This is a genomic window from Bradyrhizobium sp. CER78 (assembly GCF_029846235.1).
GTDB lineage: Bacteria > Pseudomonadota > Alphaproteobacteria > Rhizobiales > Xanthobacteraceae > Bradyrhizobium.
Window position 1 is genome coordinate 1 of record NZ_JARVWP010000009.1, and the last position, 57,081, is coordinate 57,081.

Annotated in this window: 52 protein-coding genes (1 of these 52 only partly in view); 16 read left to right on the top strand and 36 right to left on the bottom strand. The window is 64.6% G+C overall.

Annotated elements, in window-relative coordinates; translation table 11 throughout:
* Positions 1–125 precede the first annotated feature (125 nt).
* Positions 126–1,760, bottom strand: coding sequence for a winged helix-turn-helix domain-containing tetratricopeptide repeat protein (locus tag QDT69_RS20270; RefSeq protein WP_279708237.1), 1,635 nt, complete (start codon positions 1,758–1,760; stop codon positions 126–128).
* Positions 1,761–1,922: 162 nt separating this feature from the next.
* Here QDT69_RS20270 and QDT69_RS20275 point away from each other — a divergent pair, with 162 nt between their 5' ends.
* Positions 1,923–2,165 carry a DUF1127 domain-containing protein gene (locus QDT69_RS20275; protein WP_279708238.1) on the top strand — a complete coding sequence of 81 codons (243 nt, stop codon included), beginning with the start codon at positions 1,923–1,925 and terminating at the stop codon, positions 2,163–2,165.
* Here QDT69_RS20275 and QDT69_RS20280 read toward each other — a convergent pair.
* The 3 genes from QDT69_RS20280 to QDT69_RS20290 form a co-directional block, all read right to left on the bottom strand.
* Positions 2,153–2,455: a hypothetical protein gene (locus QDT69_RS20280; protein ID WP_279708239.1), complete on the bottom strand. Its 303-nt coding sequence runs from the start codon at positions 2,453–2,455 to the stop codon at positions 2,153–2,155. The genes QDT69_RS20275 and QDT69_RS20280 overlap by 13 nt on opposite strands.
* 91 nt (positions 2,456–2,546) lie before the next feature.
* Entirely contained in the window at positions 2,547–2,972 is a 426-nt protein-coding gene (locus QDT69_RS20285) for a hypothetical protein (RefSeq protein ID WP_279708240.1), read from the bottom strand.
* Between the two features lie 76 nt (positions 2,973–3,048).
* Positions 3,049–3,852 (bottom strand): serine protease, encoded by an 804-nt coding sequence (locus QDT69_RS20290; RefSeq protein ID WP_279708241.1) that lies wholly within the window; start codon positions 3,850–3,852, stop codon positions 3,049–3,051.
* Between the two features lie 380 nt (positions 3,853–4,232).
* Here QDT69_RS20290 and QDT69_RS20295 point away from each other — a divergent pair, with 380 nt between their 5' ends.
* Together QDT69_RS20295 and QDT69_RS20300 are read left to right on the top strand one after the other, a co-directional pair.
* Complete coding sequence (locus QDT69_RS20295; RefSeq protein ID WP_279708242.1) at positions 4,233–5,204, top strand: SPFH domain-containing protein; 972 nt, start codon at positions 4,233–4,235, stop codon at positions 5,202–5,204.
* Positions 5,197–5,409: a hypothetical protein gene (locus tag QDT69_RS20300; protein ID WP_279708243.1), complete on the top strand. Its 213-nt coding sequence runs from the start codon at positions 5,197–5,199 to the stop codon at positions 5,407–5,409. The genes QDT69_RS20295 and QDT69_RS20300 overlap by 8 nt, the downstream gene beginning before the upstream one ends.
* A 277-nt stretch (positions 5,410–5,686) precedes the next feature.
* Here QDT69_RS20300 and QDT69_RS20305 read toward each other — a convergent pair whose 3' ends face one another.
* Positions 5,687–6,148 carry a GYD domain-containing protein gene (locus QDT69_RS20305; protein WP_279708244.1) on the bottom strand — a complete coding sequence of 154 codons (462 nt, stop codon included), beginning with the start codon at positions 6,146–6,148 and terminating at the stop codon, positions 5,687–5,689.
* 251 nt (positions 6,149–6,399) lie between these two features.
* Between QDT69_RS20305 and QDT69_RS20310 the strand changes: the two genes are divergently transcribed.
* Positions 6,400–7,350, top strand: a complete 951-nt coding sequence (locus tag QDT69_RS20310) for an aldo/keto reductase (RefSeq protein WP_279708245.1) — start codon at positions 6,400–6,402, stop codon at positions 7,348–7,350.
* A gap of 224 nt (positions 7,351–7,574) precedes the next feature.
* Here the strand turns inward: QDT69_RS20310 and htpX are convergent, their stop codons facing one another.
* Entirely contained in the window at positions 7,575–8,507 is a 933-nt protein-coding gene (gene htpX / locus QDT69_RS20315; RefSeq protein WP_279708246.1) for a zinc metalloprotease HtpX, read from the bottom strand.
* A gap of 510 nt (positions 8,508–9,017) precedes the next feature.
* Between htpX and QDT69_RS20320 the strand changes: the two genes are divergently transcribed.
* The 4 genes from QDT69_RS20320 to QDT69_RS20335 all read left to right on the top strand — a co-directional run bounded on the left by QDT69_RS20320 (position 9,018) and on the right by QDT69_RS20335 (position 13,343).
* On the top strand, positions 9,018–10,343 hold the full coding sequence (locus QDT69_RS20320; RefSeq protein ID WP_279708537.1) for a lytic murein transglycosylase: 1,326 nt from the start codon (positions 9,018–9,020) through the stop codon (positions 10,341–10,343).
* Between the two features lie 271 nt (positions 10,344–10,614).
* A complete protein-coding gene (locus QDT69_RS20325; protein ID WP_279708247.1) occupies positions 10,615–11,118 on the top strand; it encodes a DUF1993 domain-containing protein in 504 nt (167 codons plus the stop codon).
* Between the two features lie 185 nt (positions 11,119–11,303).
* Positions 11,304–12,164 carry an SDR family NAD(P)-dependent oxidoreductase gene (locus QDT69_RS20330; protein ID WP_279708248.1) on the top strand — a complete coding sequence of 287 codons (861 nt, stop codon included), beginning with the start codon at positions 11,304–11,306 and terminating at the stop codon, positions 12,162–12,164.
* 75 nt (positions 12,165–12,239) lie between these two features.
* Entirely contained in the window at positions 12,240–13,343 is a 1,104-nt protein-coding gene (locus QDT69_RS20335; protein WP_279708249.1) for an alkene reductase, read from the top strand.
* Between the two features lie 227 nt (positions 13,344–13,570).
* On the opposite strand, the gene QDT69_RS20340 is transcribed toward QDT69_RS20335, so the two are convergent.
* Positions 13,571–14,044: a MarR family transcriptional regulator gene (locus tag QDT69_RS20340; RefSeq protein WP_279708250.1), complete on the bottom strand. Its 474-nt coding sequence runs from the start codon at positions 14,042–14,044 to the stop codon at positions 13,571–13,573.
* Positions 14,045–14,117: 73 nt separating this feature from the next.
* Here QDT69_RS20340 and QDT69_RS20345 point away from each other — a divergent pair, with 73 nt between their 5' ends.
* Both QDT69_RS20345 and QDT69_RS20350 read left to right on the top strand, forming a co-directional pair.
* Positions 14,118–15,287, top strand: coding sequence for an NAD(P)/FAD-dependent oxidoreductase (locus QDT69_RS20345; protein WP_279708251.1), 1,170 nt, complete (start codon positions 14,118–14,120; stop codon positions 15,285–15,287).
* 63 nt (positions 15,288–15,350) lie between these two features.
* On the top strand, positions 15,351–16,163 hold the full coding sequence (locus QDT69_RS20350) for a tetratricopeptide repeat protein (protein ID WP_279708252.1): 813 nt from the start codon (positions 15,351–15,353) through the stop codon (positions 16,161–16,163).
* Here the strand turns inward: QDT69_RS20350 and QDT69_RS20355 are convergent.
* The 23 genes from QDT69_RS20355 to QDT69_RS20465 form a co-directional block, all read right to left on the bottom strand.
* Positions 16,152–16,862, bottom strand: a complete 711-nt coding sequence (locus QDT69_RS20355) for a hypothetical protein (protein ID WP_279708253.1) — start codon at positions 16,860–16,862, stop codon at positions 16,152–16,154. The genes QDT69_RS20350 and QDT69_RS20355 overlap by 12 nt on opposite strands.
* Positions 16,863–17,046: 184 nt before the next feature.
* Complete coding sequence (locus tag QDT69_RS20360; protein WP_279708538.1) at positions 17,047–18,789, bottom strand: ABC transporter substrate-binding protein; 1,743 nt, start codon at positions 18,787–18,789, stop codon at positions 17,047–17,049.
* A gap of 115 nt (positions 18,790–18,904) precedes the next feature.
* A complete protein-coding gene (locus tag QDT69_RS20365; protein ID WP_279708254.1) occupies positions 18,905–19,231 on the bottom strand; it encodes a DUF2160 domain-containing protein in 327 nt (108 codons plus the stop codon).
* A 190-nt stretch (positions 19,232–19,421) separates the two neighbouring features.
* Positions 19,422–20,228, bottom strand: a complete 807-nt coding sequence (locus QDT69_RS20370; protein ID WP_279708255.1) for a carbohydrate ABC transporter permease — start codon at positions 20,226–20,228, stop codon at positions 19,422–19,424.
* Entirely contained in the window at positions 20,228–21,202 is a 975-nt protein-coding gene (locus QDT69_RS20375; protein WP_279708256.1) for a sugar ABC transporter permease, read from the bottom strand. Before QDT69_RS20375 ends, QDT69_RS20370 begins: the two co-directional genes overlap by 1 nt.
* Complete coding sequence (locus QDT69_RS20380) at positions 21,202–22,287, bottom strand: ABC transporter ATP-binding protein (RefSeq protein ID WP_279708257.1); 1,086 nt, start codon at positions 22,285–22,287, stop codon at positions 21,202–21,204. The genes QDT69_RS20375 and QDT69_RS20380 overlap by 1 nt, the downstream gene beginning before the upstream one ends.
* Before the next feature lie 12 nt (positions 22,288–22,299).
* Positions 22,300–23,388 (bottom strand): ABC transporter ATP-binding protein, encoded by a 1,089-nt coding sequence (locus QDT69_RS20385; RefSeq protein WP_279708258.1) that lies wholly within the window; start codon positions 23,386–23,388, stop codon positions 22,300–22,302.
* Complete coding sequence (gene glpD, locus QDT69_RS20390) at positions 23,385–24,929, bottom strand: glycerol-3-phosphate dehydrogenase (protein ID WP_279708259.1); 1,545 nt, start codon at positions 24,927–24,929, stop codon at positions 23,385–23,387. Before glpD ends, QDT69_RS20385 begins: the two co-directional genes overlap by 4 nt.
* Positions 24,930–25,553: 624 nt before the next feature.
* Positions 25,554–26,384, bottom strand: coding sequence for a DeoR/GlpR family DNA-binding transcription regulator (locus QDT69_RS20395; RefSeq protein WP_279708260.1), 831 nt, complete (start codon positions 26,382–26,384; stop codon positions 25,554–25,556).
* 105 nt (positions 26,385–26,489) lie between these two features.
* Positions 26,490–27,200, bottom strand: coding sequence for an HAD-IA family hydrolase (locus tag QDT69_RS20400; protein ID WP_279708261.1), 711 nt, complete (start codon positions 27,198–27,200; stop codon positions 26,490–26,492).
* 84 nt (positions 27,201–27,284) lie between these two features.
* Complete coding sequence (locus tag QDT69_RS20405; RefSeq protein WP_279708262.1) at positions 27,285–27,479, bottom strand: hypothetical protein; 195 nt, start codon at positions 27,477–27,479, stop codon at positions 27,285–27,287.
* A gap of 165 nt (positions 27,480–27,644) precedes the next feature.
* The gene (locus QDT69_RS20410) at positions 27,645–28,076 is read right to left on the bottom strand and encodes an acyl-CoA thioesterase (RefSeq protein ID WP_279708539.1); all 432 of its coding nucleotides are present in this window, start codon (positions 28,074–28,076) and stop codon (positions 27,645–27,647) included.
* Positions 28,077–28,087: 11 nt separating this feature from the next.
* The gene (locus tag QDT69_RS20415; RefSeq protein ID WP_279708263.1) at positions 28,088–30,184 is read right to left on the bottom strand and encodes a 3-hydroxyacyl-CoA dehydrogenase NAD-binding domain-containing protein; all 2,097 of its coding nucleotides are present in this window, start codon (positions 30,182–30,184) and stop codon (positions 28,088–28,090) included.
* Between the two features lie 2 nt (positions 30,185–30,186).
* Positions 30,187–31,470 (bottom strand): acetyl-CoA C-acetyltransferase, encoded by a 1,284-nt coding sequence (locus QDT69_RS20420; protein WP_279708264.1) that lies wholly within the window; start codon positions 31,468–31,470, stop codon positions 30,187–30,189.
* Complete coding sequence (locus QDT69_RS20425) at positions 31,470–33,737, bottom strand: acyl-CoA dehydrogenase (RefSeq protein ID WP_279708265.1); 2,268 nt, start codon at positions 33,735–33,737, stop codon at positions 31,470–31,472. The genes QDT69_RS20420 and QDT69_RS20425 overlap by 1 nt, the downstream gene beginning before the upstream one ends.
* A 215-nt stretch (positions 33,738–33,952) precedes the next feature.
* Positions 33,953–35,197, bottom strand: coding sequence for an SMP-30/gluconolactonase/LRE family protein (locus tag QDT69_RS20430; RefSeq protein ID WP_157863350.1), 1,245 nt, complete (start codon positions 35,195–35,197; stop codon positions 33,953–33,955).
* Positions 35,198–35,530: 333 nt separating this feature from the next.
* Positions 35,531–36,154 carry a flavin reductase family protein gene (locus tag QDT69_RS20435; RefSeq protein WP_279708266.1) on the bottom strand — a complete coding sequence of 208 codons (624 nt, stop codon included), beginning with the start codon at positions 36,152–36,154 and terminating at the stop codon, positions 35,531–35,533.
* Positions 36,155–36,289: 135 nt separating this feature from the next.
* Positions 36,290–36,898: a TetR/AcrR family transcriptional regulator gene (locus QDT69_RS20440; RefSeq protein WP_279708267.1), complete on the bottom strand. Its 609-nt coding sequence runs from the start codon at positions 36,896–36,898 to the stop codon at positions 36,290–36,292.
* A 21-nt stretch (positions 36,899–36,919) separates the two neighbouring features.
* Positions 36,920–40,057, bottom strand: a complete 3,138-nt coding sequence (locus QDT69_RS20445) for an efflux RND transporter permease subunit (protein WP_279708268.1) — start codon at positions 40,055–40,057, stop codon at positions 36,920–36,922.
* A 124-nt stretch (positions 40,058–40,181) separates the two neighbouring features.
* Positions 40,182–41,288: an efflux RND transporter periplasmic adaptor subunit gene (locus tag QDT69_RS20450; RefSeq protein ID WP_279708269.1), complete on the bottom strand. Its 1,107-nt coding sequence runs from the start codon at positions 41,286–41,288 to the stop codon at positions 40,182–40,184.
* A 288-nt stretch (positions 41,289–41,576) separates the two neighbouring features.
* A complete protein-coding gene (locus QDT69_RS20455; protein ID WP_279708270.1) occupies positions 41,577–42,902 on the bottom strand; it encodes an MFS transporter in 1,326 nt (441 codons plus the stop codon).
* A 218-nt stretch (positions 42,903–43,120) separates the two neighbouring features.
* Positions 43,121–44,284, bottom strand: coding sequence for a winged helix DNA-binding domain-containing protein (locus QDT69_RS20460; protein WP_279708271.1), 1,164 nt, complete (start codon positions 44,282–44,284; stop codon positions 43,121–43,123).
* 103 nt (positions 44,285–44,387) lie between these two features.
* Positions 44,388–44,630, bottom strand: coding sequence for a hypothetical protein (locus QDT69_RS20465; protein ID WP_279708272.1), 243 nt, complete (start codon positions 44,628–44,630; stop codon positions 44,388–44,390).
* Positions 44,631–44,781: 151 nt separating this feature from the next.
* Between QDT69_RS20465 and QDT69_RS20470 the strand changes: the two genes are divergently transcribed.
* A complete protein-coding gene (locus tag QDT69_RS20470; RefSeq protein ID WP_279708273.1) occupies positions 44,782–45,411 on the top strand; it encodes an OmpA family protein in 630 nt (209 codons plus the stop codon).
* A 62-nt stretch (positions 45,412–45,473) separates the two neighbouring features.
* Here QDT69_RS20470 and QDT69_RS20475 read toward each other — a convergent pair whose 3' ends face one another.
* Positions 45,474–46,778: a phospholipid carrier-dependent glycosyltransferase gene (locus QDT69_RS20475; protein ID WP_279708274.1), complete on the bottom strand. Its 1,305-nt coding sequence runs from the start codon at positions 46,776–46,778 to the stop codon at positions 45,474–45,476.
* A gap of 236 nt (positions 46,779–47,014) precedes the next feature.
* On the opposite strand from QDT69_RS20475, the gene QDT69_RS20480 reads away from it, so the two are divergent.
* A complete protein-coding gene (locus tag QDT69_RS20480) occupies positions 47,015–47,719 on the top strand; it encodes a FecR family protein (RefSeq protein WP_279708275.1) in 705 nt (234 codons plus the stop codon).
* A gap of 2 nt (positions 47,720–47,721) precedes the next feature.
* Positions 47,722–48,888 (top strand): hypothetical protein, encoded by a 1,167-nt coding sequence (locus QDT69_RS20485; RefSeq protein WP_279708276.1) that lies wholly within the window; start codon positions 47,722–47,724, stop codon positions 48,886–48,888.
* 145 nt (positions 48,889–49,033) lie between these two features.
* Here QDT69_RS20485 and QDT69_RS20490 read toward each other — a convergent pair whose 3' ends face one another.
* The 3 genes from QDT69_RS20490 to QDT69_RS20500 all read right to left on the bottom strand — a co-directional run bounded on the left by QDT69_RS20490 (position 49,034) and on the right by QDT69_RS20500 (position 51,639).
* Entirely contained in the window at positions 49,034–49,360 is a 327-nt protein-coding gene (locus tag QDT69_RS20490) for a hypothetical protein (RefSeq protein WP_279708277.1), read from the bottom strand.
* Between the two features lie 172 nt (positions 49,361–49,532).
* Complete coding sequence (locus tag QDT69_RS20495; protein WP_279708278.1) at positions 49,533–49,853, bottom strand: helix-hairpin-helix domain-containing protein; 321 nt, start codon at positions 49,851–49,853, stop codon at positions 49,533–49,535.
* Between the two features lie 109 nt (positions 49,854–49,962).
* The gene (locus QDT69_RS20500) at positions 49,963–51,639 is read right to left on the bottom strand and encodes a glycosyltransferase family 39 protein (RefSeq protein WP_279708279.1); all 1,677 of its coding nucleotides are present in this window, start codon (positions 51,637–51,639) and stop codon (positions 49,963–49,965) included.
* A gap of 708 nt (positions 51,640–52,347) precedes the next feature.
* Here QDT69_RS20500 and QDT69_RS20505 point away from each other — a divergent pair.
* The gene (locus QDT69_RS20505; RefSeq protein ID WP_279708280.1) at positions 52,348–53,019 is read left to right on the top strand and encodes a response regulator transcription factor; all 672 of its coding nucleotides are present in this window, start codon (positions 52,348–52,350) and stop codon (positions 53,017–53,019) included.
* Positions 53,019–54,443 carry a HAMP domain-containing sensor histidine kinase gene (locus QDT69_RS20510; RefSeq protein ID WP_279708540.1) on the top strand — a complete coding sequence of 475 codons (1,425 nt, stop codon included), beginning with the start codon at positions 53,019–53,021 and terminating at the stop codon, positions 54,441–54,443. The genes QDT69_RS20505 and QDT69_RS20510 overlap by 1 nt, the downstream gene beginning before the upstream one ends.
* A gap of 71 nt (positions 54,444–54,514) precedes the next feature.
* Here the strand turns inward: QDT69_RS20510 and QDT69_RS20515 are convergent, their stop codons facing one another.
* On the bottom strand, positions 54,515–54,949 hold the full coding sequence (locus QDT69_RS20515; RefSeq protein WP_279708281.1) for a VOC family protein: 435 nt from the start codon (positions 54,947–54,949) through the stop codon (positions 54,515–54,517).
* Positions 54,950–55,348: 399 nt separating this feature from the next.
* On the opposite strand from QDT69_RS20515, the gene QDT69_RS20520 reads away from it, so the two are divergent.
* Positions 55,349–56,875, top strand: a complete 1,527-nt coding sequence (locus QDT69_RS20520) for an amidohydrolase family protein (RefSeq protein ID WP_279708282.1) — start codon at positions 55,349–55,351, stop codon at positions 56,873–56,875.
* A 109-nt stretch (positions 56,876–56,984) separates the two neighbouring features.
* On the opposite strand, the gene QDT69_RS20525 is transcribed toward QDT69_RS20520, so the two are convergent.
* Positions 56,985–57,081 carry the end of an enoyl-CoA hydratase-related protein gene (locus tag QDT69_RS20525; RefSeq protein WP_279708283.1) on the bottom strand. 641 nt of this gene lie beyond the right edge of the window, so the window shows 97 of its 738 coding nt (coding positions 642–738); its start codon lies off the right edge, out of view; the stop codon is at positions 56,985–56,987.

Here is a 57,081-nt window from a genome sequence, read left to right on the forward strand (position 1 = left end):
TTCCAGAGGCGTTCGTGCTTGAGCAGAGAGGCCGCGGCGTACTGGATCGCCCGGTCAAGCCGGGCGATAACAGCTGTGGGATGGCCCGCGCCGGCAGGCCGAGCGGCACGACGACGCTGCGGCCATCAATCGGGCAGACCCGCCCGCCGTAGCGCATCCGCATACTTCGACACATCGTCGGGGTTCCGGTACGGACCCAGCACGGTGGTCAGGGTCGAAGGGCGTAGCGCCGGGTCGACCTCGTGCAATCGCGCTGCCAGTCTCCTTGCCTCGTCGCAGCGTCCGGCGAGCACGCCGCTTGCGGCACCGATGCGCAACGCGGCGTGGCTATCCGGCCGGCTGCGCAGCGCCATCGCCGCCCAGGCGAACGCTTCGTCGTAGCGGCCGGCAAAGAAATGAGCATGGGCGGTGCCTTCCTGCGGCCAGAACTTGCCCGGATCGACGGGGCTCAGCCGCATGGCGCGTGCAAAGTGCTCAATGGCCAAATCTGCATCTCCGAGCCACAGCCGCGGCCAGCCGCTATGTGCCCACGCGGCGCCGAGGTTCGGGTTCAGCGCCAGCGCACGATCAATCATGGCGACGCCATCATCGAGGTCCCTGGCGACATAGCCCAACGCATGCCCGACATGCACGAATGCAATCGCGTCGTTCTTGCCCAGTTGCATCACGCAGCGGGCCAGCCTCCTGACTTCGGCGATCTCCTGATCACGATCGACGATCCAGCCGAACCCCTTGCGCACGGCGAAGCGCATCGCCGCAGCGCCGTAAGGCGTCGGGAATTCGGGATCAAGTTCAATCGCCCTGTAGAACAGGCGGAGCGCCGCTTCATTCCCCTCCTTAGTCCATTTGTAGGTTTCCGCCATTCCGCGAAGATAGAGATCGTAAGCGCCCAGATTCTCCGTCGGCTTGCGCTTGGCATGCTCGAGCTCCGCCACATACACGTGGTCGGCGAGCACGGCGACGATGGTGCGCGCCACCTCCTCCTGGACCGCAAAGATGTCCTCCAACTCGCGATCGTAGCGCTCTGCCCAACGATGCGCCCCGGTCAGGGCATCGATCAGCTGCGCCGTGATCCGCACCTGCGCTCCGTCACGCCGAATACTGCCTTCAAGCAGGTAGCGCACACCAAGCTCCCGTCCGATCTGACGGATGTCGATGGCCTTGCCCTTGTATGTGAAGGACGAGTTGCGGGCGATGACGAACAACTCGGAGAAACGTGACAGCTCGGTGATGATATCTTCGGTGATGCCGTCGCTGAAATAGTCCTGCTCCTTGTCCCCTGACAGATTGGCAAACGGCAGCACCGCGACGGACGGCAAGCAGCCTGGAGTGCCGGACGGCGCGTCCAACTCGCTCCGGATCTCGCGGTGGGGCGGCCATTCCAGGCCAGCGAGGGGACTTGCGTTCTTCCCGTCCAGAGCCGTGCCTGGCGAACCGGCCGGAGCATCCTGCGCCCGTTGCACGACGCCCACGAAGCGGAAGCCTTGTCGCGGCAGCGTCCTGATCAGGCGTTGCGCTTGCCCGGAATCGCCGATTGCGTGCCGGGCAGCGTTCAGACGCGTCGTCACCGCCGCATCGGAAACGGCACGTCCATCCCAGATCGCGTCGACAAGATCGTCCTTGCTGACGACGCGATCGCTGTTGCGGATAAAATAATCAAGCAGCGCGAAAACCTGCCGCGTCGTCGGGATAACCTCGAACCCGCGTCGCAGCTCGCGCCGCTCGGTATCCAGCGAATAATCTTCGAAGAAATAGCGCAAGGCACCATTCCCCAAATGGCCGTCCGCTCGCCCGAGGGCGCTCTCGTGCGGGCCGGCGCAGAAAGAGTAAGCCGCCGGTGAGGAAAATGTAAGCGACATGTCAAGCAGACCTGCCGGCGTCCTGCCACCGTGATGCAGAGACAAGCCGTCGGGAGATGCCCAATGGATACGCCCTACAATGTCGCCGGATCGCCGCAAGCGATTGCGCCAGCACATCCGCGCTTTGCCATCGTGAGCCGGTGCTGGGCCGCGCTTCTGGATTGGCAGCTACGCGCGGTGCTGAGGGATCGCCTGTGCGATCTGAACGACAGAGAGCTGCGCGATATCGGCATTACGCGTGGTGAGATCGACTACGTCGCCTCGCATCGCGCGGTCGACCCGCGTAGCGCCGTCTACCCTCCATGAACGGAGGCGCCCGGCTTCGGGAAAACGTCCGGGATCATCATCGCATTGCAAAGAGGCTGTGTCATGCCGGCACGAAAGATTCCGCTCGAGACCATCGAGCAGACCGTCGTCGCATTTCGGGTCCAGCCTGGCTGGTATGAGGAATACTGGCTGAGGTCGGAGACGGCTGCACCGTCCGGTTCGGCGAGATGGCTGGGCACGATATCCCGGCTTCTTACGCCATCTTGTCGGGAAGCCATCGTCGCAGCGCTGATCAGGTTCGCCGGAGCCGGCAGGTTGGTCGCCGTCATGGCGGCCGGCCGTACTGGCAGCGAACCATCGGATCACCATCTCGATCCAAGTCGAGAATAGCCCGCGGCGGCACCGCGCGATTGAAGCTGCTCAGGGTTTGCGCAGATTGAGCGAGAAGCGCAGGTTGAGCGGCTGCAACATTTCCGGCGGCGGCGCCTCGCCGACATTGCCACGCTTCAGGATGGTACGCAGGTCCTCGGTCGCGCCGGCGTCGGTGAACGCGGGAAACGCGACGCGCTCGACGGTGCCGTCCGGGTTGAGCCAGGCGCGCACCACGAGCGTCGGCGGCGGCCCGTTCTCCTTGCCGGAATGCTCGATCACCCAGTTACGGAAGCGATTGGCGACCGTCTCGTCGGCCGCGATCCATTCCTCGAACCGGTATTTGACCAGCTTGGCGAATTGCGCCCATGACGGCGGCGCCTGTTCGGGATTGCGAAAGTCTTGGGCATGGCTTGGCGCCGGGGAGAAGACCAGCAGGCCGAACGAGAGCACGAGCGTGCCCCGCAGAATGAGCATGGTTCTGGACAAGGGTTGACCGCAGACGGCAGGCTGACAGGACGACGCAAGAGCGTCCGCGGCAGCAACTAGTCGCTCATTGTTGCAGGCATGTGACGCGCGCCGAGATGCTGGCGGCGCGATGCGCGCGTGACGCGGTGCCGCTCATCTGCGGCCGGTCGTCCTCCTGGAAGCGCACGCCATGCGCGGCAAGAAAGGACTTGGCGTGCGCGGCATCGACCGCCAGCACGCGATCGATCGTGGTCCTGCGGCTCACCACCCCCTCGACGAGGCCGCGGGAATCCAGCACCGGCGCACCGCTGGTGCCGAAGGTGACATTCGAGCGCAGCACGAGATGCTCGGGATCGCGCAGCGTGGTGTCGACGAACGCATTGCCGAGCGATCCGCCATGCGCGAGCATCGGCTTCAGCCGGTCATAGGCCTCGGCAAACACCATGTCGTTGGCGACCGATGTGCTGGCGCGCGGAAATACCGCTGCGAGGCCCAGCGTGCGTGGGACCTTGATCAGGGCAATGTCGCTCGCAGCCAGCGCCACCACCCGCGCTGCAACGGCGCGCCCCTCCTTGCTGACGACAATCCGGGCGCAGTCCGTGACGGCATGGCGCGCGGTCAGCATGTGGCCGAGATCGTCGACAAAGAACGCGGTGCCGTCGAGCCGCTGGCTGACCGTCGGCGGGCCGGTGACGTCACGCGCCAGCGGCTTCGCCGCCTCCATCTGTCGCGCCGGTTGAAATAGCGAAAACGGCACCTGCGCCGCCGCCCGTTGCGGCGTGAAGCCGATGAGAATGCAACCGATCGCGACCCTGCCGGCCAGCCTGACCATGCGGACAAGCCGTCCCGCGCGCGCCGCCAGCGCTGCGCGGCCTGAAATCGAAACCAAGTGATGCACCTTCAGACCCCAACCCCGCCCGATGCCGCCGTGCGAACCGCTTCGCCGGCAACGTCTGTACATACACCGCACTCTCTACTTCATTTCGCGCGTCGCGGCCGATTTTCCGGATAGGCAATTTGTCGACGGCAGCGGCGCGCCGGAATGCACGCACCGCGGCTTAGGGCAGGCCCGCTAACGGGTGATGGCGACCTCCTGCCGAGCCAGTCTCCCCTGTTCCCGTGGCTACCGTCGGTTCGCCTAGCCAATTGTTTTAGCTAGTAAATCTCCTGCGCGCAGCACCGTCAGTGGCGACACTCTTTCGCTCGTGGCTATTTTATGATATCAAAAAATATCAGCAATTATGCTGGATGCATCAGGGGTTTGCTCCCATGACCATGCAAGACCATTCCGCTTCAGGCCTTTCCACGATCAAGGTCAGGGTCGACGACCACCCGGCCGTCCTCGTCGGCAGCGGCTACGTCGCGCTTCTGCTCGCGCTGACCTTTCTCGTGCTAACTGTCTGGTGCGCCTACGGCGCGTTCATGCATGCCTCGACCTGGTCGCTGCTCTGCGCGCTGCTGAGCCTGGTCGTCACCATCCTGTTCGGCTCGTCGATCTATTCGCTGCAGCCGAACGAGAGCGCGGTGCTGACATTGTTCGGCGCCTATGCCGGCACGGACTCCGCACCGGGGCTGCGGGCCACCGTGCCGCTGTTCAAGATCGCGAAAGTATCGCAGCGCGTCCGCTACCATGAATGCGGCAAGCTGAAGGTCAACGATCTGATCGGCAACCCGATCGAGATCGGCGCCGTGGTGGTCTGGCGCGTCGACAACAGCGCCAAGGCGATCTTCCAGATCGACGACTATGCCGACTTCGTCGGCGCGCAGACGGAATCGGCGCTGCGCCACATCGCCGGCCGCCATCCCTATGATTTCGACGAGGCGGTCACCCATGCCGGTCCCGATCAGGCCGTCAGCCACGACAAGGTGGCGGCGCGCACACTGTCGCTGCGCGAAAGCGGCGACCAGGTCACCAACGAGCTGATCGTCGAGCTCAAGGAGCGGCTTGCGGTGGCCGGCGTGACCATCAACGAAGCCTGGATCAACCATCTCGCCTATGCGCCGGAGATCGCTCCGGTGATGCTGCGCCGCCAGCAGGCGAGCGCGGTGATCGCCGCGCGTAAGCTCGTGGTCTCAGGGGCGGTCGACATCGTCAAGGAAGCGCTCGACAAGCTGAAGGAGCAGACCGACATCGATCTCGACCCCGAGCGCAAGGCGGCCATGGTGTCGAACCTGCTCGTGGTGCTGGTGTCCGACAAGGATGCGACGCCGGTCGTCAACACCGGGACGCTGTATGCCTAAGCGCGGGCGCCCCAAGGGGCCGGACAAGGAGCCGATCCTGCTGCGGCTCGGCAGCCCGCTGCTCGACATCCTCGATCGGCTGGCGGCCGCGGAATTCCGCTCGCGCCAGGGCCAGATCGAAAAGCTGCTGCACGAGGCGCTGGTCCGGCGCGGCGCCTGGCCGCCGAAGGCGGAGGCGGAAGAGGAATCATCTGACTCCAGCTGACACGCCAGCGGCCGCGACGCCGGCGTCAGTCAGATGCCGAAGCGGCTCGGCTACGCGCTACGAGCGAGGGAGCGGACGTCGCGCGACGGCACAACCGGCCGGGGCTAATGCGAGCCAGCATGCGCGCGCGACATCCGCCCGAGCTAATGCCCATCCGTCAACGCGCCCCGGATCAGAAGCGCGCAACGGCCCCCGCCTCCGCGCGGGACGCTGCGAAGCGCCGCCGCGCGAGAGTGACATCAGATCGATCTGCGCCGCGTTTGGTCGTCCGTAGCCGTCAGCTGCCCGGCGGCGAGTAGGCAGCCCTGAGCTTGGCCGCGTGCTGACGCACCACCTTGATCTCGTCCTGGGTAAACAGCCGGACCAGCTTCACGTTCTGGATGGCGCCAGCCGCGACGACGATGCCGGTGATGGCAGGCGCGACGGTCGGATCCGGCACGTCGAAGATCACCATCACGCTGGGGCCGTCGGCCGCCATGCTGTACATCGAAATCAACTTGCCGCCGCCCGCCTCGATCAACTTCTTGGCCGCCTCCAATCGATTGGTAGTCGGGTTCTCCAGGATGTTGTTGATCGCACGCGGTGTGTATTCCCCTGTGAGGCAGAAATGCATGGCAATCCCTCCATCTTTGTCTGGGAATGAAAAGGCATTCACCCGGGCATCGCCCAGGCAGGAGAAGATTTCGTACTGAAATGAAGAAGAAAGGGCCTGCCGATGGCCATGCGCGCTGCCGCGCATTCTCCGGAATTCGGCGTAACCGGTGGCAGCTCGCCGCGCAATCTACATGAACTGCACGGCAAATGAAATCGCGTTCCTGCGCGACCAATAATTGATCGATGATCGACGCGGCACGGAGGGGCAGCGTGCCTGACCTGACGCGCGCGTCACCTCACGCCACCTCCGCCTCGGCTTACGGCACAGCGCCTTGCAAACACTGGCGATCTGCCTCAGTGTCCGCCTCTCCCGCAAGAACAAGAGAAAGAACACTCATGAAGCATCGTCCGCTCGGCGGCTCCGGCCTCACCGTCCCTCCTTTGTGCTTCGGCTGCAACGTGTTCGGCTGGACGGTCGACGAAGCCGCGTCGTTTCGCCTGCTCGACACCGTGCTCGATCAGGGGCTGACATTCCTGGATACGGCCGACGTCTATTCGCGCTGGGTGCCGGGCCATCACGGCGGCGAGTCCGAGACGATCATCGGCAAATGGATGAAGGCGCGCGGCAACCGCAATCGCGTCATCCTCGCCACCAAGGTCGGCATGGACATGGGAGGCGGTAATGTCGGGCTGAAGCCAGACTACATCGCGCGCGCCGTCGAGGATTCGCTGCGGCGGCTGCAGACCGATCACATCGACCTCTACCAATCCCATAAGGACGACGAGACGACGGCGCAGGAAGAGACGCTCGCGGCCTACGACAAACTGATCAAGGCCGGCAAGATCAGGGCGATCGGCGCCTCGAACTTCTCGCCGGAGCGGCTGCAGGCTGCACTCGATATTTCCAAAGCGGACAACCTTCCCCGCTACGAGAGCATGCAGCCCGAATACAGCCTCGCGGAGCGGTCGAGCTACGAAGGCGCGCTGCAACGCGTCTGTGTCGAGAACGACGTCGGCGTGATCACGTTCTTCTCCCTGGCTGCGGGCTTCCTCACCGGCAAATATCGCTCGGAGAGCGACTTCGCCAAGAGCCCACGCGGCACGCGCAGCATTCCCAAATACATGAATCCGCGCGGCATGCGCATTCTGGCCTCTCTCGACGAGGTCGCCGCCGAGACCCGCGCCGAGCCGGCCGCGGTCGCACTTGCCTGGCTGATGGCGAAGCCCGGCATAACCGCTCCGATCGCCAGCGCCACCAAGCCCGAGCAGGTCACGACGCTGGTCGCGGCGGCGAACCTCTCGCTGAGCAAGGACCAGGTCGCACGGCTGGATGCCGCGAGCGCGTAGCGTGGTCTAAGCTCGCAAGCTTTAGTGCAGGATTGGATAAAGTTGATTGCCGACCGCAAGTGCGGTGCGCTCCCGCTTGCGGGGGAGGGCTGGGGTTGGGGTTCTCTCCGCGAGTCACATTGTGGAGAGAGCCCCCACCCGCCGCGCTGCGCGCGTCGGCCTCCCCCGCAAGCGGGAGAGGCGAACGAAATGTGCTGCTTCAGTTCAAGCTAATTTCATCGCGGCTAACCCCACGGCCCGCGCTGGCCCGACGCTCCGCCCCACGGGGTACGCGGCGGATAGCTGGCGCCTGCGGGGCGCGGCGCGGTCTGGGTGCCGAGCTCGGCGGCGAGCTGCTGCAACGCCGCGATGCGGTTCGCGGTCGAGGGATGGGTGGCGAACAGATTGTCGACGCCGTGGCCCGACAGCGGGTTGATGATGAACATGTGCGCGGTGGCCGGATTGCGCTCGGCTTCCATGTTCGGCACCTGATGCGCCGAATTCTCGATCTTGGCGAGTGCGGACGCCAGCCACATCGGCTGGCCGACGATGCGCGCGCCATAATTGTCGGCGGCGTATTCGCGGGTGCGGCTGATCGCCATCTGCACCAGCATGGCGCCGAGCGGCGCCAGGATCATCATCGCGATCGAGCCGACGATGCCGGGGCCGTTGTTGTTGCGGTTGCCGCCGAAGAACATGCCGAACTGCGCCAGCATCGAGATCGCGCCGGCGATCGTCGCCGTGATCGTCATGGTCAGCGTGTCGTGGTGCTTGATATGCGCGAGCTCGTGCGCGATCACACCGGCCAACTCCTCGCGGCTGAGCTGCTGCATCAACCCCGTGGTAACGGCAACTGCCGCGTTCTCCGGATTGCGACCGGTCGCGAACGCATTGGGCTGCGCCTCGTCCATCACGAATACGCGCGGCATCGGGAGAGCTGCGCGCTGCGCGAGCTCGGCGACGAGATTATGGAGCTCGGGCGCGGAGCGTTGATCGACCTGATGGGCGCCGTACATCGATAGCACCATGCGATCGGAATTCCAGTAGGTGAACAGATTTGTCGCAGCCGCGACGATCAGGGCGATCACGGCGCCGGTGCCGCCGCCGATCAGATAGCCGACGCCCATGAACAGCGCTGTGAGGCCGGCAAGCAGGAGCGCGGTACGAAAATAGTTCATCGTGGTTCCCTGACGGCAGGCGGAATGCTGCCACAATCAACGCCGCTGAGGTAGGGATTTTGCCGCCGGCATCGCAAGAGGAACCCGCAGCGACGCGGCGCGGATTAACAATCGGTCATCTGCAAGCATTCACTTGTAGCCCGGATCAAGCGCAGCGAAATCCGGGGCATATCCACGGCGAGAGTGATCCCGGATTACGCGTCGCTCCATCCGGGCCACGTGCTGCCGTCCTGTCCGTAGCGTAACCCGCATGAGCGAAGCGACATGCGGGGACACCGCCCCCGGATATCGCTTCGCTATGAAGCGGCAATGATCGCGCCTGAAATCGCGTGGCGATCAGCTCCGGCGCTCACAACAGGCAGATGCCGTGCGGCGAGGCCTAAGCCCAATTGGTCCAGGAGTGGCACCCGGTTGTTGCCCAGTGTCGCCCTGGTGTATGCAGGATGGGCCTTTTCCCCCTGTTCCCAGCCGGTGACATCGATGCCAGCACCTTCCCTCCGCGCCCCGATCATGATCGCAGCGATCGCGGGGGCGCTGGCGCTCTCCTCACTTGTCTCGTCCCCTGCCTCGGCGCAGCAGCCGCTGCCCAGCCCCGCCGGGCCGGCCCCGGTCCGGGCGCGCCCGGCTGCGATTGCCTCGCCCAGGGCTGCGTCCTGTCACAACGGGCAGAGCTTCGATCGCTTCCTCACTGAACTGAAGCAGAAGGCGGTCGCCGCCGGCGTCTCGCAGCGCACGATCGCGGAGGCCGCGCCGTACCTGGTCTACGACCAGGGCATCGTCAACCGCGACCGCGGCCAGCGCGTGTTCGGCCAGATCTTCACCCAGTTCGCCGGCCGCATGGCTGCGAACTACCGCATGCAGCAGGGCCAGCAATACATCCGGACCTATGCGGCCGCGTTCGCCCGCGCCGAGAAGGAGTATGGCGTGCCGCCGGCTGTCATCGCCGCGTTCTGGGGGCTGGAGAGCGATTTCGGCGCGCAGATGGGCAATCTGCCGACGCTGAAATCGCTGGTGTCGCTGGCCTATGATTGCCGCCGCTCGGAGATGTTCCAGGGCGAGACCATCGCGGCGCTGAAGATCATTGAGCGCGGCGACCTGACGCCCGACGAGATGATCGGCTCATGGGCCGGCGAACTCGGCCAGACGCAATTTTTGCCGACGCATTATTTCAACTATGCCGTCGACTATGACGGCGACGGCCATCGCAATCTGCTCGCCAGCGGCCCCGACGTGATCGGCTCGACCGCGAACTACATCGCCAACGGATTGAAGTGGCGGCGCGGCGAGCCGTGGCTGCAGGAGGTGCGCGTGCCGCAGGCGGCGAACTTCCCGTGGGACCAGGCCGACCTCACCATCAAGCTGCCGCGCTCGAAATGGGTGGCGCTCGGCGTCACCTTGAGCGACGGCAAGGCGCTGCCGAATGACGAACTGCCGGCCTCGCTGCTGCTGCCGATGGGCCGGATGGGTCCAGCGTTCCTCGCTTATCCGAATTTCGCCGCCTACACCGAATGGAATAACTCGCTGATCTATTCGACCACCGCCGGCTATCTCGCCGGCCGCATCGCGGGCGCACCGCCGATGCAGCGGCCGCACGCCCCGGTCGCGCAGCTGCCGTTCGGCGAGATCAAGGAGCTGCAAGGGCTCCTGGCGCGCGCCGGTTATGACGTCGGCAAGATCGACGGCGTGCTCGGCCAGGCGAGCCGCAGCGCTGTCAAGGCGATGCAGATGAAATACGGCCTGCCCGCGGATTCCTGGCCGACTGCGGAGCTGCTCGCGCGAATGCGCGGCGGCGGCCGCGCCCAGCCGGCGGCGGACGCTACCGTGCCGACGCGGTAAGAGATTTGCCATTCGCGAGGCCACTCCGTTCGTTGCCCGTCACCCTGAAGAGCGCATAGCGCGTCTCGAAGGGTCGACGGCCACTAGCCGGGCCGTACATCCTTCGAGACGCGCTTCGCGCTCCTCAGGATGACGGAATTTAGAAACCGCCACGGAAATATTTGACCAACTGTTACGGCTCCCCGCAGTTGTATTCTTCCAACCGCGGCCCCATTTGCAGCATCGCCGTTCGGTAACATCCGGATTTTAATCAGCACCAGGGAGCATCCCCATGTCCTTTCATGACGCCGTCGTCCCCGCATATTTGCAGATCCTGAGCAGCCTCACCGGCGAGCTGACCAAGGCCGAGACGCATTGCGAGGCGAAGAAGATCGCGCCCGAGGTGCTGCTGGCATCGCGGCTCTATCCGGACATGCTGCCGCTGACGAAGCAGATCCAGCTGGTCTGCGATCACGCCGCACGCGGCTGCGCGCGGCTGACCCACAGCGAGGTGCCCTCGACGCCCGACACCGAGAAGAGCTTCGGTGAACTGAAGCAGCGGCTGGCCAAGACGATCGACTATGTGAAGTCGTTCAAGCCGGAGCAGTTCGATGGCGCGGACGCCAGGGACGTCACCTTCCCGATCGGCCCCGAGCGCACCATGACCTTGAAGGGTCAGCAATTCCTCAGCGCGTTCTCGTTCCCGAACTTCTATTTCCACGCCGTGACCGCACACGACATCCTGCGCCATAACGGCGTCGAGGTCGGCAAGCGCGATTTCCTCGGCGTGAGCTGACGCGCTTCGCGCGTCATTCCGGGGCGATGCGCAGCATCGAACCCGGAATCTCGAGATTCCGGGTTCGTCCTTCGGACGCCCCGGAATGACAGCGACTAACATATTCCCCGCCGCGGGATTTTAGCCTCACACGCGCAGCCGTGCTACTGCTCCCTGACAACAACAAGACGTCAGGGAGCACGCCAATGTCGACCACAACCCACGCACCGAAAGCCATCGATCCCTCCTCGTCGCTGCATGCCGAAGCGCTGGGATTGGCAAAGAACCACGGCCGCCTCGCCGGCCGCCGTATCATCGTGGTCGGTGCAGGACAGCGCACAACCGTCGACGCGGAGCCGCCGATCGGCAACGGCCGCGCCATGAGCGTGCTGTTCGCGCGTGAGGGCGCCTCGGTCGCCTGCATCGACGTCAACAAGGAGGCTGCCGACGGCACCGTCGCGCAGATCACAAAGGAAGGTGGCAAGGCCTTCACCGATGTGGTCGATGTCTCCGACGTCGCGGCGATCGCGCCTGCGGTCGAACGCTGCGCGCAAAAGCTCGGCGGGCTGGACGGGCTGGCGCTGAATGTCGGCATCTCCTCCGGCCTGTCATTGCCCAAGATGACGGCGGAAGCCTGGGACCGCGACTACGCCGTCAACGTGCGCAGCCACATGCTGTTCGCGCAGAAGGCGCTCGAGCTGATGGCGCCGGGCGGCGCGATCATCCTGATCTCGTCGATGGCGAGCCAGCGTGCCGGCGGCCGCAACCCGGCCTATGAATCCTCGAAGGCGGCGCAGATCGCGCTCGGCCGGGCGATCGCGCGGGCCGGCGAGGACAAGGGCATTCGCTGCAATGTGATCGCGCCCGGCTTCATGGATACCCCGATGGGCCGCGATGCCAGCCGCAGGCGATCGGACCGCGCCGTGACAGTGCCATTCGGCCGTCAGGGCACCGGCTGGGAGGTGGCCTATTCTGCGCTATTCCTGATTTCGAATGAATCCTCCTATGTGAACGCGCACACCCTGTTCCTCGATGCCGGCCACATGGGCGGAATCGTGCGCGGCTGATCTGCGGACGGGCCATTGCGCTCGTCGCCGCAATGCACAACTCTCCCTCATCGATCATTGTCTGGAACATTTCACATGAGCCAATCGACCAAACTCCTCGAGCCCTACAAGCTGGGCGCGCTGACCTTGCCGAACCGCCTGGTGATGGCGCCGCTGACGCGCAACCGCGCAGTGCCGCCCGGCATGGTGCCGAGCCCGCTCGCGGTGGACTATTACGGCCAGCGCGCCTCTGCCGGCCTCCTGATCACCGAGGCGAGCCAGGTCTCGCAGCAGGGCCAAGGCTATCAGGACACGCCCGGCATCTATTCGAAGGAACAGGTCGAAGCCTGGCGCAAGGTCACCGATCGCGTGCATGAGCGCGGCGGCCGCATCTTCATCCAGATCTGGCATGTCGGCCGCATCTCGCATACCTCGCTGCAGCCGAACGGCGGCGCGCCGGTGGCGCCGAGCGCGATCCGCGCCAAGACCAAGACCTTCGTGAACGGCACCTTCGCCGACGTGTCCGAGCCGCGCGCGCTCGAACTGTCGGAAATCCCCGGGATCATCGAGGACTTCAAGCGCGGCACCGCGAATGCGCTGGCGGCCGGCTTCGACGGCGTCGAGATCCACGGCGCCAACGGCTATCTGCTCGACCAGTTCGCCCGGGACAGCACCAACAAGCGCACCGACGCCTATGGCGGCTCGATCGAGAAACGCGCGCAGCTGATGCTGGAGGTCTCCAAGGCGGTCGCTAAAGAGGCCGGCGCCGACCGCACCGGCATCCGCATCTCGCCGGTGACGCCGGCCAACGACGTCTCCGATTCCAATCCGCAGCCGCTGTTCGACCACATCGTCGACCAGCTCAACGCGCTGAAGCTGACTTATATCCATGTCATCGAGGGCGCGACCGGCGGCCCGCGCGACAATTTGGCGTTCGACTACGCCTCGCTGCGCAAGCGCTTCAAGCAGACCTATATCGCCAACAACGGCTACGACTTCGCACTGGCGGAGAGGGTGCTGGAGGCAGGCGCCGCCGACCTGATCGCATTCGGCAAGCCGTTCATCTCCAACCCCGATCTGGTCGAGCGGCTCAAGGCCGGCGCCCCGCTCAACGAATGGGACAAGGCGACCTTCTACGGCGGCGGCGCCGAGGGCTACACGGATTACCCGACGCTGAAGGCGACCGAAGCGGCGGAGTAACGCGCTCCGCTCTCTCCACATCGTCATTCCCGGTGCGCAATTGCGCACCTGAGGATGCGCCGCCAGGCGCAGGCCCGGAATCCATAATCCGCATCACTCGCGTCAGGATGGATTCCTGGCTCGCGCTTCGCGCGCCCCGGAATGACGAAAGAGATGGCTGGAATGGCGGCGAGACAAAAAAGGCCGGGATCGCTCCCGGCCTTTTCTTGCGCGCGGCATCTGCGATCCTACGCGTCGACGGCCTCGCCGCTCTCAACTTCCTCCGCGACCATGCGGTCAAGGTTACGATTCAGCCGCCGCAGCAGATCAAGCAGTGTTGCGGCCTCAGTCGCGCTGAAGCCGGCCAGCGCCCGATCCTGGTTGCGGTGGAGCGCCTTGCGCGCCGCGGGCAATTTCGCCCTCGCCGCCTTGGTCAGCGAGACCTGCTGGCTGCGGCCGTCGCCCGGCATCGGCGTGCGCTGGACGAGGCCATCGCGCTCCATCCGCGCCAGGATCTGCGCCATCGACGGCTGCTCGACCTTCGCGGTGCGGGCAAGGTCGCGCTGTGACATCGCCTTGCCGTCACGCAACAGATAGAGCACCGGCAATTGGCCGATGCTGAAGCCGTGCTGCCTCACCCGGCGCTCGCCGAGCCGCAGGAAGCTGCGCGAGGCCATGTTGACCAGCGGCGCGGGGCGGTCGAACAGGTCCCAGTCGGTCATGATCTCACCATTTACATAGACACCTATTTATATTAGATAGGTACCTATATATCCTGGTGTGAGCGTGGTGTCCATGAGTTCGAATTCAATTCGCATTGCCATCGTCGGTGCCGGCCCCGGAGGCCTGACGCTCGCCCGCTTGCTGCATATCGCCGGCGTCTCGACGACAGTGTTCGAGCGGGAGGCATCGGCAACTGAGCGGCCGCAAGGCGGCACGCTGGACCTGCACACCGAGAGCGGCCAGCTCGCGCTGGCGCGCGCCGGGCTGACCGAAGGCTTTCTTCGCATTGCACGTTACGAGGACCAGGGCAGCCGGCTTTACGACAGCGACGGCCGGCTGCTGCTCGCGGATGACGACATGACCGGCGACCGTCCCGAGGTCGACCGCACCGCGCTCCGCGATCTCCTGCTGCAATCCCTGCCGCCGGACGTCGTCCGCTGGGATCGCGGCCTGCGCGAGGTCACGCCACGCGATGACGGACGTTACGACCTCGTCTTCGACAACGTGCGCGAAGGGCCGTTTGATCTGGTGATCGGGGCCGACGGCGCGTGGTCGCGGGTGCGGCCACTGGTGTCGCGCTATCAGCCACAATATAGCGGACTGACCTTCATCGAGTTCGGCATTGACGACGTCGATCGACGCTACCCGGCGCTGTCGCAGCTGGTCGGCCGCGGCAAGATGGGCGCGGAGAGTGACGGCCGCAGCCTGATCGTCCAGCGCAACGGCAACGCCCATCTGCGCGGTTACGCGATCTTCCGCGTGCCGCTCGAATGGGCCGAACGGCGCTTCGACGTCACCTCGCCATCTGGCATGCGCCAGGCGCTGCTCGGCGAATTCGCCGGCTGGGCCGACGTCCTGCTCGACCTATTCCGCGCCAGCAGCGATCAGTTCGCGCTCCGGCCGATCCATGCGCTGCCGGTCGGGCATCATTGGACCAACCGGCCCGGCATCACCTTACTCGGCGACGCCGCGCATCTGATGTCGCCATTCGGCGGCGAAGGCGTCAACGCCGCGATGCTGGATGCGGCGGAACTGGCGGGGTATCTCGTGGGATCGCCGGATTGGCGCGAGGCCGTCCGCGCTTACGAGACCAGGATGTTCGCGCGCGTCGCCCAGCCCGCTCGCGAAGCTGCCGAAGCCGCCGCCACCGAGCTGTCGCATATCAGCCAGGAACTGACATTGGCGCAGCACCATGCGCACATGCAGATGCGCGCGGCGGCCGGACGATCCGCGGCGCGATAGACGCTGGCCATGCCTTCCGGCGCCGCATAGCATGGTCCGGCCTGAAGATGGTCACGTACGGGAATGAGCAAGGACAACGCCGAGGATATCGTTCGACGCGCGACCGCTGCATTCAATAGCGGTCGGCATGACGAGGCCATAGCGCTCTGCGAGCGCGGCCTTTCACGTCAGCCCGGCGAGCCGATGCTGAGCCACCTGCTCGCCGCCGTGCTGTTTGCCAAAGGCGAGATCGCGCCGGCCCGCAAGCATGTCGAGGCGAGCCTCGCGCAGCGTCCCGACAATGCCGCAGCGCAGCTGCTCGCCGGCCGCCTCGCCCGCTCCGGCGGCGAGTTCGACGCGGCCTTGACGCATCTCGACCGCGCCATCGCGCTGAAACCGCAGCGCGATGCCTTCGTCGAGAAGGCGCGCACGCTGGATCTGGCCGGCCGCAAGGCGCAGGCCCGCGAGGCCTGGGAAGCGATCCTCAAGGCCATCCCCGAGCATCAGGAAGCCAATGCGCGGCTCGGGCGGCTGGCCTGGGAGGATGGTGAGCTCGCCAAGGCTGCAAGCCTGCTTGCGCGCGCCACCGCGAGCCCAGCGCCGGCCTCGGTATGGTTCGACCTCGGCGTGGCAAGGCAGGATCTGCGCGATCATGACGGCGCCGCACTCGCCTATCGCAAGGCGCTCGAGATCAAGCCGGACTATGCCGAAGCGGCCCTCAATCTCGGGATCGCGCTGCAGGAAGACGGCAAGGCCGACGCCGCGATGCAGGCCTTTGCGCGCGCGTACGGCCTGCGTCCAAAACTGTTCGGATCGATCGCCATGGCGCTGACCTCGGCCTCGCACGGCCGCCTGTGGCTCGACGAGCGCGCGCTGCGTATCGCGTTAGGTGGTTAGCCGCCCGCGCTTGGCGCGGAAATGCTTGCGGTAGACATTGGGCGCGGCCAGCACGTCGCTAACGACCTTCTCATAGGCCTTGCTGTGCGCATCGTCGAAGGCTTCGAACACCAGTTCGGGAGCCTCGCGCGGCACGGCGAAGCATTGCGCGACCGGCGTTCCCTTCGGCAACACGCCGGCGAAATCAGGCTCCGTCCAGACCGCCGGGAAATTGATCCCGCCGTCGTGAAACCGGTCGGCGTCAACGAGGCCCGAGATCAGCCGGAACGGCAGGTCGTCGCGATTGACCGGATGCGTCGCGAACAGCGACCAGCCCGGCTCGAGCTCGATGGTCCAGAAGCTGTTGAATTTCAGCGCGGCCTGCCCGTTGGCGAACGGCGCACCGGCGAATTGCGCGACCGGATGGAAGCTGAGCGGCGCGCGCGGATGGCCCTGCGTTGCGGGCTCCGGAATATCCCAGTCCCACGCGAACGCGCCGTGCTCGACCCTGATATCGCAAGGCAGCGGGATTATGACCCCGTAGGCCATCGCATCGACGAAGGGCGGGCATTGCTTGACCGTGCGGATGTCGCGGTCGTGGATCTCGGAATGCGCCTTCGCCGGCATCGCGCGCAGCCAATCGGGCAACGCAGTGCGGGCCGGGAACGGCCGCGGCAGATGCTCGGCAAGCCGCGGATCGCAGCGAAAGACCATGCGCATGGTGAACTCCCGGATCATGATGCGATGACGAGGCGACGCATGATGACCTCATCGCGCCATTTGAGCACAATCCCGAAGGGGGCTCCACTCTTCCGGATACAGGCGTCCATGAAGCAAAAAAGGCCGGGATCGCTCCCGGCCTTTCGCAGTTTTCGGATGGCGTGAGCGGTCAAGCCTTACCGCCTTACTTCGCTTCGGCGCGCTTGGGCGGGCTGGCCGGCCACGACTTGATCAGGGTGTCGTAGTCGATCGTCTCGCCCTTCGGCTTCTCGTTCGCGAGCTTGCGCTGCGGAGCGATGGTGCCGTCCTTCTCGGCCTTCTTGTACCAGTACTCGGCGGTTTCCTTCTTGTTCAGCTTCGGTCCGCAGGCACCCTGCACACCGGACTTCTCAAGACGCTCCATCACCGAATCCTGGGCCGCGGCGAGCGCGTCCATCGCAGCTTGCGGCGTCTTCGCACCGGACGACGCATCGCCGATGTTCTGCCACCACAGCTGAGCGAGCTTCGGATAGTCAGGCACGTTGTTGCCGGTCGGGGTCCACTGCACGCGCGCGGGCGAGCGGTAGAACTCGATCAGGCCGCCGAGCTTCGGCGCACGCTCGGTGAACGACTTGTCCCAGATGTCGGATTCACGGATGAAGGTGAGACCGACATGGCTCTTCTTCAGCGACACCGACTTGGAGACGATGAACTGCTGATAGAGCCAGGCCGCCTTGCGGCGATCGACCGGGGTCGACTTCAAGAGCGTGAGCGAACCCACGTCCTGGTAGCCGAGCTTCATGCCGTCCTTCCAGTACGAGCCGTGCGGCGACGGAGCCATACGCCACTTCGGCGTACCGTCCGCGTTCATCACGGCGATGCCCGGCTTCACCATGTCGGCAGTGAAGGCGGTGTACCAGAAGATCTGCTGGGCGATGTTGCCCTGCGAGGGCACCGGGCCCGACTCGGAGAAGGTCATGCCCTGCGCCTGCGGCGGAGCATACTTCTTCATCCAGTCGAGATACTTGACGATCGAATAGACCGACGCCGGGCCGTTGACGTCGCCGCCACGCTCGACCGACGAGCCGACCGGACGGCAGCCTTCCATGCGGATGCCCCATTCGTCGACCGGCAGGCCGTTCGGGAGACCCTTGTCGCCGTTGCCGGCCATCGACAGCCAGGCGTCGGTGAAACGCCAGCCGAGCGAGGGATCCTTCTTGCCATAGTCCATATGGCCGTAGACCTTGACGCCGTTGATCTCCTTGACGTCGTTGGTAAAGAAGTCGGCGATATCTTCATAGGCCGACCAGTTCACCGGAACGCCGAGATCGTAGCCATACTTGGCCTTGAACTTCGCCTTGTATTCCGGGTTGGTGAACCAGTCGTAGCGGAACCAATAGAGGTTCGCGAACTGCTGGTCGGGCAGCTGATAGAGATGACCGTTCGGCGCCGTCGTGAACGACTTGCCGATGAAGTCGTCGACGTCGAGCATCGGATCGGTGACGTCCTTGGCTTCGCCCTTCATCCACTCCGTGAGGTCGACCGCCTGGCCGTAACGGAAGTGGGTGCCGATGAAGTCGGAGTCGTTGATCCAGCCGTCATAGACGTTCTTGCCGGACTGCATCTGGGTCTGGATCTTCTCGACGACGTCACCTTCCTGGATGATGTCGTGCTTGACCTTGATGCCGGTGATCTCCTCGAACGCCTTGGCGAGCGTGCGGGATTCGTATTCGTGCACCGTCAGCGTTTCGGAGACGACGTTGATATCCATGCCCTTGAAGGGGGCAGCGGCCTTGATGAACCACTGCATCTCCTTCATCTGGTCGTCCTTGGAGAGGGTCGACGGCTGGAATTCGCTGTCGATCCACTTCTTCGCGGCCGCCTCGTCGGCGCGCGCCGGCGCGGCGATAGCCACTGATGCCACAGCCAGCGCGACGACGCTGGTCATGGTCAGAAGACTATCCTTGGTGCTTCTCAAGTGTCGCATGTTGATTCCTCCGGTTGCAGCGACAAACTAAGTACCCCAGGTCCGGGTAGGCCCCGGATCTGCTCTTTTTCGCCTCTCAGACGGTTCGAAAGATAAACGCAGCTGAGGCAAGCGAAATCAGTGTTGCGAGCCACAGGCTCGAAATATCAATGCCCTCCCCGATCGGCAGGGTGAAAATCGGATCGGTGCCGACGAGGCCGATCCACAGCAAATGGATCACCGCTGCCAGCACCAGCGAGACGAACAGGCGATCGCCACGCGTGGTCGGAATCCGCAGCACGCCGACCCGCTCGGCTTCGGGATAGGCAATCGCGAGCCAGGTCATCATCCCGAGCGTAGAGGCAAGCAGCACGAAGAAGACTGCGGTCGGCCAGGTCCATGCCATCCATGCGATGCTGTCCATGCCTCAGTTCCTTCCGCACGGCGCGGCGCGCCCCCTCTCCCATGGGGAGAGGGCTGGGGTGAGGGGGTACGGTCTATCGATCGAGCGGAACCCCTCACCCGGATTTGCCGCTTCGCGCCAAATCCGACCTCTCCCCATGGGAGAGGTGAAGTCCGGCGTCGAGATGCTAGTTATTCGATTGATCATTGGATTAGACCCGGCCGAGCGCGAAGCCGCGCGCGATGTAGTTGCGGACGAACCAGATCACCAGCGCCCCTGGGATGATGGTGAGCACGCCGGCCGCGGCAAGCAGCCCCCAATCCATGCCGGCGGCCGAGACCGTGCGCGTCATGATCGCCGCGATCGGCTTGGCCTGCACCGAGGTCAGCGTGCGCGCCAGCAGCAGTTCGACCCATGAGAACATGAAGCAGAAGAAGGCGGCGACGCCGATGCCGCTCGCGATCAGCGGCACCAGGATCTTGATAAAGAAGCGCGGAAACGAATAGCCGTCGAGGAACGCGGTCTCGTCGATCTCGCGCGGCACGCCCGAGACGAAGCCTTCGAGGATCCACACCGCCAGCGGCACGTTGAAGATGCAGTGCGCGAGCGCAACCGCCCACGGCGTATCGAACAGGCCGATCGCCGAATAGAGGTTGAAGAACGGCAGCGCATAGACCGCCGCCGGCGCCATGCGGTTCGACAGCAGCCAGAAGAACAGATGCTTGTCGCCGAGGAAGCGGTAGCGCGAGAACGCATAGGCCGCCGGCAACGCCACCGCGATCGAGATCACGGTGTTGATGACGACATATTCAAGCGAATTGATGTAGCCGGAATACCAGCTCTCGTCGGTGAAGATGCGCCGGTAGTGCTGCAGCGTCGGCGTATGCGGCCACAGCGTCATCGTCGAGACGATCTCGGCGTTGGTCTTGAAGCTCATGTTGACGAGCCAGTAGATCGGCAACAGCAGGAAGATCAGGAACAGCGCCATGACCAGGCGGCGGCCGGGGATCGAGTGCATCACGCCACTCCTTCCTTCGGTTTGAGCACGCCTGCGGGCTTGGGCGCGGCCGCTGGCTTGGGCTCGGCAGCCGGCTCGCCCTGCGCCACGGCCTTACGTTCGGTGCCGGCATTGGTCATCACGGTGTAGAACACCCAGCACACGATCAGGATGATCAGATTGTAGACCAGCGACAGCGCGGCAGCCTTGCCGAGGTCGAACTGGCCGAGCGCGATCTTCACGAGTTCGATCGAGACGAAGGTCGTCGAGTTGCCGGGCCCGCCGCCCGTGACCACGAACGGCTCGGTGTAGATCATGAAACTGTCCATGAAGCGCAGCAGCACCGCGATCAAGAGCACGCGGTTCATCTTCGGCAGCTGGATCGCCTTGAACACCGCCCAGCGCGAGGCGCCGTCGATCTGCGCCGCCTGGTAATAGGCGTCGGGGATCGACTTCAGGCCGGCGTAGCACAGCAGCGCGACGAGGCTGGTCCAGTGCCAGACGTCCATCACGATGACGGTGACCCAGGCGTCGACCTCATTGGAGACGTAGTTGTAGTTGAAGCCGAGATGGTTCAGCACGTAGCCGAGCAGGCCGATATCTGGCCGGCCGAAGATCTGCCAGATGGTGCCGACCACGTTCCACGGAATCAAGAGCGGCAGCGCGAGGATGACGAGGCAGGCCGCGACGCTCCAGCCCTCGCGCGGCATCGACAGTGCGACGACGATGCCGAGCGGCACCTCGATCGCCAGGATCACGGCGGAGAAGAACAAATTGCGGCCGAGCGAGGCCAGGAAGCGGCCGCCGAGATCGGTGGAGGGATCAAGCAGCTCCTTGAACCAGCCGACGCCGTTCCAGAAGAACTGGTTGTTGCCGAAGGTGTCCTGCATCGAATAGTTCACGACCGTCATCAGCGGCAGCACCGCCGAGAATGCGACCACCAGGAACACCGGCAGCACCAGGAACCAGGCTTTTTGGTTGATCGTCTTGTCCATCAGGCGACCCCTTCCACCAAATGGCTGTCGGCATAGACGTGGACATAGGCGGGATTGAAAACGAGACCGGCGGTGTCGCCGGAGACCGAGAAGCCCGGCGGCACCCGCGCCGCGAGCTTGGTGTTGCCGACGCGAACGCGGGCGAACTGGATGCGGCCGAGGTCGTCGATCCGCTCGATGGTGGCCGAGAGCAATCCCGACGCAGGCGGCGCGACATCGACGAATTCGGGCCGCACGCCGATCTCGATCTTCTTCCCAGCCGGCAGGACGCCGTAGTTGCGGCGCAGGCCGATGACGTGGCCGTCGATCCGCGCCTCGTGGCCTGATACCTCGGCCGGCACGATGTTCATGCCGGGCGAGCCGATGAAGTAGCCGACGAAGGTGTGCGCCGGCTTGTCGAACAATTCGGCCGGCGTGCCGCTCTGCACCACGCGGCCGTCATGCATGACGACGACGGTATCGGCGAAGGTCAGCGCCTCGGTCTGGTCGTGGGTGACATAGATCATCGTGAGGTCGAGCTCGCGATGCAGCGCCTTCAGCTTGGAGCGGAGCTGCCATTTCAGCTCGGGATCGATCACCGTCAGCGGCTCGTCGAACAGCACGGCGGCGACGTCGGAACGCACCAGGCCGCGGCCGAGCGAGATCTTCTGCTTGGCGTCGGCGGTGAGCCGCGTCGCCTTGCGGTTCAGATACGGCGTGAGGTCGAGCAGACCGGCGATCTGCTTGACCCGTGCATCGACCTCGGCCCTGGCGATACCGCGGTTCTTCAGCGGGAAAGCCAGGTTCTCGCCGACCGTCATGGTGTCGTAGATCACAGGGAATTGGAACACCTGCGCGATGTTACGCTTCTGCGTCGACAGCGGCGTGATGTCCTTGCCGTCGAACAGGATCTGGCCGCGCGACGGCGTCACGATGCCGGAAATCAGATTGAGCAGCGTGGTCTTGCCGCAGCCGGACGGCCCGAGCAGCGCATAGGCGCCGCCCTGCCGCCAGGTCATGGTGACCGGCTTCAGCGCAAAGGATTCCAGCGGTGCGTCATTGCCGCTGTAGGACTGCGCGAGATCGACGAGGTCAATGCGGGCCATGGAGCATCTCCCTCACTTCGAGAAACTTGTTGCGGGTGAAGCGACGAGGCGGTCGGCCGCGTCGAACACGAAGATGTTGTCGGGATCGAGCGCGGCGTCGAGCACCTGCCCGGGTTCATATTCATGCACGCCGTGCAGCACTGCGACCCAGTTCGAATCGTGGACATGGACGTGGACGAAGCTCTCCGAGCCGGTGATCTCGGTCACCGTCACGGTGGCAGCGAATTTGTGGCGGCCGGCCGCGGCGCTGCCGACCTCAAGCTGATGCGCGCGGAAGCCGATCCGGTAGGCGCCGTCGGGCAGGCCGGCGTAGAGCCCGGCTGCGGGCGCCTGCTCGCCGCCGGCATAGATCACCCGGTCGCCCTTCTTCTCGATGCCGATGATGTTGAGCGGCGGATCGGAGAACACCTGCGCGACGCGCAGCGTGTCGGGATGACGGTAGACCTTCGGCGTCGCGCCGGTCTGCAGCGCCTGGCCTTCCCACATGCACACCGTGTCGCCGCCGAGCAGCAGCGCTTCTGATGGCTCCGTGGTGGCGTAGACGAAGATCGCGCCCGACGCCTCGAAGATGCGCGGCAGCTCGGCGCGCAGCTCCTCGCGCAGCTTGTAGTCGAGGTTGGCGAGCGGCTCGTCGAGCAGCACCAGATCGGCGCCCTTGACCAGCGCGCGCGCAATTGCCGTGCGCTGCTGCTGGCCGCCGGAGAGCTGCAGCGGCGTACGCTTGAGGTAGGGCTCGAGCCGCAGCAGGCTGGCCGCTTCCGCGACACGCTTCTCGATCTCGGCCTTCGGCTTGCCCTGCACCCGCAGCGGCGAGGCGATGTTCTCGTAGACCGTCAGCGAGGGATAGTTGATGAACTGCTGATAGACCATCGCGACCGAGCGCTGCCGCACGTCGGCGCCGGTGACGTCCTTGCCGTCGACCAGCACGCGGCCGGTGGCCGGCTTGTCGAGGCCGGCGAGCAGCCGCATGATCGAGGTCTTGCCCGACAGGGTCGGCCCGAGCAGCACGCTGAGCGTGCCACGCTCCAGCGTCAGCGACACATCGCGGATGGTCGGAACGCCGTCCACGGTTCGCGTGACGTTCTGCAGTGTAACGCTCATGCCCGTCCTCCCGCTTCGCGGAGGGGACGTTCACCGGACACGCGGTTGGCGGCCATCCACTCGTCGAGCGCGGCGATTTCACCCGCCGTCATCCGCAAGCCCAGCTTGGATCGTCGCCAAACGACATCTTCCGCAGTCCGAGCCCATTCGTTCGCCATCAGGTACCGGACTTCACTCTCCGTCAAGGTGGCGCCGAAGGAACGGCCGAGATCTTCAGCCGATGCTGCATTGCCGAGGACCTTGCCGGCGCGCGTGCCGTAGGCGTGCGCGAGACGATTGGCATGGGGCTGCGCGAGGAATGGATGGTTGCGAACCAGCTCGGCGGCGAGCGCCGCGACCGCCGACACATCCATGTCGCCGCCAGGCAACGGCGCCTTGCCGGTCCAGCCCTCCTGCGCTTTCGCGCCCTTGAGATAAGGCGCGAGCCGCTCCAGCGCCTCTTCGGAGAGCCGGCGATAGGTCGTGATCTTGCCGCCATAGATCGAGAGTAGCGGCGCACCGCCAGGCGTATCGAGCTCGAACACATAGTCGCGGGTGGCGGCCTTGGCTTCGCTCGCGCCATCGTCATAGAGCGGACGCACGCCGGAGTAGTTCCAGACCACGTCCTGCGGTTTCACCGGCTTGGCAAGGTATTCGCTGGCGGAGGCGCAGAGATATTCGATCTCCTCCTGCGTCGCCTTCACCTTGGCCGGATCGCCGTCATAGTCGCGATCGGTGGTGCCGATCAGCGAGAATTCGTCCTGGTAGGGAATCACGAAGATGATGCGGCCGTCGGCATTCTGGAAGATGTAGGCGCGGTCGTGGTCGTAGAGCTTGGGCACCACGATGTGCGAACCCTGCACCAGCCGCACCTTGGCCCGTGCATTGACGCCGCCGCCCAACGCCAGCACCTGCTCGACCCAGGGACCGCCGGCATTGACCAGCACACGCGATTTGATCGTCTCACGCGAACCGCTCGTCGTGTCCTCGACCGTGACGTGCCAGACGCCGTCGACCTGCCGGGTCTCGACCGCGCGGGTGCGGGTGCGGATCTCGGCGCCGCGATCGGCGGCATCGCGCGCCGTCAACGCAACCAGCCGCGCGTCGTCGACGAAGCAGTCGGAATATTCAAAGCCCTTGGTGTAGCGGCCGGGGATCAGCGGCTTGCCGACCACGTCGCGCGTCAGATCTACCGAGCGCGTCGCCGGCAGCAGATGACGGCCGCCGATATGGTCGTAGAGGAAGAGGCCGAGCCGCAGCAGCCAGGCGGGGCGCAGGCCCGCGTGATGCGGCAGAACGAAACGCAGCGGGCGAATGATATGCGGCGCGATCTGCCAGAGGATCTCGCGCTCGATCAGCGCCTCACGCACCAGACGAAACTCGTAATATTCGAGATAGCGCAGGCCGCCATGCACAAGCTTGGTCGACCAGGACGACGTTCCGCTGGCCAAGTCATTCATTTCACAGAGGAAAACAGAATTGCCCCGGCCCGCCGCATCGCGCGCGATGCCGCAGCCATTAACGCCGCCTCCAATGATGGCGAGGTCGTAAATTCGATCCAAAGAACGCTTCCCCCGGCAACCGCCTTCGCTTTGACGGTTTTACTTTCGGATTGGAGTAGATCACAACAAAAAACGAAAGCAAAGCGAAAATGGGGAACTTTAGCTGGGGATTTTTTGGGCGGGATGATCGCGGCGGGGGCAGAGCGTCGGCAAGTTTCGCGCGGTCACTCTCGCGCAGGGCATCGCGGATGGCTCTTATCCTCCCCTGGAGGTGGAGGATCGGTTCGCATGCAATGCGAACCGAGATGGGGTGATCTCTCCGCTCGGGCACTACTCGTGTTGAGAGATCACCCCACCCGGCCTCACATCTCGCTTCGCTCGCTGTGAGCCGACCCTCCCCCTCCAGGGGAGGGTGAAGCGAGCGCGCTGCTATCGTGGTTGCCGACGAGTCAGCGCAGACACTGACTATTCAGAGCTGCGCGGCTTCGTCGCATCCGCTGTCATGCCCCGCTTCAAGCGGGGCATCCAGTACGTTGCGGCGTCTCGACTCAAGCGCGAATGTCTCGGGAATTCTGGATCGCCCGGTCCCGTCTACGCCAAGGCTTCGACGCGGCTCAGGTATTAGGCGCGCCGTAGCATTTGCGGAGGCGGCAAGCCGGGCGACGACAGCGAGATGATACGGAATCACGCGCTGCGCAGCGTCGCCGGTGTCGGGTCGGCGCCATTGTCGTCGATGTCGGCGGCCGGCTTGTCCATCGCGACGACCACCTCGATCCCTCTGCTGTGGCAGATGTTGGCGAGGCCCGCAGGCAAGGGCGAGTCGGTGACGAAGGTCTGGATCTGACTCATATGGGCGATGCGCACCGGCGCGCTGCGGCGGAGTTTTGTCGCATCCGACACCAGCATCACATTGCGCGCATTGGCGATGATCGCCTGCGCCACCTGCACCTCGCGATAGTCGAAGTCGAGCAGCGCGCCCTCCTCGTCGATCGCCGAGGCGCCGATGATGGCGTAATCGACCTTGAACTGGCCGATCAGCTGCGTCGCGGTCGAGCCGACCACCGCGCCGTCGGCGCGGCGCACCGTGCCGCCGGCGACCACCACCTCGATGCGCGGATGACGGTACAGCAGCATCGCGACATTGAGGTTGTTGGTGATGACGAGCAGATCCTCGTGCGAGGTCAGCGCGCTGGCGACCTCTTCCGTGGTGGTGCCGATGTTGATGAACAGCGAGCAACCGTTCGGAATCCGCGCGGCCGCAGCGGCGCCGATCGCCTTCTTCTCCTCGGCGGCGACGAAGCGCCGCGCCTCATAGGCGAGGTTCTCGACGCCCGAGGCGATGATCGCACCGCCATGGATGCGGGTCAGCGACCGCTCGTCGCAGAGATCGTTGAGGTCCTTGCGAATGGTCTGCGCCGACACCTCGAACCGCTTGGCAAGGTCCTCGACCATGACCCGGCCGAATGCGCGTGCGATGTTGAGGATTTCAGTCTGGCGATGGGAGAGTCCGGCCACGGCGGCCCCCTTAAAACGGCGAGTCGCCCATGGTGCGACCGTTCGGCACCGAGGTCAACGAGCAAGCACGGACGGGGTTAAGAACTGCGTTGCAGCAATGCCGATCTACCAAGTCATCGCCGACGCAACCAGGCGGATCAATTCCGGATCGTCGAACGCCCGGGCGCTGGCGACCGCGCCGGCTGCGAGCAGATCGGCATGACTGAGCCCGGTTCGCATCCCGATCGTCGCGATGCCCGCCGCCGTCGCGGACTGAATGCCGGAGCGCGAGTCCTCGAACGCCAGTGACGCCGATGCCGCCGCGCCCGCAAGGCGCAGCCCCTCGAGATACGGCAATGGGTGCGGCTTGCCATGCGCGAGCTCGTCGCCGATCACGAGCGCCTTGAAACGGTGCGCGATGCCCAGTCCCGAGAGCAGCAGTTCGGCGTTCGGGCGCGGCGCATTGGTCACGGCGACCATCGGCACGCCGGCGCGATCGGCGCGGTCGAGCAGCGCCATCAATCCCGGCACCGGCACGATCTGGCCGCTGACCAATTCGCGGAAAATCCGCTCCTTCTCGCTGAGGATGCTGGCGCGGCGTTCAGGCGGCTCGTGGGCGAGGAAGCGCGCGCCGATCGATGCGTTGGAGAAGCCTTGCAGCTCCCTGCCGAAGCGCGCGTGATCGAACGAATGTCCATGCGGGCCGAGCACCCGGTTGAACGCGGCCAGATGGAGTGGATCGGTGTCGGCGAGCGTGCCGTCGATATCGAACAGCAGCGCTCCTTGTGTCTGCGACGCTTGTTGTGTCTGCGACGCTTGGCCTTGTGTCTGCGACATCCGGGGAAATATTCCGTGAACCCGGATGCATCAATACAGCCTCTTGCGGCGCGCGCAAACGGCACACCGCAGCTCAATGGCCGATCAGGAAGCGACCTGCAAAATTTGCCCGGTGACAAGGCGTCGCGCCGCACGCTCGGCCTCGCGTGCGTTGCGGAAGATTTGGCCTTCAAGGGCCTGGAACAGGTGCGAGGCTGCAAAAAACGCGTACCCGCGTGCGTCGCGCACCACGATACCCGCAGTTTGTGAATTTACCTCGATCACGCAGCTGTCTGACATTATGGGCCTCGGTTTGATTCCGGGCCGACAACGATGTCACCGCCTGTTTGTTCCTCAGTTTATTTGCGAACCGAAGCGCCGTTTTTGCAGCCAGGCCGCGCTCCGGTCTCAGTTTCGACGCGTTTTACTCGCGCCGAATCAGCGACGCTTTTCGCGCGAAAAACGTCAGGTCGAAATCGTCGCGCCGTCGCGCTGGATCGGTTGCGGACGGCCCTGCTCGTCGATCGAGACGTAGGTGAAATTGCCGTCGGTGACGAGAATCGATTGCTGCTCGCGGCGGCGCAGCACCCAGGCTTCGAGATGGACCGTGATCGAGGTGCGGCCGACGCGGACGAGATTGGCGTGCACCGAGACGAGATCGCCGACATAGACCGCCTTGCGGAAGTTCATCGCCTCGATCGCGACCGTCACGGTGCGCGACTTCGCCACCTTGCCCGCGAACACGCCGCCGCCGAGATCCATCTGGCTGAGCAGCCAGCCGCCGAAGATATCGCCATTGGCGTTGGTGTCGGCCGGCATCGCCAGCGTGCGGATGCAGAGATCGCCCTGCGGCTCGTTGCCGCTGATCGGCGGCGCGTGAACATGGGTGTCGGTCACTTGCGAGTCGGTCACTTGAAGCCCTCCCAGCCGGTATCCGGCGCAAATCGCCCGCCGAACTTGCGCATCAGCGATTGCATGGTCGACACGATATCGTCGACACCGCGGCTGCGCGCGTAGTTGAGCGGGCCGCCACGGAACGGCGCATAGCCGGTGCCGAAGATCATCGCGCCGTCGACCATGTCAGGATCGTCGACGATGCCTTCGCGCAAGGCGGCGACGCAGACATTTGAGATCGGCAGCACCAGGCGGTCGATCATTTCATCGCTCACCCGTGGACCGGTCTCCGGCAGCGGCGATTTCTCCGCCTTGCCGTCCTTCCAGGTATAGAAGCCCTTGCCGGTCTTGCGGCCAAGCTCGCCCCTGGCGACTTTTTCGCGCAACCACGCGGGCGTCGGCGGCAGCGTGTCGCCGAACTTCGAGCGCAGCATGTCGCCGACATCGAGGCAGATATCGAGGCCGACCTGGTCGGCGAGCTCGATCGGGCCCATCGGCATGCCGAACTCGACGGCAGCCGCGTCGATCAGGCGCTGGTCGGTCTTCTCGTCCAGCATCATCATCGCTTCCAGCATATACGGCGTCAGCGCGCGGTTGACGAGGAAGCCCGGCGAGCTCTTCACCGGCAGCGGCAGGCGGTCGATGGCGCCGACGAAGGCGAGCGCCTCCTTGAGCATGCCGGCATCGGTGCCGTCATGGCTGACGACCTCGACGAGCTGCAGCCGCGACACCGGGTTGAAGAAATGCAGGCCGAGCAGCCGCTCCGGCCGTGCCAGCGTGGTGCGCAGGTCCTGCAGCGGAATGCTCGAGGTGTTGGTGGCGAGGATCGCGCCGGGCTTCATCTTGGGCTCGAGCGAGGCATAGACCTTCTGCTTCAGCTCGAGCTTTTCCGGCACCGCCTCGATGATGACGTCCGCATTGCGCACGCCCTCGCCGTCCATATCGGGGATCAGCCGGTCGAGCGCATCGCGCTGGTCGATCTTGTTGCGCATGATCTTGCCGAACAGGTCCGAGGCGCGCTTCATCGCACCCGCGATCGGCTCGGCCTTCATGTCGGCCAGCGTGACCCGCATGTCCTGGTTGGCGCACCAGGCCGCGATGTCGCCGCCCATCGCGCCGGCGCCGATGACGTGGACGTGCTGGACCTTGTTGCCGCCGCCTGCCACCTTCTTCATCTGCTCGCGCAGGAAGAACACGCGGATCAGATTCTGCGCCGTCGGCGTCACCATCAGATTGGCAAAGGACGCCTTCTCCGCGTTCAGCATCGCCGCGCGATTGCCGGCGTGCTGCTCCCAGAGATCGATCAGCGCATAGGGCGCCGGATAATGCTTGCGCGGCGCCGCCTTCTCGGCCTCGCTGCGCATCCGCGAGGCGAGGAAGCCCCTCACCGGCCCCAGATTAAGCAACGAGTTGAGCACGCCGTGCTTGGCGCGCTTCAGCCGGCCGAACACCGCGTCCTTCACCGCATTGCGGACATGGCGTTCCTGGGTCACGGCATCGACCAGACCGAGCGACTTGGCGCGGCGCGCGTCGATCGTCTTGCCTGTGAGCATCAAGGTCATCGCCTGCATCGGGTTGACCAGCTCGGTGAAGCGCACCGTGCCGCCGAGGCCGGGATGCAGGCCGAGCATCACCTCGGGAAAGCCGAACCTGGCATCGTCGATCGCGATCCGCATCTGGCAGGCCAGCGCGACCTCGAGGCCGCCACCGAGGCAAAAGCCGTGGATGACGGCGACCGAGGGCACACGCAGCGCCTCCAGGCGGTCGATCACCGCATGCGCACGGCCGATCTGGGTCTCGACCGCGCCGGGGTCGGTGACGCCGCGAAACTCGTTGACGTCGGCGCCGGCAATAAAGCCGCTCTTTTTCGCCGAGCGCACCACGAGGCCGGTCGGCCGCTGGTTCTCTAGCGCCGTGACGACAGCGTCGAGCTCTTCCAGCAGATCGGCAGACAGCGTATTGGCGCTGGCGCTGGCGCGGTCGAACAGCAGCCAGGCAATGCCGTCCTCGTCACGCGTCAGCTTGAAATTCCTGTACGGGCTGTCGGCGGCCGGTTTCGGCCCGAGCTCGAGCACGCGATCGGCGAGAAGGTCCATGATCCGTGAATCCATGATCACACCATCTCAATCAACATCGCGCCGCCCTGCCCGCCACCGATGCATTCGGTGGCGACGCCGCGCCTGGTGCCGAGCCGCTTCATCGCATTGACCAGATGCAGCACGATGCGGTTGCCGCTGGTGCCGACGGGATGGCCGAGGCTGATCGCGCCGCCATCGACATTCAACTTCGCACGGTCGATCTCGCCCGCCGCGCCGTCGAGTCCCAAAATCTCCCGGCAGAATTTCTCGTCGTTCCAGGCTGCGAGACAGCCGAGCACCTGGGTGGCAAAGGCCTCGTTCAGCTCCCAGGTCTCGACGTCCTGCAATGTCATGCTGTTGCGCTTGAGCAGCGCACTCGCCGACAGCACCGGACCGAGTCCCATGATCGACGGATCGAGCGCCGACCACTGGCTGTCGAGGATGACTGCCTTCGGCGTCAGCCCGTGCTTTGCCACCGCGGTTTCGGACGCCAGGATCACCCAGGAGGCGCCGTCGGTGATCTGCGAGGAATTGCCGGCGGTGACCTGGCCCCAGGGACGCTCGAATACCGGCTTCAGCTTTGCCAGCGTCTCGGCTGTGGAGCCGGGGCGAACGCCATCGTCATGATCGTAGAACTTGCCGTCGCGCGAGAATGCGGTCTCGACCTCACCCTTGAGGAAGCCCTCCTTCTGCGCGTTAGCCAATCGCTGATGGCTCTCGGCGGCGTAGGCATCGGATTGCGCGCGGGTGATGCCGAAGAGATGGCCGACCTTCTCGGCGGTCTGCCCCATATTGAGCTCGGTGATCGGATCGGTCAGCCCGCGCTCGAGGCCGATGATCGGCTTGAAGTAGCTCGGCTTCACCTTCAGCGCCGCGGCGATCTTGGCACCCAGCCCCTTGGCCCCGGCAAAGCCGGCAAACCAGCGCACGCCGGAATTGGGCCAGACCAGTGGCGCGTGGCTCAACGCCTCGGCGCCGCCGGCGAGGATCAGGTCGGAGAGACCCTCGCGGATATAGCGGTAGCCGGTGTCGATCGACTGCATGCCGGAGCCGCAATTGATCTGCACCGTGAAGGCGACCATCTGTTCGCCCATGCCGAGCCGGAGCGCCGCGACCCGTGCCGGGTTCATCTCGTCGGCGATCACATTGACGCAGCCGAGGATGACCTGGTCGAAGGCATCAGGCGCGAACGGCTGCCGCGCCAGCAGCGGCCGACCGCACTGCACGGCAAGATCGACCGGGGTGAACGGGCCGGGACCGGAGCGTGCCTTCAGGAACGGCGTCCGGCTGCCGTCGACGATAAAGACTGGTCGCGCCATCAGCTCGCCGCCCTCTGCTCACCCAGCTCCTGGAAGAACTGATGCACGTCGGCGGATTTCTTGTAAATCGGGGACAGCGCGTCCGGCGCAAAATCATCGACCTCGATGACCTTTGCGACGGCCTCGTGAGCGGCGGCGAGCTTCTCGCCGTCATCCTGGGTGATGACGCCTTTCTTGACCGCTTCCTTCCAGTCATGCAGCCGCGCCGCGCGCAGCTGCTTGGCCGCATCCTCGGCCGCAGTGACGAGGCGGAAGGCCTTCTCCAGCCGCGCGATGCCGCCGTCGTCCTCGACAAAGGCAAGGTCCGGCGTCAGGCGGTCGCGCGCCGCTGACGGCGACAGCACGAGTTGGGCGCAGAGATGCACGACGCGATCGGACGGACCCGTGACGCGCGCGCCGAACGGCTGGATCAGGAATTTCAGCAGCCATGCCACCGGGCGGTTCGGCAGATTGGCGATGATCTCCGCAAAGCGGTTCTCGATGGTCTTGAAGCCCGATGCCATGCACCATTCGAGCGCGGGAAAGTCCTCCTTCTGCCGTCCCTCGTCCTGCCAGCGCTTCAGCGCTGCCGAGAGCAGATAGAGCTCGGACAGGATGTCGCCGAAGCGCGCCGAGAGCATCTCCTTGCGCTTCAATGCGCCGCCGAGGGTGAGCAGCGTCATGTCGGCGCACAGCGCGAACGCCGACGAGTAGCGCGAGAGCTGGCGATAGAACTTCGTTGCGTCACCGGCGTCCGGCGCCGGCGCGAACAGGCCGAAGCTCCAGCTGCGGCCCCAGGCGCGGAACATGGTCGCAAAGCTGTGGCCGACATGCTTCCAGAACGCAGTGTCGAATGCGGTCAGGCCCTTGTCGCGGTCGCTCTCGCCGAGCGCGTTCATCTCCTGCAACAGATAGGGATGCGCGCGGATCGCGCCCTGCCCGAACACGATCAGGTTGCGGGTCAGGATGTTGGCGCCCTCGACTGTGATGCCGACAGGCACCGAACGATACAGCCCGCCGAGATAGTTCTGCGGCCCGTCGATGACGGCCTTGCCGCCGTGGATGTCCATCGCGTCGTCGATCGCGATCCGCATCCGTTCGGTGGCGTGCAGCTTCATGATCCCGGAGATGACGGCGGGATGATGCCCCTCGTTCAGCGCAGCACAGGTCAGCCGCCGCGCGGCGTCGAGCAGATAGGCGGTGCCGGCGATGCGCGCCAGCGGCTCCTCGATGCCCTCGAACTTGGAGATCGAAATGCCGAACTGCTCGCGGATGCGGGCATAGGCGCCGGTGGTGCGCGCGGCATAGGCGGCGCCGGCGGCCGACAGCGACGGCAGCGAGATGCCGCGGCCGGCGGCGAGCGCCGTCATCAGCATCTTCCAGCCCTGCCCCAACCGCTCCTGGCCGCCGATGATGTAGTCGAGCGGGATGAAGACGTCCTTGCCCCAGTTCGGGCCGTTCTGGAACACCTGCATCGCCGGCAGATGGCGGTGGCCGATCGAGACGCCGGGCAGATGGGTCGGGATCAGCGCGACCGTGATGCCGAGCTCTTCCTCGCTGCCGACGAGATGATCGGGATCATAGGCCTTGAAGGCAAGGCCGAGCAGCGTCGCGACCGGACCGAGCGTGATGTAGCGCTTGTGCCAGTTCAGCCTTAAGCCCAGCACTTCGCGGCCTTCGAAATTGCCCTTGCAGATGATGCCGGTGTCGATCATCGAGGCGGCATCCGAGCCAGCCTCGGGGCTGGTCAGGCCGAAGCAGGGAATGTCCTGGCCCGCGGCCAAACGCGGCAGCCATTTGTCCTGCTGCTCTTTGGTGCCGAAGCGCATCAGGAGTTCGCCCGGCCCGAGCGAGTTCGGCACCATCACGGTGACCGCCGCGGTCAGCGAGCGCGACGAGATTTTGCGCACCACTTCGGAATGCGCATAGGGCGAGAAGCCGAGCCCGCCGAATTCCTTGGGGATGATCATGCCGAAGAATTTCTTGGCCTTGATGAAGGCCCAGATCTCCGGCGGCAGATCGCGCCATTCCCAGTTGATCTTCCACTCGTCGAGCATCGCGCAGAGCTCGTCGACCGGACCGTGCAGGAAGGCGTTCTCCTCGTCGGTCAGTCTGGCCGGCGCGAACGCCAGCAATCTCGACCAGTCGGGATTGCCGGTGAAGAGATCGGCGTCCCACCAGACGTCGCCGGCTTCCAGCGCCTCGCGCTCGGTGTCCGACATGGTCGGCAGCACGCCACGCGCCCAGGAAAAGATCGGCTTGGAAAGGTAATCGCGGCGGAAGCTCATGGTGGGGTCCTCATGGATCGGCGGCGCGGATGCATAATCCTATCGGAAAGTGCCGGTCCCCGGTGAACACTTCGCTGTTCAAATAAAGCGAAATTGACGCGGCCAAGCCGCCGTTTGTTAACGGCAGGCCGCGCGTTCAGTTCCGAAAGCTGAGGTGCGACAATCAGGTAACGCGGTGGCGCCGGCAGGTCGTGCCGGCGCCCCTGCTCCCGAGATTAGGCAGGCCCGGCGCCCTGGGTCGCGGTATAGACCGCGTAGAGCGACTGGCTTGCGGCCATGAACAGGCGGTTGCGCTTGGGGCCACCGAAGGTGATGTTGCCGCACACCTCGGGCAGCCGGATGCGGCCGAGCAGCTTGCCTTCCGGCGACCAGCACGTCACACCGTTGTAGCCGACCGCGCGGCCGGCGTTGCTCGAGCACCAGACATTGCCGTTGACGTCGCAGCGGATGCCGTCCGGTCCACACTTCACGCCGTCGATCGTGAAATCGCTGAACCGCTTGCCGTTTACAGGCTTGTTGTCGGCGCCGACGTCGAACACGAAGACGTCACCCTTGCCGCCCGCGCCCGTGTCGCCCGGTCCCTTGCCGGTCGAGACGACGTAGAGCTTCTTGTAATCCGGCGAGAAGCAGATTCCGTTCGGGTCCGGCACCTGATCCTCGCTCACCACGAGATCGACGCGTCCGGACGGGTCGATGCGGTAGCAATTGGTCGGCAGCTCGCGCTTGGCCGGCACGAAGCCCGCCGGCTGGCCGATCCTGGGATTGAGCTTGCCGGCGGAATTACCGGGGCCGCCGGCCGCGTCCGGCTCGCCCTCGTAGAGCTGGCCGCCATAAGGCGGATCGGTGAACCAGTAGCTGCCGTCGGGATGCGCGACGATGTCGTTCGGCGAATTCAGCCGCTTGCCGTTATAGGAATCAGCCAGCACCGTCGCGGTACCGTCATTCTCGTAGCGCGTGACGCGGCGGGTGAGATGTTCGCAGGACAGCTGGCGGCCCTGGAAGTCGAACGAATTGCCGTTCGAGTAGTTCGACGGCATGCGGAACACGCTGACGTGACCGTCATCCTCCGACCAGCGCATCTGCCGGTTGTTCGGGATGTCGCTCCACAGGAGATAGCGGCCCTGCGAGCTCCAGGCCGGGCCTTCTGCCCACAACAGCCCGGTATGAAGGCGCTTGATCGAGGTGTTGGGCTGGGCCAGGTCGTTGAAGGACGGATCGACCGCGATGATGTCGGGGTCCCAGAAATAGGTGGTCGGCGCACCGCGCGGGCTGAAGTCGCGCGGCGGGCTGGTGATGGTTGTCGGCGGCCCGACTGGCGCGGGCGCGTTCTGGGCCAGCGCGCCACTGACGCCGGTTGCGGCAGCGGCCGCCCCCACCGCCAATCCCTGGACAAGTGTTCGTCGTGAAACGTTCGGATCGCGCCGCTCTTCTGTTGGATTGCTCCGCGGTTGGCGTGTCATCGCATCCTCCCACTGTGTTAACCGGCCGTTGATCCGGCCTGGCGCGCGGGAGGTTAGACTGCTCGCCCCGAGGTTGCGAGTGACGGTTTTTCATCCCCGAGGGCAGAAATTTCACATTGTTGTGGTGCACGCCATCGTGTCGAGCGCGCGAATGCGCGGCAAGGCGACGTCCTTCACCTCGCCCCGCTTGCGGGGAGAGGTCGGATTGCATCGTCAGATGCAAATCCGGGTGAGGGCGTACAGGTCTCACGACGGTCACAACTCGCGGAGACGGCCCCTCACCCCAACCCTCTCCCCGTGAAGAACGGGGAGAGGGAGAGAATAGAGCCGCGATCAATCCGGCCGGATCATCTCGAACATGTTTTCCGGCGTGATCTCGAAATAGTCCCCCCTTCGCCCCGCCCGGACGATCGGGTGCGCGAGACCGGTCTGGTAGACGCCGTCCTTGATGAAGGCCTTGTCGATGTGGACGGCGACGACCTCGCCGAGCGTCAGCCAGGCCTCGGCCTTCTTGCCGTCGGCGCCCTGGAGCTGGATGATCTGGCTCACCTTGCACTCGAACGACACCGGGCTTTCGGCAACGCGCGGCACGTTGACGAGCTTGCCGGGCACCGGCGTGAGGCCCGCGAGCTTGAACTCATCGACATCGCGGGCGACATGCGCCGCGGTCGCGTTCATGTGCTTGGCCAGATCCATCGTCGCCAGGTTCCAGACGAACTCGCCGGTGTCCTGGATGTTGGCGACGCTGTCCTTCCAGTTGGTGGAGGAGAAGCCGATGATCGGCGGCACGTAGCAGAAGGCGTTGAAGAAGCTGTAGGGCGCGAGGTTGACGTTGCCGCCCTTGTCGCGTGAGGCGATCCAGCCGATCGGCCGCGGCGCCACGATGGCGTTGAACGGGTCGTGCTTCAGGCCGTGGCCGTTCTTCGGCTCGTAGAAATGCAGGTCTTTGGCGGTCACGGGGGAATCTCTCCGTCGTCATTCCGGGATGGTCCGTAAGGACCAGACTCGGAATCTCGAGATTCCGGGTTCGATGCTTACGCATCGCCCCGGAATGACGAGGGAGTCAACTGACGAAAATGTCAGCCCTGGCGCTCAATGGGCGCGGGCGCGCGGCGACAGGCCGGCGATGACGAAATCGATCATCTGGTCGATGGTCGGGCCCGGCTTGGTGGCGCATTGCGCGATCATCTGCGGGTGGAAGAACCGCATCATCGCCGTGCAGGCGCACAGCGCGGCGACCTCGAGGTCCTCGACCTCGAATTCGCCCGAGGCCACGCCCTGCGCGATCACCTCGCCGATGGTCTGGCCGATCAGCTCCATATGGGCGACGCAGACGTCCCAGTCCTCCTGCATCGCGATCTCGACCATCTCGTGCAGCTTGGAATCGCCGACATAGCGCTCGGTGTTCATCCGATTGATGGTCGTCATCATCTGGCGCAGGCGCGTCGCGGCCGGCCCTTCCGAGCGCGCGATGCGCTGCGCCTCGATCTCGACCTCGCCCATCAGGCCGCGCGCCACGCCCTCGTGGATCGACTTCTTCGAATCGAAGAAGCGGTACACGTTGGCGGGGCTCATCCGCAGCTCTTTGGCGATGTCGGCGACCGTGGTCTTCTGGTAGCCGATCTGCCGGAACAAGCGCTCCGCCACCACGAGAATCCGTTCGCGGGTGTCGGTTTCGCTATGTTCCGAGATCAGTGTCATGTTGGCCTGCTCAATCTTCAATTATTCGGCCGCCTCAGCAAGTGGAAATGCGAGTTGTCCTTTTCCCGCATGCTGCGGCGCAGTATCGGTCTGCTCGGGGCCGCTCTCCTCGAGGGTCTTGCGGAACCAGAGGGCGTAAAGGCCCGGCAGATACAGCAAGGTCAGGAAAGTCGCAACAAACAAACCGCCCATGATGGTGATCGCCATCGGGCCCCAGAACGCCGAGCGCGACAGCGGGATCATGGCGAGGATCGCGGCGAGCGCGGTCAGCACCACCGGCCGGGCGCGCCGCACGGTGGCCTCGACGATCGCCTCGCGCCGGGTCAGGCCGGACGCCACGTCGCTCTCGATCTGATCGACCAGGATCACGGTGTTGCGCATGATCATGCCGGCGAGCGCGATCAGGCCGAGCAGCGCCACGAAGCCGAACGGCTGGTTGGCGACGTTCAGCCCCAGCGAAGCGCCGACGATACCGAGCGGCGCGGTCAGGAACACCAAGGTCAGGCGCGAGAAGCTCTGCAGCTGGATCATCAGCAGCGTCAGCATCACCATCACCATCACGGGGAAGAGGATGAAGATCGACGCATTGCCCTTGGCGGATTCCTCGAACGCCCCGCCCGGCTCGATCCGGTAGGCCGGCTCGAGATGAGCCTGGATATCTTTCAGCTTCGGCGCGATCTGGTTGGTGACGTCGGGCGCCTGCACGCCGTCGACGACATCGGAACGCACCGTGATCGCCATGTCGCGGTTGCGCCGCCACAGGATCGGCTCCTCGTGCGCATATTCGATTTTTGCAATTTGCTGCAGCGGGACCGCCACACCATTGCGCGACGTAATGGTGAGGTCGCCGACCCGGCCGAGATCGAGCCGTTCGGACTGGACCGCACGGGCGACCACGCCGACCTTCTCGATGCCGTCGCGGATCGTGGTGACCGGCGCGCCCGAGATCAGCATCGCCAGCGCCTGCGAGACGTCCTGCGGGGTCAGGCCGAGCGCACGCGCCCGATCCTGGTCGACGGCGAGCTTCAGGTAGGGAGACTGCTCGTTCCAGTCGAGCTGGACGTCCTTGACGTTCTTGTTCTGGCGCATGACCTCGCGCACCTGGTAGGCGATGTCGCGCACCTTGTTGGCGTCGGGCCCGATCACGCGGAACTGGACCGGGAAGCCGACCGGCGGACCGAAGTTGAAGCGGTCGACGCGGACCCGCGCCTCGTTCAGCGCGCCGTCGGCAGCAGCCTGCTCGATCTTCGCCTTGACGCGCTCGCGCGCCTCGACGTTCTTGGCGAGGATCACGATCTCGGCGAAGGCCTCGTTTGGCAGCTGTGGGTTGAGGCCGAGCCAGAAGCGCGGCGAGCCCTGGCCGACATAGGCGGTGTAGGTCGCAATGTCGTCATCGCCCTTCAGGAGCCCTTCGGCCTGCTTCACTGCCTTCTCGGTGACGTTGAAGGCCGTGCCTTCGGGCAGGCGGAGCTGCAGGAACAGCTCGGGCCGCTCCGACAGCGGGAAGAACTGCTGCTGGACGTGGCCGAAGCCGACGATCGCGGCGACGAACACGCCGACGGTCGCCGCCACCACCTTGATGCGGTGATCGACGCACCACTGCACGACGCTGCGCAGGCCGCGATACATCCGCGTCTCGTAGATCGCGTGCGGATCATGGTTCTGGTGCACCTTGATGTTAGGCAGCAGCTTGACGCCAATGTAAGGCGTGAAGATCACCGCGACGAACCAGGAGGCGACCAGCGCGATCGCCACGATCCAGAAGATGCCGCCGGCATATTCGCCGACCGCCGAATTGGCAAAGCCGATGGGGAGGAAGCCAGCGGCCGTGACCAGCGTCCCCGTGAGCATCGGAAACGCAGTAGATTCCCAGGCAAAGGACGCCGCCTTCATGCGGTCCCAGCCCTGTTCCATTTTCACCACCATCATCTCGACCGCGATGATGGCATCGTCGACCAGGAGGCCGAGCGCGATGATCAGCGCGCCGAGCGTGATGCGGTGCAGGTCGAGCGACATCGCGTTCATCACGATGAAGACGATGCCGAGCACCAGCGGCACCGACAGCGCCACCACGATGCCGGTGCGCCAGCCGAGCGCGACGAACGAGACGAACAGCACGATCGCCAGCGCCTCGACGAAGGAGTGCACGAACTCGCCGACGGCATGCTCGACCACCTTGGGCTGGTCGGCGATCTGCTTGATATCGATGCCCTGCGGCACCGCCTTCATGAACTCGGCGGTCGCCTGCTGCACTTCCTTGCCGAGCTCGAGGATGTTGGCGCCCTTGGCGGTGACGACGCCGATACCGAGCGCGGGCTTGCCTTCCTGCCGGACCTTGAAAGTCGGCGGATCGACATAGCCGTGGCTGACGGTCGCGATATCGCCGAGCCGGAACACGCGGCCGTTGCTCTCGACCGGTGTCTCGGCAACCGCCTTGACGCCGTCAAGCGCGCCTGTGACGCGCAGCGGCACGCGCTGCGAGGAGGTCTCGACGGTGCCGGCCGGGGTGACGTTGTTCTGCTTGGCGAGCGAATCGAACAGCGCCTGCGGCGTGATGCCGAGCGTCGCCAGCTTGGCATGCGAGAACTCGACGAAGATGCGCTCGTCCTGGATGCCGTAGAGATCGATCTTGGTGACGCCCGGCACCTTCAAGAGGCGCTGGCGGAAGCCTTCGGCGACCTTCTTGAGCTGCGCGTAATTAGCGCCGTCGCCGGTCATCATGAAGAGAATCGAATCGACGTCGGAGAATTCGTCGTTGACCACCGGGCCGAGGATGCCCGACGGCAACTCGCCCTGCACGTCGGCCAGCTTCTTGCGCAACAGATAGAAGAAATAGGGCACGTCCTTCGGCGAGGTCGAATCCTTGAAGGAGACCTGCATCGCCGTGAAGCCCGGCTTGGAATAGGTCTGCACCTTGTCGAAGAACGGCAGCTCCTGCAGCTTCTTCTCGATCGGATCGGCTACCTGCATCTGCATTTCCTGCGAGGTCGCACCCGGCCACATCACCGAGACGTTCACCACCTTGACGGTGAAGAACGGATCCTCGGCGCGGCCGAGCTTCTCATAGGAGAAGAAGCCGGCAGCACCGAGGATGATCATCAGGAACAGCACCAGCGTCGGATGGCTGACCGCCCAGGCCGAAAGGTTGAAGCGCTTCATCGAACTCTCCAGGTCCAAATCGTCTCGACTTCAATCGTCATTGCGAGCGAAGCGAAGCAATCCATTCTTCAGCGTGCGGCGACGTGGATTGCTTCGTCGCTTCGCTCTTCGCAATGACGCGCGACTAGAACGACAGCGACGACACGACCCGCACCTTCTGGCTCGGATCGAGTTTCTGCACACCGAGGGCGACCACCTTGGCGCCATCGTCGACGCCGCCGGAGATGACGACGTTGTTGCTCTCATAGGCTTTCACCTTGACCGGCTTCAGCGCGATGTCGCCCTTGTCGTCGACGATGTAGAGCGAGGGATCGCCGCCCTGGCTGTACAGCGCCGACAGCGGCAGCTTCGCCACCCGCTCGCTCGCCTTGTCGGCCAGGGTCAGCGTCGCGGTCATGCCGAGCGAGACCGCCTCGTCGGCATCCGGCAGCGAGAATTTTGCGAGATAGGTGCGGGTGGCGGGATCGGCCTGCGGCGCGACTTCGCGCAGCTTCGCGGCGTAGGTCTTCTTGGCATCCGACCACAGCGTCACCGTGGCAACGCCCGACCTGGCACGAGCAAGAAGCGTCTCTGGGATCGCGACGACAGCTTCCTTCTCGCCAAGTCGGGCGACACGGATCGAAGCCTGGCCCGCGGCAACCACCTGGCCGGGCTCGATCATGGTCGCTGTGACGACACCCCGGGTGTCGGCCACGAGCGTTGCATAAGAGAGGGAATTCTTGGTCAGCTCGACCGAGCGCTCGGCGCGGTTCAGTCGCGCGCGCGCCTCGTCGCCGGCCGCCTTGGCGGAATCGAGCGCCGCATCGGTGGTCCAGCCCTTGGCTTTCAGGTCCTTGGCGCGCTGCTCGGCGGCGGCGGCCTGCGCCAGCACGCCGGTGGCGGCGTGGAATTCGGCCTCCGCCTGCTCGGCCTGCAGCTTCAAATCGACCTCGTCGAGGGTGGCCAAGGGCTGGTCGACGTCGACTGTCTGTCCGACCTCGACCAGCCGCTTGGCCACCTTGCCGGCGACCCGAAAGCCCATATCGGCTTCGATACGGGGCTTGATGGTGCCGACAAAGCTGCGCTCGGGGGTTTCGGCTTCATAATGGACGGTCGCCACCAGCACGGGGCGTCCCGGATCGGCGGTTTCGGCCGCCTTTTCGTTGCAGCCGGTCAGCGCGAACACCGCAAAAGCTAACGATGCTCCCGTCAAGAGCCTGTAATAGCTCGAGAAAATGGAACGGCCGAACATCTGAATTCTCCATCGGGGCGCTGACGACTGATGAAGACTATCGATTTATCACTGATGAATGTCAATATTCGTCAGTAGTAACCTATTCGTGAGGACGGCCGTGGGCTTCGGATTGGCGGGGCTTTCGGGGGGGGGGGGCGTAGCCCGGATGGAGCGAAGCGAAATCCGGGAGGCTGCCGATGCGACAACGGTCCCCGGATTACGCTTTGCTCCATCCGGGCTACGATCGGCGACGACCAGCGAAATCGTAGGATGGGTGGAGCGCAGCGACGCGAGCGTTACGCGCCGCTACTTCGCTTCCGCGAACTCGGTCTTGGTCTCGTGGCCGCCGAGGAACACCAGCAGTCCCGCAGCGAGCGGTAGCAGCGCCAGGATCAGCAGGCCGGTCGAGGTGCTGCCGGTCGCTTCCTTCACCCAGCCGATCAGGTAAGGCCCGCCGAAGCCGGCGAGGTTGCCGATCGAGTTGATCAGCGCGATCGCGCCGGCGGCCGCGGTGCCGGCGAGCCAGGCGGTCGGCAGCGTCCAGAACACCGCAAAGGTGCAGAACACGCCGATCGCGGCGACCGTCAGCACGACCATCGTCATGGTCGGATCGGTGATGTAGCTGGAGACGGCGAGCGCCAGCCCGGTGAGCAAGAGCGGCGCGCCGACATGAAACACGCGCTCCCGCGTCGCATCCGACCGGCGCGCCCACAGGATCATCGCGACGGTGCCGAACGCATAGGGGATCGCGGTGACGAAGCCGGTCTGCGCGTTGGTCAGGCCGAACGCCTTGACGATCTGCGGCAGCCAGAACTGCATGCCGTAGAGCGCGGCGACGAAACCGAAATAGATCGCGCTGAGCGCCAGCACCTTCGGCGAGGACAGCGCCTCGAACAATGTGAAGTGCTTCGCCGCCTGCTTGGCCGCGACCTCGGCGTCGAGCTTCGCCTTCAGCCACGTCTTCTGCTCGGCCGAGAGCCAGACGGCCTTCTCCGGCCGGTCGGTGAGATAGAACCAGGTGACGATGCCGAGCAGCACCGAGGGGATGCCCTCGATCACGAACAGCCACTGCCAGCCCTTCAGCCCCATCACGCCGTCGAGCCCGAGCAGCAGGCCGGAGATCGGCGCGCCGATCGCGGTCGAAACCGGGACGGCGATCGCGAAGGCGGCGAGGAAGCGCGCGCGATATTCGGCCGGATACCAATAGGTCAGATAGAGGATGATGCCGGGGAAGAAGCCGGCCTCGGCCACGCCGAGGAAAAAGCGCAGCGCGTAGAAGCTGTGCTCGTCATAGACCGCCGCCATCAATGCCGAGAGGATACCCCAGCTCACCATGATGCGGGCGATCCATTTGCTGGCGCCGAACCGCTCCAGCGCCAGATTGCTCGGCACCTCAAAGACGAAATAGCCGATGAAGAAGATGCCGGCGCCAAAGGAGAATACCAAGGGCGAGAACTTCAGCTCGGCATTCATGGTGAGCGCCGCGAAGCTGAGATTGACGCGGTCGAGATAGGAGAAGAAGTAGGCCAGGATCAGGAACGGGATCAGCCGCCAGGAGATCGCGCGGATCGTGGACGTCTCGATCTCGCTGCGGGCGCCGCGATCGGACGCGACGGTTGCGGTCTGGCTCATCAGTTTCCCCCCAAAGGCTATTGCTTGCCTTGAGGATTATTGCGTGGCTCCGCCTTGGGCAATGGCAAAAACTCGAAGCGCACAGCCGGAATGCGGAACTTTTGCACTTTCCACGCCGTCATTGCGAGGAGCGAAGCGACGAAGCAATCCATCGCTCGGCATACGCGGTGAAATGGATTGCTTCGCTTCGCTCGCAATGACGAATGTGAGAGCCAACCCTACTCCGCCAGCTGGAAGCGCGCGAAGCGGTCGAGTTCCTCCTCGATGCGGCGCTTCAGCTCCTTGCGCCCCGCCTGCTTCTTGCCGTTGCCGACCCAGCTCCATTTCTGCATCAGCAGCTTCCGGTTCTGCCGATCGGTCTTCAGGTCGAGGGCGGCAACGATGTCGTCGCCGACCAGCACCGGCAGCGCGAAATAGCCGAACAGGCGCTTCTCCTTCGGCACATAGGCCTCGAAGCGGTGGCCATAGCCGAAGAACAGCTCGGTGCGCTTGCGCTGGATGATCAGGGGATCGAACGGCGAGAGGATGTGAACCAAGGAAGGATCGCCCTCGCCGGTCGCTTCCAGCACCTCGGGCCGCGCCCAATGCTCCTGCTTGCCGGCGCCGTCGAGCGCGATCCGCACCAGCTCCTTGCGGCGCACCCTCGCCTCGATCAGGCCGCGCACCGCCTTCTTGCTCGGCGCGTCGAGATGGCAGATCGAATCCAGGCTGACGATGCCCTGCGAGCGCAGCGCGCGATCGAGCAGATAGGCCGTCCGGGCCGAGGCCGTCGCGGGCTTGGGCGGCTTGTCCCAGCCGAAATGCCTGCTCGTCAGCTCGTAGGTCTTCAGCATGCCGGCGCGCTCGCTGATCGTGACCACGCCGCCGTAGAAGGCAAGCTGCAGCGCGCGCTTGGAGGGCTTCCGGCTCTGCCAGAGATGCTCCTTCTCGGTCAGCACGTCGTCTTCGATGTCGCGGATGGTCAGCGGACCCTCGCGCAGCAGCCGCATGATTTTGCGCGTATCCGCCGGGGTCACCGACGAATACCATTTGTGCCCATCGCGCTTATGCGCCTTCATGACCGGCAGGAAAATGCCGATGTCCTTGGACGGAATGTAGGACAGCGCGTGGGTCCAGTATTCGAACACGCTTTTGTCCCGGCTCTGCGCCTGCTTGAGGTCGGCGCGGCGGTAGTCCGGAATCCGGCTGAACAGGATGTGGTGATGGCAGCGCTCGATCACGTTGATGGTGTCGATCTGCACATAGCCGAGATGATCGACGGCCGCTGCCACAGCTGACGCACCACCCCCGAACGGCGCCTGGATATCGAGCCGCTGGGCGCGCAGCCAGATATGGCGGGCGGCAGCATTGTTCAGGGCTAAGGGTTCGGCGGCGCGGGGCATTGCCCAGGCAATGTAGTGAGATTCGCGCCGCTGTGGAGGGCGGCGCGAGCGAAATCAGCCGTGCATGATCATCGCCCCCCGGACGTTGGGCGCTTCGGGCCGCCTACTGCCATCCAACGGCTCGCCGCAACCAGGGAACGTCCGCCAGCGCCGCGGCGAGCGCGGCGCTTTCCTCATGGAAGACCCGGGACGAATGACCGCCGACCGGAAACCAGCCGCGGCCATCTTCCACGTCCCGCCGATACTCCTCGAAGCCAACAGTCCGATCCGGCCGAAGGAAGATATCGACGCAGCGCGAGGCACCCTCGTCATTGATCGAGCGAAGGACGCGATTGACGTGGGCCATGATGTCCTCCTCTCCGCCACGCACCCCTGCCGAGGGCCGGCCTATCCGACCGTGACCTAGATCACATTCCGGGCTTTGAACCCGTCCTAGGTTCCCAGCATCAAAACGATAGCAGCCGGATTGGCTGGCCGGACATTTAAGGACCAAAACCATGACCCGCTCTCATTCCCTGTCTCTTTTGACAATCGGCGCTGCGCTGTCGATGACGGCGGGCGTCGCACTGGCCGGCAGCGACACCGTTCCGGCCGCCCAGATCCTCAATGCGCTGAAGCCGAAGTCGGCCACCCGCAGCCTCTCCGGCACACCGGTCGACCCGGCCGCTTCGGCCAAGGAGGCAAGCTTCCTCAACAGCGTGCGCAACCGGCAGACCCGATCGCTGTCACTGGGCGAACGCCAGGAGATCGCCGACATCGCCGCCAACAAGCCGAAGATCGATCTGGAGATCCACTTCGACTACAACTCGGCGGAGATCGCCAAGGGCTCGGCCCAGGCGGTGCAGGAGCTCGGCAAGGCGCTGTCGGATGCCAGCATGAAGGGCTCGACCTTCGTCCTCGCCGGCCACACCGATGCGATCGGCAGCGAGGCCTATAACCAGGATCTCTCGGAGCGCCGCGCCGACACCATCAAGACCTATCTGGTCGAGCATTACGGCCTGAACGGTTCCGATCTCGTGACCGTCGGCTACGGCAAGACCCGGCCGAAGGATCCGAACGCGCCGATGGACCCGACCAATCGCCGCGTGCAGGTCGTCAACATGGATACCAAGACGGCGCAGCAGTAATCTCCCGAACGTCCGATCCGCCTGTCAGACCCCGGCAGGCGGGCCGCTTGTTTCGGAGGGATTCAAATCCAGTTCTGGAACAGCATCAGCCGATTGAAGGTCGCGATCGACGTCTCGATCGCGGCGACCGTGATCGGCAGCATCGCGATGAAGCCTGCGCATCCGACGGCCACGAAGGCCCATAGCAACCAGCGCGGCGCGCCCTTGCGGGTCAAGGCGTAGACCAGCACGAAGCTCGCGGTGGTCGCCGCCGGCAGATAGTAATAGATGAAGCCGAGCGTGCGCGGCAGCAGCGCCCAGGCGAGATACGGGCCGAGATAGAACGCAAGCACGAGAAACGCATCGCGGCTGCGGACGACGATCCAGTCGCGCAGCGCGACGATCAGCGCGATCAATGCCGGCCACAGAACCAGCGGATTGCCGAGAAACACGACCGCCGCGAACCTGTCATCGCCGACCTTCTCGAACAGATACCAGACCGGACGCACCAGGAACGGCCAGGACGGCCATGAGCTCATATAGGTGTGGCCCGCGATCGCGGTCGTGGTGTTGTCGGCAAAGATGCGGCGCTGCGCCTCGATGATGTCGCTGAACGAGAGGCCGTAGAGCGGCACGAAGGTCGCGAGATAGACGGCCGCCGGAATCAGCCCGAAACAGACGATGAAGTGCCGCAGACGGAAATCCGGCCAGAGGTCCGGCCGGTACCAATCCTCCGCATTGGCGTCGGCGAAGCGCGTGCGCCAGCCCTGCATCAGGCGGATCGCGGCAATGATCGCGACACACGTCGCAAGCACGAACAATCCGCTCCATTTGCAGGCACACGCCAGCCCCGCGGCCAATCCCGCCAGCGCGAAGGCAGACTGCGGCCGCGTCTGCCTGAAGCCATGGATGAAAGCTGCGATCGCGAACAGACAGAAGGCGAGCGCGAAAATATCCAGCATCGCAATCCGCGACTGCACGAACAGCATCTGGTTGAAGAAAGCGAGCAATACGGCCGCGATCGCGCGTTCCCGCGATGCGAACAGCGCCAGTGCGCCGAGATAGACAGCGACCAGCGCCAGCGCGCCGAACAGCGCCGCGGGATAACGCCATCCGAGCGGCACGTCGCCGAACGCCTTGATCGAGAGCGCGATGATCTGCTTGGCAAACGGCGGATGCATCGGGTTGAGGATCGGGCCCTCGACCACCGGCTGGAGCATCTGCCGCGCCGCCGGCACGTAATGCACCTCATCGAAATAGAGCTTGTCCGGCGTCGTGATCCCGAGCAGCAGCACGACATGGGCGACGACGAAGATGACCGCCGCGACGCCCGCGGTGCGGGCGGCGGGACGCCGCAGAACAGAAGGAGATTTGGATGCGATGATCAAAGGGCGGGCACGTCGGGAGAACGAGTGTGAGCGAAGTGTGAGCTACGATCGCGCCGTCGCACGCGACGTGTGTGACCTGTGTGATCGAAACTCACTTTCACGACCACAGCGTTGAACGCAATCGAAACGGCAGAGACTAACCATCCAGTCACCTCGGGGGAGTTTGTGACATATATACAATATCAGACGCATGCCCGATCCGGTACGATGACTGCGTTCAATCGATCGGTATTGCAATGAATTCGCCTCGCAGCCTTTTCTCCCTGCTTGCACTCGGTCTTGCCGTCGCCCTGACGGCGCATCCCGCTCAGGCGCAGACCCGCGTCGGCGAAGCGGCGATGGTGAAGAACCAGGTCCTCCGCGTAGCGGCTGCAACCACGCCGATCAATGTCGGCGACGCACTGCTGCGCGATGAGACGGTGCGCACCGGCCTCGAGAGCGCCGCACGGCTGGTGATGGCCGACAGCACCAACCTCTCGCTTGGGCCGAATGCCTCGCTCAAGCTCGATCGCACCGTGTTCGACGATGAGCATCACTATCGCGATGTCGCGGTCCGCCTGACTTCGGGTGCATTCCGCTTCGTCACCGGGCACTCGGACAAGGCGGCCTACAAGATCACCACGCCGCTTGCGACCATCGGTGTTCGCGGCACGGTGCTCGACATCCTGTCACAGCGCGGCAAAACCACTGTGGTGTTGCAGGAAGGCGCATCGACGGTGTGTACGTCGAACCGGCAGTGCATCGACCTGACCCAGCCCGGCGACACCGCGATCATCACGTCAAGCGGCGGCCGTACCACGATCCAGAAGACCAACAACCCGCCCTGGACGTTTGCGGCGACCTGCACCCAGGCCGCAGGGCTCTGCACCGTCACCCAGTTCGCGGATGCGACACCGGTGACGCCGACGGTCGACGACACCGGCATGCTGTGCGGACGGTGACGATGGCACGGCGCATCCATTACGTGGTCCTGTCGACGGCCCTGACGTTGGCGCTGTCGCTCGCGATGCTGCAGGTGCTGGCTGCGCCGGCCCAGGCACAGACTCCAACGCCGAACTGCACGTCGATTCCCGATACCAACCTGTCAGCATTTGTGTCGTCGAACTGTGGAGCGACCCCCACGCCGACGCCCACTCCCACGCCGGCGCCTACTCCCACGCCAACACCGACACCCACGCCGACCCCAACGCCGAGTCCGTCGCCGACGCCGATCACCGGCGCGCCGTCGAGCGGCAGTTCGATCAACGGCCTCGCCGACCAGCGCTTCAACCAGATGATCACCAACCGCGTGCTCGGGTCGGTGCTGCTCGGCGTCAATGAGCAGGTCAATTGCGACGACTGCATCAGCGCGTTCGGCTCGGCCGGCTCGTTCTCGGCCGGCATCCACGGCCGCAAGACCATCACGCCGAATCTGTCGCTGCTCGCCGGCATCGCCTACACGCAATATGGCGAGGGCGGCTACAATGTCACCAGCGCGCCGATCGGCGCCTTCGCGCTGCGCTACGACTTCGTCGACTGGGGCTCGTCGCGGCCGTTCTTCGACATCGGCAGCATCCTCTCGCCGTCCGAGAAGGTGCGCTATACCCGCAGCTACACGACCAGCCTCGGCCCGGTGTCGGTCACCGGCCAGACCTCGAGCGAGAATTACGGCGTGTACGGGCGCGCGGGCTGGATCAGCCGGCTGTCGGCGCGCGACGAGGTCGCGGCCTCGGTCGAGGTCTGGCAGCTGTGGCAGCGGGTCAAGGGCTACAGCGATCCGGCTGTCGCCTTCAATCCGTTCGACGCCACCATTGCCGACGGCACCGATCGCACCAGCCTGGTCAAGATCGGCGGCCAGTGGACGCATCTGTTCGGATCGAGCATCGAAACCAACATCAATGGCGGCTGGGTGCAATCCTTCGCCACCCATTCCGGCATCGTCGCCACCGTCACCGGCGATGGCACCATCGTGCCGACGATCGGCAACCAGGGCTGGTTCGAATATGGCGGCCGCGTCGGCTTCCGCATCACCAAGGGCTGGATCGCCGACCTCTTCCTCAACGGCACCGCCGGACCGCAGCCGGTCGGCAACACGGTGCACGGCGGCGTCGGACTGCGGATCAGTTACTAGGGCGGGGCTCCGATGTCAGCGGACCAACCCCGCATCCATGGCACAACAACTGTGATGCGGCCGGAGGCGATCGACCTCCGGCGACGCAGCGGCTGAAGAACGCAGCCTCAGCCTCACATGATACGCGCGGTCCGTGCGGCTCCGTTCAGTCGTTGTCCCAGTAGCCATCCGAGTACCCGTCGCGGTACCCATATGAATAGCCGTGGTCATATCCGCCCGGATATTCGTCGCCGTAATCGTACACGTGACGATGATAATGGACGACGGGAGGCGAGTAATAATCCCGCTCGTAGACGTAGGCCGGCGCCGCCCGCGCAGTCATGGTGGAGCCCAACAGGGCTCCGACGGCGAGACCGCCAACCACGCCGGCGGCCACGGCATCTCCCCGCCGCCAGCGCGCCGTGGCTTCGGTCGACGCAAGACATCCCGTCACGATGACCGCAGCGGTCGTGAGAACAGCTACTCGATTCATTCACGCATATCCCTATTTGAGTTCGACAGCGGCGCGGGCCGATGGCAGCGATCAACCATCGCGCTTACCGCAGGATGACATCGTCGCGCGACCGGCATCCTGCTTCGCCGTGCTCTCGGGTCCTCTTGTCCGCCTATCCGCGCCGGACGTCCGGCCCGCGGCAGAGAGCCCTCTAGAACGTGACGAGGTCCTTGATCTCGCTGCGGACAAATCGCGGTACAACCCGTCTGCCCACGAAGTCGTTCCAGTCCTTGAACTTCGACTTCGTTCTCGCCTCTGTGATTGCAGTGACGGCACGAACGCTGAGATGCGGAAGCTTCACCAACTCGCTGACAGGCGCGGTGTTGAGGTTGATCTTCTCGGTCCGGCCGACCGGCTCTCGTGTCGCGGGTGCCTGGCGGGTCGAGCCGGTGACTGATGGAGATGTCTGTGCCAACGCGGTAGCACCGATGACGCAAACACCAAGGCTGATGTAAACCAACCGAGCAAACATGGACTACTATCCTTCGACATGACGCCCTTGACCCGCGACCGATAAAGCGGCTGCCGATTACCGCAAGCTTACGGTCGCGATCGTCGCAGCGACTTTCTGAAGCATCCGGTCACCGGATCACGACGAACAGTCCGGCCCGGCGCGCTGTGGTGGATCGGCGCGCCAAGGCATGCGTCCTTGCTCTGGCCAATATCGTTGCGAGGCTTGAAGCAGCACTACCCGGCTCGCGAAGCGGCGCCACCAGGAATGCAACGAGGTTTCGCCTGACGCCTGGAATTCCGAACAAGCTCGATTGAATGGAAATTTCGCGCCTGACATAGTGTCCGGCCTGCGCCGCCATCCGCTCAGTCCATTCAACGCAATCATCTTGATCGTCGAAACAGAGCGCAGCCCAGCCGCGCTCCGGCGTCACCTGGCGAGGCAGTGCCAACGAATACTGGTAGGCGAAAGGATCGCCATAATACGGGTGATCGGAGCTGTAGAAGGCCACCGCAAGCCCGAGGCTATCATTGCCTCCGACGATCGACAGGGGCGTCGCCATCTCCTCGTGCCATAGCCGGGTGAGTTCGTCTGCCGCCTGGTGATAAAAGCTTCGTCCCTCCTCATAGCCGTGGCTGTTGCGATAGAACGCATGAATCGGGGCCGCGATCACAGCGGCCACGATCGCTATCCCGGCAACGAGGAGCGCGGCGTTGACCGTGTAGAACCGCTCGATCCGGTAGCGGGTGCTGCAAACCATCGGCACGGCGAGCAGGAACAATCCCTGCAGCGCCCATAGCGACGGCAAGTCGGTGCAGAGGAATATGGATGTGGTGAAAGGAAGCACGATCGTGCCGATCGCGATGTGCCAGAGCAGCTTCAGGTTTAGATCCGACACCGCAAAGTCCCGAGCCAGGCGCCTTATTCGGTAGCCTGCGATCATCACCCAGGTCACGGCGGACAGACTCACTGCCGCAGCAAGGCCCAGCAGGAAATTGGCTGCGTCTTGCAGAGACGTCAGAAAATCGGCCCGCACATGGGTCGCCGCATAGTAAACGGGCTCCGCGCCTGTCTCGGCCAGCCATTGCAGGTGCGGAAACAGTGCGAGCAGCCCGGCCGCGGTGGAGATCCAGGGCGAACTGGAGCTGAAGTAGGCGCGCCGCGCGGGATGAATGATGGCCGACAACGCAAAGCTCGCCACCAGAAAGATGGAATAGTACTTGCCCAACATGGCAAGCGAGGCCGTCAGACCTGCGGCAATCGCCCAGAGTGGCGCCCTTGTTTCAAAGGCACGGAGGAAGCAATAGGTCGCAAGCGGCCAGACCGCGAGCAACACCGCGTTGGCGTTGAAGCGCTGCGCATGAAACTGATACGCCGGGGTCAGCATGAGCAGGAGCAGCACCAGCAGGCGCTTGTGCCCACAGACAAACCTCCTTGCGATCAGGTCGACGAACCACAAGGCCAGCGCCGCATTCGTCATCGCCATCAGCTGCAACGACCAGTCGGTCAGCGGAAAGACCGAGGTCCACGCGCCGGTGACCCATCCCATCAACGGCGGGTGCTTGGGATAACCCCACGCGAAATGCCGTCCATACGTCCAGGTCTCCAGCACGTCGGGATGCAGGCCGGCACCGTGATAGGCGACGGCCAGATACAACGTCCAGATGCCGACGAAGCCGGCGAGCAGCAGTGGCACCGACCACCCTGCTTCGACCCCTTCCAGCCACCGGGTGAACGGGCGGCGCCAATACGCCGGATCGCGATCCGACCGCTTGGCCATCGCCGACAACGCAAAATCTACCGGCATGAAGCCTTCGTTTTCATATCGCGAACGCCATGTCCGGCGCTTCCATCGACATGCTCTTCACAGCCAGCATTACGACAGCCTGACGTGGCTCAGCTCACGTCTCCCGGGCGGCCTCGCCGACGCTGATGGCGGTCATGCGCCGGTAATGCTGATCGATGCCTCTGGCGGATCAATCCCGTCAAGGAGATCCGCATGCAAAGACTCGCCATCATGATGATCATGACGCTGATTGGCTTTGGGGTGCTTGGTGCTCGAAGCCGGCGCCGGTTACGGGGCAGCAGTGGCCGCAGGGGCCATTGACGCCTTGGCGATCGTTAGCCGCGGCGGCGATTGCGAGGTCCCGGCGCACTCCGGCCGATTGGCATGACGCCATGCTCGCCTATCGACTGTGTCGAAGCGGTCTCTCACGCGTGGAAATCACCAAGCGAAGCATGACGCGATCCGGCAGCCTCCGAAGGCGAGCCGTCGAAGAAGGGATTGAGCTCGATCGACGGAGCTTCGGCGCCCATCCCGACGGGTCTTTCGGACGGCAGCCAATCGGGCGGCAATCTCGTCGCTTCCTGCATCAAAAAACCGACGGAATCGTCAAGAAAATGCCCAATCACGTCAACGTATTGAGATGAAATATCGCACTTTTCCGACCAGCCGTAATCTTATGGTAATCCGTCCGTAATGGTAGAAGCCGTGTCTCATGCTTGGGAGAATGCGGTGCGGGTTCTGGTCGTGGAGGATGACCCTCAGCTTGGGCCATGGCTGCGGGATACTCTGGGAACGGCCTTCGGCTCATCTGATATGGTCACGACGCTCGAGGAAGGCCGGGCCGCGATCGCCGTCCGGAATTTTGAACTTGTGGTGATCGACCGCGGACTACCGGATGGCGATGGCCTCGCCTTGCTGCGCGACCTGAAGCAACAGAAGCCGAGCCCGGCGACGATTGTGCTGACGGCACTTGATGATCCCGTCGATATCGCACGCGCCCTCGACGACGGAGCGGACGATTATGTGGCCAAGCCATTTGAACCGATCGAGCTGGTCGCGAGGGCAAAGGCGGTGCTCCGGCGTCTGTTTCTGGATCGAGGGGCGGTCGTTCGGATCAGCAATCTGAGCTACGACGTCCTCAATCGCGAGGTCTGCGTCGATCACCAGCCGATTGTCGTCCCGCGGCGAGAACTGGCAATCCTGGAAGCCATGGTGCGGCGGATCGGGCGCGTGGTCCTGCGCGAGACCCTTGAAGTTGCGGCCTATGATTTTGACGACGAGATCCAATCGAACGCGATCGAGGCGCATGTTTCGCGGCTGCGCCGACGGCTCCGTGCAGCCAACTGCAGGATCGTCATCAAACCGGTCCGCGGCCTCGGCTATCTGTTGAGTGGTGAATGATGATGTTGAAGTGGCAAACGCTCAAGCGCAGCCATCGCTCGATTGCGGTGCTCTCCGCGACGCTGATCGGCGCGGTGACGACGATCATGCTGCTGTGCGCGGCCGCCTTGCTGATCCGATTTGGCGGTGACGACGATGGCACCTGGGCGGCCGCAGACGTGGCTGACGCATTGAAGGAGGCCGTCACGCGCAACGAAGCCGGGCAACTCGCGCTCAAGCCGACGTCGAGGCTGAACGAGATCACCCGCAATTTCCCGACGTTCTGGTACGTCGTCTCCGACAAGAGCGGCGAGGTCAGCTACGGCCCGATACCGAAGTGGCGTCCCCCGAAGACTCAGACGTCGCGTGACGGGACGAGTTTCCTCGCCTACGCGTTCGACGGCGAAACCACGAAGCTGAAGAAGATGACCGCGGTCAGGAATACGCCGGTGGGCGAGGTGTGGATTGAGACCGGTGGCGTGGTTTATACGGCAAGCCAACTGACGACCGGAATGCTCACCGATGCGACGATCGTTGCGCTCCCCATCATCCTCGTCCTGGCAGCGACGGCAATTACCGCGATGGTTTTCGTGCCGACGCTCATCGCGCGTCCGGTTCGGGCCGTTGCCGCGGCCGCCGAGATGATCGATGGGGTTTCGGATGGCCGCCGACTGCCGGAAGACGATGCGCCATCCGAGCTCTTACCCCTCGTCATGGCGTTCAATCGCGCGCTCTCGCGGATAGACACCGCGTCGAAAGCGCAGCGAAATTTCCTGTCGAACGCAGCACATGAACTTCGGACGCCCTTGACCAATGCGCGCACCATACTCGAGCAGGTCGAGGACGCTCCGTTGCGTACCAGGTTGATAGCCGAGAACCAGAAGCTGTCGTCGATTGTCACCATGCTGCTGCAGTTGGCGCGGATCTCGGCCGAACCTGCCGAACTGATCGACATGGATCTTGCAGCGCTCGCGCGCAGGGTGGCGGCCGAACACGTGCCGATGGCGTTGAAGAACGGAAGCGATGTCGAGTTCACCGAGCCGCGTCACCCGGTCCGGGTGCGTGGCTCGGAAGCCGCGATCGCTGTTGCACTCTCGAATCTGATCCGAAACGCCGTGACGCATGGAAGCGCGGGCGGCTCCGTCCTCATCAAGGTCGAAGCGCCGGCGCGGCTGAGCGTTATTGATTTCGGATCAGGTCTCCAGCTCCGCCAACCCGAGCTTCTACTCGAACCCTTCAGGCGCGGAAACACCGGCACGGAAGGGACTGGGCTCGGGCTTTCGATCGTGTCCCAGGTGATGACCACACACAACGGCAGCGTTTCCCTCCGCGAGACGCCGGGAGGCGGCACCACGGTCGAACTGAACTTTCCGGCCCTTCCCTGTCAGCCGTCCGAGCTGCCGCTGGGGAGAAAGGCCGCCCACACCATGACCGACGCTGCCTGAAGCAACTTCCCCCGCCTCGCACAAGCGAGGTGGGGGAGCGAGGGAGAACGGCTCACGCCGCCTTGCTGCGATCAGGCGGTGGCCGCGGCGGACTGCTTCGTCGCAGCCTCGACGTCCATCCACATCACTTCCCAGATGTGACCATCGGGATCCTCGAAGCTGCGGCCGTACATGAAGCCGTAGTCCTGCTTCGGCGACGGATCGGCGGTGCCGCCCGCGCCGGTGGCCTTGGTCACGTAGCCGTCGACGGCGTCGCGGTTATCGGCGGAGAGGCAGACCAGCACTTCGCTGGTGGTCCTGGCGTCGGCGATCTCTTTCGGCGTGAATTGCCGGAATTTGTCGTGGGTCAGCAGCATGACGAAAATGGTCTCCGAGATCACCATGCAGGACGCCGTCTCGTCGGAGAATTGCGGGTTCCTGGTCGCGCCGATCGCCTCATAGAACGCGGTGGCATGGGCGAGATTGCTGACCGGCAGGTTGACGAAGATCATTTTGGGATTGGCCATGAGAAGCACTCCAATTGGCGGGGTTGTGACCCGAGGACGAACCGCATAGCCGCTTCCCGACGTCGCCGCGCAAATTTTTCTTGCGGCGTCGTACCGCAGGCGGCCTCAGGGCACGATCGGCGTCGGCATGGTCAGGAATGCCCGTGTCACATGCCAGAACAGCTCACGATTGATGGCGAGCGCCACCGAATGGGCGGTGCCGGGCAGGATGATGAACTGCGGTGCGCCGGAGCATAACAGCGCGCACGGTTGCGCGACGCGGGCGTCTCGCGTCCATCGATCCGCTGCACGATTTTGTGAACGCCGTTTGCGGCATTCTGCGCGGACGACGGACGGACTTGGTCCTAGTCTCCGCCGCGGTCCGACCGGAAAAAATCCGGCGAGAAGCGGGAGCGAAGAATGAGCAGCAACCTCACCGACGAAGAACTTGCCGCCTTGATGCCCTCGGAACTGTGCCAGTACCAGACGCCGATCCCGACCCAGATCGTCTCCAGCGACGAGTTCTATCCCGACCCGCAAAACGAACGGCAACGCGAGGTCGAGGCACGGCTGCTGGCGATGGCCGACGATCTCGGCGGTAAGCAAGGCCTCGATCGCCGCAGATTCTTCCAGACCGCGGCCGGCATGGCCGCCTCGTTCGTCGCGATGAACCAGGTTTATGGGCAGCTGTTCGACGTGACGCCGGCGGAGGCCGCAACGCCTGCGATGGCGCAGGAGCGCGCCAACGGATTGAAGGACCAGTTAATCATGGACATGCACACGCATTTCCTGCGCGACGACACCCGCATCATGGGCTTTGTGGAAATGCGCAAGGCGGTCGGCAAGGCCGGCTGGAACAAGGAGCTCAACGATCACGAGCAGACCATCGAGGATCTGAAGTTCAACAACTACAAGAAGGAGATGTTTCTCGATTCCGACACCAAGATCGCGCTGATCTCCTCGGCGCCGTCGGACATCGAGCAGGACTGGTTCCTGACCAACGAGCAGATGGCCGATGCCCGCAAGACGATCAACGACGAAGCCGGCTCGCGCCGCGTGTTCTGCCACGCGATCTTCACGCCCGGGCAGCCCGGCTGGCTCGACAAGCTGGATGCTGCGCTGGCGCTAAAGCCGGAATCCTGCAAGGGCTACACGATCGGCGACAATACCCACAAGGAGATCAGCCGCTATCCCTGGCGGCTGGACGACGAGAAGGTCGCCTACAAGGGCTACGAGAAGATGGTGAAGGCGGGCATCAAGAATGTCTGCGTCCACAAGGGACTGTTTCCGCCCGGGATCGAGAAGCAATATCCGAACCTGCGCGGCTTCGCCGACGTCGCCGATGTCGGCCAGGCCGCCAAGGACTGGCCGCAGCTCAACTTCATCATCTACCACTCGGCCTATCGCCATGTCGGTGGCGATCCGAGGGTCGCGCTCGCCGAATTCGAGCGCACCGGCCGCATCGCCTGGACCTCCGACCTCGCCGACATCCCGGCGCAGTATGGCGTCAACAATGTCTACGGCGATGTCGGCCAGCTGTTCGCGACCACGCTGGTCGCCGAGCCCAACGTCTGCGCCGCGCTGATGGGCACCCTGATCAAGGGGCTCGGCGTCGACCACGTCTGCTGGGGCACCGATGCGCTGTGGACCGGCGCGCCGCAATGGCAGATCGAGGGCCTGCGGCGGCTCGAGATCCCCGAAATGATGCAGAAGAAGTTCGGCTACGCGCCGCTTGGGCCCGCCGACGGAGCGGTGAAGACCGCGATCTTCGGCGACAACAATGCGCGGCTCTACAACATCCAGCCGAAGCGCGCGATGCTCGACATCAAGGGCGATCGCTTCGCGATGATGAAGGCGCAGTACGAGAAGGCGGGCCCCGAGCCGTCGCACACGCGCTACGGCTATGTGGTGCCGAACGGGCCGATCGATCACCGGGTGTTTGTGTGACTCTAGCCCCGTCATTGCGAGGAGCGACAGCGACGAAGCAATCCATTCATCCGCATGCGCGGAAAGATGGATTGCTTCGCTTCGCTCGCAATGACGAGCAGCCGGAGTTTCATCTCCCCGTAAATCTCGGCTTCCGCTTCTCGCTGAAGGCCTTGACGCCCTCCTTGAGATCGTCGCTGTCCCTGACTTCGTCGAGCAGCCGCCGC

What these genes read in the sequence shown, in the direction of transcription:
- QDT69_RS20275 (WP_279708238.1), top strand. Translation starts at nt 1,923, where the DNA reads ATGGATACGCCCTACAATGTCGCCGGATCGCCGCAAGCGATTGCGCCA.
- QDT69_RS20280 (WP_279708239.1), bottom strand. Translation starts at nt 2,455, where the DNA reads ATGACGGCGACCAACCTGCCGGCTCCGGCGAACCTGATCAGCGCTGCG.
- QDT69_RS20285 (WP_279708240.1), bottom strand. Translation starts at nt 2,972, where the DNA reads ATGCTCATTCTGCGGGGCACGCTCGTGCTCTCGTTCGGCCTGCTGGTC.
- QDT69_RS20295 (WP_279708242.1), top strand. Translation starts at nt 4,233, where the DNA reads ATGACCATGCAAGACCATTCCGCTTCAGGCCTTTCCACGATCAAGGTC.
- QDT69_RS20300 (WP_279708243.1), top strand. Translation starts at nt 5,197, where the DNA reads ATGCCTAAGCGCGGGCGCCCCAAGGGGCCGGACAAGGAGCCGATCCTG.
- QDT69_RS20305 (WP_279708244.1), bottom strand. Translation starts at nt 6,148, where the DNA reads ATGCGCGGCAGCGCGCATGGCCATCGGCAGGCCCTTTCTTCTTCATTT.
- QDT69_RS20310 (WP_279708245.1), top strand. Translation starts at nt 6,400, where the DNA reads ATGAAGCATCGTCCGCTCGGCGGCTCCGGCCTCACCGTCCCTCCTTTG.
- htpX (WP_279708246.1), bottom strand. Translation starts at nt 8,507, where the DNA reads ATGAACTATTTTCGTACCGCGCTCCTGCTTGCCGGCCTCACAGCGCTG.
- QDT69_RS20320 (WP_279708537.1), top strand. Translation starts at nt 9,018, where the DNA reads ATGATCGCAGCGATCGCGGGGGCGCTGGCGCTCTCCTCACTTGTCTCG.
- QDT69_RS20325 (WP_279708247.1), top strand. Translation starts at nt 10,615, where the DNA reads ATGTCCTTTCATGACGCCGTCGTCCCCGCATATTTGCAGATCCTGAGC.
- QDT69_RS20330 (WP_279708248.1), top strand. Translation starts at nt 11,304, where the DNA reads ATGTCGACCACAACCCACGCACCGAAAGCCATCGATCCCTCCTCGTCG.
- QDT69_RS20335 (WP_279708249.1), top strand. Translation starts at nt 12,240, where the DNA reads ATGAGCCAATCGACCAAACTCCTCGAGCCCTACAAGCTGGGCGCGCTG.
- QDT69_RS20340 (WP_279708250.1), bottom strand. Translation starts at nt 14,044, where the DNA reads ATGACCGACTGGGACCTGTTCGACCGCCCCGCGCCGCTGGTCAACATG.
- QDT69_RS20345 (WP_279708251.1), top strand. Translation starts at nt 14,118, where the DNA reads ATGAGTTCGAATTCAATTCGCATTGCCATCGTCGGTGCCGGCCCCGGA.
- QDT69_RS20350 (WP_279708252.1), top strand. Translation starts at nt 15,351, where the DNA reads ATGAGCAAGGACAACGCCGAGGATATCGTTCGACGCGCGACCGCTGCA.
- QDT69_RS20355 (WP_279708253.1), bottom strand. Translation starts at nt 16,862, where the DNA reads ATGCGCATGGTCTTTCGCTGCGATCCGCGGCTTGCCGAGCATCTGCCG.
- QDT69_RS20360 (WP_279708538.1), bottom strand. Translation starts at nt 18,789, where the DNA reads ATGACCAGCGTCGTCGCGCTGGCTGTGGCATCAGTGGCTATCGCCGCG.
- QDT69_RS20365 (WP_279708254.1), bottom strand. Translation starts at nt 19,231, where the DNA reads ATGGACAGCATCGCATGGATGGCATGGACCTGGCCGACCGCAGTCTTC.
- QDT69_RS20370 (WP_279708255.1), bottom strand. Translation starts at nt 20,228, where the DNA reads ATGCACTCGATCCCCGGCCGCCGCCTGGTCATGGCGCTGTTCCTGATC.
- QDT69_RS20375 (WP_279708256.1), bottom strand. Translation starts at nt 21,202, where the DNA reads ATGGACAAGACGATCAACCAAAAAGCCTGGTTCCTGGTGCTGCCGGTG.
- QDT69_RS20380 (WP_279708257.1), bottom strand. Translation starts at nt 22,287, where the DNA reads ATGGCCCGCATTGACCTCGTCGATCTCGCGCAGTCCTACAGCGGCAAT.
- QDT69_RS20385 (WP_279708258.1), bottom strand. Translation starts at nt 23,388, where the DNA reads ATGAGCGTTACACTGCAGAACGTCACGCGAACCGTGGACGGCGTTCCG.
- QDT69_RS20400 (WP_279708261.1), bottom strand. Translation starts at nt 27,200, where the DNA reads ATGTCGCAGACACAAGGCCAAGCGTCGCAGACACAACAAGCGTCGCAG.
- QDT69_RS20405 (WP_279708262.1), bottom strand. Translation starts at nt 27,479, where the DNA reads ATGTCAGACAGCTGCGTGATCGAGGTAAATTCACAAACTGCGGGTATC.
- QDT69_RS20415 (WP_279708263.1), bottom strand. Translation starts at nt 30,184, where the DNA reads ATGGATTCACGGATCATGGACCTTCTCGCCGATCGCGTGCTCGAGCTC.
- QDT69_RS20420 (WP_279708264.1), bottom strand. Translation starts at nt 31,470, where the DNA reads ATGGCGCGACCAGTCTTTATCGTCGACGGCAGCCGGACGCCGTTCCTG.
- QDT69_RS20425 (WP_279708265.1), bottom strand. Translation starts at nt 33,737, where the DNA reads ATGAGCTTCCGCCGCGATTACCTTTCCAAGCCGATCTTTTCCTGGGCG.
- QDT69_RS20430 (WP_157863350.1), bottom strand. Translation starts at nt 35,197, where the DNA reads ATGACACGCCAACCGCGGAGCAATCCAACAGAAGAGCGGCGCGATCCG.
- QDT69_RS20440 (WP_279708267.1), bottom strand. Translation starts at nt 36,898, where the DNA reads ATGACACTGATCTCGGAACATAGCGAAACCGACACCCGCGAACGGATT.
- QDT69_RS20445 (WP_279708268.1), bottom strand. Translation starts at nt 40,057, where the DNA reads ATGAAGCGCTTCAACCTTTCGGCCTGGGCGGTCAGCCATCCGACGCTG.
- QDT69_RS20450 (WP_279708269.1), bottom strand. Translation starts at nt 41,288, where the DNA reads ATGTTCGGCCGTTCCATTTTCTCGAGCTATTACAGGCTCTTGACGGGA.
- QDT69_RS20455 (WP_279708270.1), bottom strand. Translation starts at nt 42,902, where the DNA reads ATGAGCCAGACCGCAACCGTCGCGTCCGATCGCGGCGCCCGCAGCGAG.
- QDT69_RS20460 (WP_279708271.1), bottom strand. Translation starts at nt 44,284, where the DNA reads ATGCCCCGCGCCGCCGAACCCTTAGCCCTGAACAATGCTGCCGCCCGC.
- QDT69_RS20465 (WP_279708272.1), bottom strand. Translation starts at nt 44,630, where the DNA reads ATGGCCCACGTCAATCGCGTCCTTCGCTCGATCAATGACGAGGGTGCC.
- QDT69_RS20470 (WP_279708273.1), top strand. Translation starts at nt 44,782, where the DNA reads ATGACCCGCTCTCATTCCCTGTCTCTTTTGACAATCGGCGCTGCGCTG.
- QDT69_RS20480 (WP_279708275.1), top strand. Translation starts at nt 47,015, where the DNA reads ATGAATTCGCCTCGCAGCCTTTTCTCCCTGCTTGCACTCGGTCTTGCC.
- QDT69_RS20485 (WP_279708276.1), top strand. Translation starts at nt 47,722, where the DNA reads ATGGCACGGCGCATCCATTACGTGGTCCTGTCGACGGCCCTGACGTTG.
- QDT69_RS20490 (WP_279708277.1), bottom strand. Translation starts at nt 49,360, where the DNA reads ATGAATCGAGTAGCTGTTCTCACGACCGCTGCGGTCATCGTGACGGGA.
- QDT69_RS20495 (WP_279708278.1), bottom strand. Translation starts at nt 49,853, where the DNA reads ATGTTTGCTCGGTTGGTTTACATCAGCCTTGGTGTTTGCGTCATCGGT.
- QDT69_RS20500 (WP_279708279.1), bottom strand. Translation starts at nt 51,639, where the DNA reads ATGCCGGTAGATTTTGCGTTGTCGGCGATGGCCAAGCGGTCGGATCGC.
- QDT69_RS20510 (WP_279708540.1), top strand. Translation starts at nt 53,019, where the DNA reads ATGATGTTGAAGTGGCAAACGCTCAAGCGCAGCCATCGCTCGATTGCG.
- QDT69_RS20515 (WP_279708281.1), bottom strand. Translation starts at nt 54,949, where the DNA reads ATGGCCAATCCCAAAATGATCTTCGTCAACCTGCCGGTCAGCAATCTC.
- QDT69_RS20520 (WP_279708282.1), top strand. Translation starts at nt 55,349, where the DNA reads ATGAGCAGCAACCTCACCGACGAAGAACTTGCCGCCTTGATGCCCTCG.